This window comes from Paracoccus sp. N5 (assembly GCF_000371965.1).
Classification (GTDB): Bacteria; Pseudomonadota; Alphaproteobacteria; order Rhodobacterales; family Rhodobacteraceae; genus Paracoccus.
The window spans coordinates 597,354-653,373 of record NZ_AQUO01000002.1 but is presented as its reverse complement, the minus strand read 5'-3'; the positions used below and the strand labels follow the sequence as shown (position 1 = coordinate 653,373).

Annotated in this window: 53 protein-coding genes and 1 pseudogene (1 of these 54 running past the window's edge); 28 read left to right on the top strand and 26 right to left on the bottom strand. The window is 67.6% G+C overall.

What is annotated here, in order from left to right; all coding sequences use genetic code 11:
- Together PARN5_RS0117505 and PARN5_RS22550 are read right to left on the bottom strand one after the other, a co-directional pair.
- A protein-coding gene (locus PARN5_RS0117505; protein ID WP_018001070.1) for a TonB-dependent siderophore receptor crosses the window boundary here: on the bottom strand, positions 1-1,736 show its 5' portion. 361 nt of this gene lie to the left of the window's left edge; only the first 1,736 of its 2,097 coding nucleotides appear in the window; its start codon is at positions 1,734-1,736; its stop codon lies off the left edge, out of view.
- 126 nt (positions 1,737-1,862) lie between these two features.
- Complete coding sequence (locus PARN5_RS22550; RefSeq protein WP_018001069.1) at positions 1,863-2,456, bottom strand: AraC family transcriptional regulator; 594 nt, start codon at positions 2,454-2,456, stop codon at positions 1,863-1,865.
- A gap of 468 nt (positions 2,457-2,924) precedes the next feature.
- On the opposite strand from PARN5_RS22550, the gene PARN5_RS22545 reads away from it, so the two are divergent.
- Positions 2,925-3,815 carry a DMT family transporter gene (locus PARN5_RS22545; protein WP_018001068.1) on the top strand — a complete coding sequence of 297 codons (891 nt, stop codon included), beginning with the start codon at positions 2,925-2,927 and terminating at the stop codon, positions 3,813-3,815.
- 108 nt (positions 3,816-3,923) lie between these two features.
- Positions 3,924-5,813 (top strand): BTAD domain-containing putative transcriptional regulator, encoded by a 1,890-nt coding sequence (locus PARN5_RS0117490; protein WP_018001067.1) that lies wholly within the window; start codon positions 3,924-3,926, stop codon positions 5,811-5,813.
- Here the strand turns inward: PARN5_RS0117490 and PARN5_RS0117485 are convergent.
- From PARN5_RS0117485 to PARN5_RS0117475, 3 genes are read right to left on the bottom strand one after another with little or no spacing between them, the layout of a single operon-like run.
- Positions 5,810-6,532, bottom strand: a complete 723-nt coding sequence (locus PARN5_RS0117485) for a hypothetical protein (protein ID WP_018001066.1) — start codon at positions 6,530-6,532, stop codon at positions 5,810-5,812. The two genes, PARN5_RS0117490 and PARN5_RS0117485, sit on opposite strands and share 4 nt — an antisense overlap.
- A gap of 12 nt (positions 6,533-6,544) precedes the next feature.
- Positions 6,545-8,002 carry a hypothetical protein gene (locus tag PARN5_RS0117480; RefSeq protein ID WP_018001065.1) on the bottom strand — a complete coding sequence of 486 codons (1,458 nt, stop codon included), beginning with the start codon at positions 8,000-8,002 and terminating at the stop codon, positions 6,545-6,547.
- 44 nt (positions 8,003-8,046) lie between these two features.
- Positions 8,047-8,919 (bottom strand): YcaO-like family protein, encoded by an 873-nt coding sequence (locus tag PARN5_RS0117475; protein WP_018001064.1) that lies wholly within the window; start codon positions 8,917-8,919, stop codon positions 8,047-8,049.
- Positions 8,920-9,071: 152 nt separating this feature from the next.
- Between PARN5_RS0117475 and PARN5_RS0117470 the strand changes: the two genes are divergently transcribed.
- The 10 genes and pseudogenes from PARN5_RS0117470 to PARN5_RS0117425 all read left to right on the top strand — a co-directional run bounded on the left by PARN5_RS0117470 (position 9,072) and on the right by PARN5_RS0117425 (position 16,488).
- A complete protein-coding gene (locus PARN5_RS0117470; RefSeq protein ID WP_018001063.1) occupies positions 9,072-9,362 on the top strand; it encodes a zinc ribbon domain-containing protein YjdM in 291 nt (96 codons plus the stop codon).
- 35 nt (positions 9,363-9,397) lie between these two features.
- Positions 9,398-9,916, top strand: coding sequence for a LacI family DNA-binding transcriptional regulator (locus tag PARN5_RS22540; protein WP_232419446.1), 519 nt, complete (start codon positions 9,398-9,400; stop codon positions 9,914-9,916).
- On the top strand, positions 9,913-10,119 hold the full coding sequence (locus PARN5_RS0117460; RefSeq protein ID WP_018001062.1) for a hypothetical protein: 207 nt from the start codon (positions 9,913-9,915) through the stop codon (positions 10,117-10,119). The genes PARN5_RS22540 and PARN5_RS0117460 overlap by 4 nt, the downstream gene beginning before the upstream one ends.
- Positions 10,120-10,128: 9 nt before the next feature.
- A complete protein-coding gene (locus PARN5_RS0117455) occupies positions 10,129-10,314 on the top strand; it encodes a hypothetical protein (RefSeq protein ID WP_018001061.1) in 186 nt (61 codons plus the stop codon).
- Positions 10,311-11,016, top strand: a pseudogene (locus tag PARN5_RS22535) (5-deoxy-glucuronate isomerase); the annotation flags it as partial. The gene PARN5_RS0117455 and the pseudogene PARN5_RS22535, both read left to right, overlap by 4 nt.
- Before the next feature lie 220 nt (positions 11,017-11,236).
- Positions 11,237-12,841, top strand: a complete 1,605-nt coding sequence (locus tag PARN5_RS0117445) for an ABC transporter substrate-binding protein (RefSeq protein WP_018001059.1) — start codon at positions 11,237-11,239, stop codon at positions 12,839-12,841.
- 67 nt (positions 12,842-12,908) lie between these two features.
- Entirely contained in the window at positions 12,909-13,916 is a 1,008-nt protein-coding gene (locus PARN5_RS0117440; RefSeq protein ID WP_018001058.1) for an ABC transporter permease subunit, read from the top strand.
- Positions 13,913-14,815, top strand: a complete 903-nt coding sequence (locus PARN5_RS0117435) for an ABC transporter permease subunit (RefSeq protein ID WP_018001057.1) — start codon at positions 13,913-13,915, stop codon at positions 14,813-14,815. Before PARN5_RS0117440 ends, PARN5_RS0117435 begins: the two co-directional genes overlap by 4 nt.
- Before the next feature lie 3 nt (positions 14,816-14,818).
- Positions 14,819-15,655, top strand: a complete 837-nt coding sequence (locus tag PARN5_RS22530; RefSeq protein ID WP_018001056.1) for an ABC transporter ATP-binding protein — start codon at positions 14,819-14,821, stop codon at positions 15,653-15,655.
- A complete protein-coding gene (locus tag PARN5_RS0117425) occupies positions 15,652-16,488 on the top strand; it encodes an ATP-binding cassette domain-containing protein (RefSeq protein WP_018001055.1) in 837 nt (278 codons plus the stop codon). The genes PARN5_RS22530 and PARN5_RS0117425 overlap by 4 nt, the downstream gene beginning before the upstream one ends.
- A 92-nt stretch (positions 16,489-16,580) precedes the next feature.
- Here the strand turns inward: PARN5_RS0117425 and PARN5_RS0117420 are convergent, their stop codons facing one another.
- Together PARN5_RS0117420 and PARN5_RS0117415 are read right to left on the bottom strand one after the other, a co-directional pair.
- Entirely contained in the window at positions 16,581-17,582 is a 1,002-nt protein-coding gene (locus tag PARN5_RS0117420) for a lysine-2,3-aminomutase-like protein (RefSeq protein WP_051071059.1), read from the bottom strand.
- A 120-nt stretch (positions 17,583-17,702) separates the two neighbouring features.
- The gene (locus tag PARN5_RS0117415; protein WP_026155538.1) at positions 17,703-18,365 is read right to left on the bottom strand and encodes a calcium-binding protein; all 663 of its coding nucleotides are present in this window, start codon (positions 18,363-18,365) and stop codon (positions 17,703-17,705) included.
- Between the two features lie 223 nt (positions 18,366-18,588).
- On the opposite strand from PARN5_RS0117415, the gene PARN5_RS0117410 reads away from it, so the two are divergent.
- From PARN5_RS0117410 to PARN5_RS0117400, 3 genes are read left to right on the top strand one after another with little or no spacing between them, the layout of a single operon-like run.
- The gene (locus PARN5_RS0117410; RefSeq protein ID WP_018001052.1) at positions 18,589-18,900 is read left to right on the top strand and encodes a PepSY domain-containing protein; all 312 of its coding nucleotides are present in this window, start codon (positions 18,589-18,591) and stop codon (positions 18,898-18,900) included.
- Positions 18,900-19,577, top strand: a complete 678-nt coding sequence (locus tag PARN5_RS0117405) for a response regulator transcription factor (protein WP_018001051.1) — start codon at positions 18,900-18,902, stop codon at positions 19,575-19,577. The genes PARN5_RS0117410 and PARN5_RS0117405 overlap by 1 nt, the downstream gene beginning before the upstream one ends.
- Entirely contained in the window at positions 19,574-20,908 is a 1,335-nt protein-coding gene (locus PARN5_RS0117400) for a HAMP domain-containing sensor histidine kinase (protein ID WP_018001050.1), read from the top strand. The genes PARN5_RS0117405 and PARN5_RS0117400 overlap by 4 nt, the downstream gene beginning before the upstream one ends.
- Before the next feature lie 38 nt (positions 20,909-20,946).
- Here PARN5_RS0117400 and panC read toward each other — a convergent pair whose 3' ends face one another.
- Positions 20,947-21,795 carry a pantoate--beta-alanine ligase gene (gene panC / locus PARN5_RS0117395; protein WP_018001049.1) on the bottom strand — a complete coding sequence of 283 codons (849 nt, stop codon included), beginning with the start codon at positions 21,793-21,795 and terminating at the stop codon, positions 20,947-20,949.
- Positions 21,792-22,622: a 3-methyl-2-oxobutanoate hydroxymethyltransferase gene (gene panB / locus PARN5_RS0117390; protein ID WP_018001048.1), complete on the bottom strand. Its 831-nt coding sequence runs from the start codon at positions 22,620-22,622 to the stop codon at positions 21,792-21,794. The genes panC and panB overlap by 4 nt, the downstream gene beginning before the upstream one ends.
- Before the next feature lie 489 nt (positions 22,623-23,111).
- Between panB and argC the strand changes: the two genes are divergently transcribed.
- Both argC and PARN5_RS24620 read left to right on the top strand, forming a co-directional pair.
- Positions 23,112-24,140, top strand: a complete 1,029-nt coding sequence (gene argC, locus PARN5_RS0117385; protein WP_018001047.1) for an N-acetyl-gamma-glutamyl-phosphate reductase — start codon at positions 23,112-23,114, stop codon at positions 24,138-24,140.
- A gap of 114 nt (positions 24,141-24,254) precedes the next feature.
- On the top strand, positions 24,255-24,422 hold the full coding sequence (locus PARN5_RS24620) for a hypothetical protein (protein WP_198289619.1): 168 nt from the start codon (positions 24,255-24,257) through the stop codon (positions 24,420-24,422).
- Positions 24,423-24,475: 53 nt separating this feature from the next.
- Here the strand turns inward: PARN5_RS24620 and efp are convergent, their stop codons facing one another.
- On the bottom strand, positions 24,476-25,042 hold the full coding sequence (gene efp / locus PARN5_RS0117375) for an elongation factor P (RefSeq protein ID WP_018001045.1): 567 nt from the start codon (positions 25,040-25,042) through the stop codon (positions 24,476-24,478).
- Between the two features lie 120 nt (positions 25,043-25,162).
- Between efp and epmA the strand changes: the two genes are divergently transcribed.
- Both epmA and PARN5_RS0117365 read left to right on the top strand, forming a co-directional pair.
- The gene (gene epmA, locus PARN5_RS0117370) at positions 25,163-26,209 is read left to right on the top strand and encodes an EF-P lysine aminoacylase EpmA (protein ID WP_018001044.1); all 1,047 of its coding nucleotides are present in this window, start codon (positions 25,163-25,165) and stop codon (positions 26,207-26,209) included.
- Between the two features lie 141 nt (positions 26,210-26,350).
- On the top strand, positions 26,351-27,631 hold the full coding sequence (locus tag PARN5_RS0117365) for a lytic murein transglycosylase (protein ID WP_026155537.1): 1,281 nt from the start codon (positions 26,351-26,353) through the stop codon (positions 27,629-27,631).
- An 852-nt stretch (positions 27,632-28,483) separates the two neighbouring features.
- Here the strand turns inward: PARN5_RS0117365 and PARN5_RS0117360 are convergent.
- Positions 28,484-28,900, bottom strand: coding sequence for a MarR family transcriptional regulator (locus tag PARN5_RS0117360; RefSeq protein WP_018001042.1), 417 nt, complete (start codon positions 28,898-28,900; stop codon positions 28,484-28,486).
- A 122-nt stretch (positions 28,901-29,022) separates the two neighbouring features.
- Between PARN5_RS0117360 and hmgA the strand changes: the two genes are divergently transcribed.
- From hmgA to PARN5_RS0117345, 3 genes are all read left to right on the top strand, one after another.
- Entirely contained in the window at positions 29,023-30,384 is a 1,362-nt protein-coding gene (gene hmgA, locus PARN5_RS0117355; RefSeq protein ID WP_018001041.1) for a homogentisate 1,2-dioxygenase, read from the top strand.
- 105 nt (positions 30,385-30,489) lie between these two features.
- Positions 30,490-31,695, top strand: a complete 1,206-nt coding sequence (gene fahA / locus PARN5_RS0117350; protein ID WP_018001040.1) for a fumarylacetoacetase — start codon at positions 30,490-30,492, stop codon at positions 31,693-31,695.
- Positions 31,696-32,262: 567 nt separating this feature from the next.
- Positions 32,263-32,679 carry a DUF983 domain-containing protein gene (locus PARN5_RS0117345; protein ID WP_018001039.1) on the top strand — a complete coding sequence of 139 codons (417 nt, stop codon included), beginning with the start codon at positions 32,263-32,265 and terminating at the stop codon, positions 32,677-32,679.
- On the opposite strand, the gene PARN5_RS0117340 is transcribed toward PARN5_RS0117345, so the two are convergent.
- From PARN5_RS0117340 to PARN5_RS0117310, 7 genes are all read right to left on the bottom strand, one after another.
- Positions 32,676-34,049 (bottom strand): PLP-dependent aminotransferase family protein, encoded by a 1,374-nt coding sequence (locus PARN5_RS0117340; protein ID WP_026155536.1) that lies wholly within the window; start codon positions 34,047-34,049, stop codon positions 32,676-32,678. The genes PARN5_RS0117345 and PARN5_RS0117340 overlap by 4 nt on opposite strands.
- 422 nt (positions 34,050-34,471) lie before the next feature.
- The gene (locus PARN5_RS24365) at positions 34,472-34,609 is read right to left on the bottom strand and encodes a hypothetical protein (RefSeq protein ID WP_157404075.1); all 138 of its coding nucleotides are present in this window, start codon (positions 34,607-34,609) and stop codon (positions 34,472-34,474) included.
- A gap of 97 nt (positions 34,610-34,706) precedes the next feature.
- A complete protein-coding gene (locus PARN5_RS0117330; protein WP_018001037.1) occupies positions 34,707-35,708 on the bottom strand; it encodes a dipeptidase in 1,002 nt (333 codons plus the stop codon).
- Positions 35,709-35,726: 18 nt separating this feature from the next.
- Complete coding sequence (locus PARN5_RS0117325) at positions 35,727-36,797, bottom strand: ABC transporter ATP-binding protein (RefSeq protein ID WP_018001036.1); 1,071 nt, start codon at positions 36,795-36,797, stop codon at positions 35,727-35,729.
- An 11-nt stretch (positions 36,798-36,808) separates the two neighbouring features.
- Entirely contained in the window at positions 36,809-37,624 is an 816-nt protein-coding gene (locus PARN5_RS0117320; RefSeq protein WP_018001035.1) for an ABC transporter permease, read from the bottom strand.
- On the bottom strand, positions 37,621-38,529 hold the full coding sequence (locus tag PARN5_RS0117315; RefSeq protein WP_018001034.1) for an ABC transporter permease: 909 nt from the start codon (positions 38,527-38,529) through the stop codon (positions 37,621-37,623). Before PARN5_RS0117315 ends, PARN5_RS0117320 begins: the two co-directional genes overlap by 4 nt.
- Positions 38,530-38,572: 43 nt before the next feature.
- Positions 38,573-39,637, bottom strand: a complete 1,065-nt coding sequence (locus PARN5_RS0117310; protein WP_018001033.1) for an extracellular solute-binding protein — start codon at positions 39,635-39,637, stop codon at positions 38,573-38,575.
- A 146-nt stretch (positions 39,638-39,783) separates the two neighbouring features.
- On the opposite strand from PARN5_RS0117310, the gene PARN5_RS0117305 reads away from it, so the two are divergent.
- Positions 39,784-40,692, top strand: coding sequence for a LysR family transcriptional regulator (locus tag PARN5_RS0117305; protein WP_036745088.1), 909 nt, complete (start codon positions 39,784-39,786; stop codon positions 40,690-40,692).
- A 2-nt stretch (positions 40,693-40,694) separates the two neighbouring features.
- On the opposite strand, the gene PARN5_RS0117300 is transcribed toward PARN5_RS0117305, so the two are convergent.
- A complete protein-coding gene (locus PARN5_RS0117300) occupies positions 40,695-41,591 on the bottom strand; it encodes a LysR family transcriptional regulator (RefSeq protein ID WP_018001031.1) in 897 nt (298 codons plus the stop codon).
- 172 nt (positions 41,592-41,763) lie between these two features.
- Between PARN5_RS0117300 and PARN5_RS0117295 the strand changes: the two genes are divergently transcribed.
- The 5 genes from PARN5_RS0117295 (at position 41,764) to PARN5_RS24995 (ending at position 48,023) form a co-directional block, all read left to right on the top strand.
- Complete coding sequence (locus tag PARN5_RS0117295; RefSeq protein WP_018001030.1) at positions 41,764-42,486, top strand: isochorismatase family protein; 723 nt, start codon at positions 41,764-41,766, stop codon at positions 42,484-42,486.
- Positions 42,487-42,573: 87 nt separating this feature from the next.
- On the top strand, positions 42,574-44,649 hold the full coding sequence (locus PARN5_RS0117290) for a hydantoinase/oxoprolinase family protein (RefSeq protein WP_018001029.1): 2,076 nt from the start codon (positions 42,574-42,576) through the stop codon (positions 44,647-44,649).
- Position 44,650: 1 nt separating this feature from the next.
- A complete protein-coding gene (locus PARN5_RS0117285) occupies positions 44,651-46,432 on the top strand; it encodes a hydantoinase B/oxoprolinase family protein (RefSeq protein WP_018001028.1) in 1,782 nt (593 codons plus the stop codon).
- 91 nt (positions 46,433-46,523) lie between these two features.
- The gene (locus tag PARN5_RS22525) at positions 46,524-47,768 is read left to right on the top strand and encodes an NCS1 family transporter (protein WP_018001027.1); all 1,245 of its coding nucleotides are present in this window, start codon (positions 46,524-46,526) and stop codon (positions 47,766-47,768) included.
- Positions 47,769-48,023: a hypothetical protein gene (locus PARN5_RS24995; protein WP_018001026.1), complete on the top strand. Its 255-nt coding sequence runs from the start codon at positions 47,769-47,771 to the stop codon at positions 48,021-48,023. It abuts the gene before it with no gap.
- 275 nt (positions 48,024-48,298) lie between these two features.
- Here the strand turns inward: PARN5_RS24995 and PARN5_RS0117275 are convergent, their stop codons facing one another.
- From PARN5_RS0117275 to PARN5_RS0117245, 7 genes are all read right to left on the bottom strand, one after another.
- Complete coding sequence (locus PARN5_RS0117275; protein ID WP_018001025.1) at positions 48,299-49,024, bottom strand: SDR family oxidoreductase; 726 nt, start codon at positions 49,022-49,024, stop codon at positions 48,299-48,301.
- 41 nt (positions 49,025-49,065) lie between these two features.
- Positions 49,066-50,688 (bottom strand): FGGY-family carbohydrate kinase, encoded by a 1,623-nt coding sequence (locus PARN5_RS0117270; protein ID WP_018001024.1) that lies wholly within the window; start codon positions 50,686-50,688, stop codon positions 49,066-49,068.
- A 26-nt stretch (positions 50,689-50,714) separates the two neighbouring features.
- On the bottom strand, positions 50,715-51,446 hold the full coding sequence (locus PARN5_RS0117265) for an SDR family oxidoreductase (protein WP_018001023.1): 732 nt from the start codon (positions 51,444-51,446) through the stop codon (positions 50,715-50,717).
- 36 nt (positions 51,447-51,482) lie between these two features.
- On the bottom strand, positions 51,483-52,460 hold the full coding sequence (locus PARN5_RS0117260) for a ribose ABC transporter permease (protein ID WP_018001022.1): 978 nt from the start codon (positions 52,458-52,460) through the stop codon (positions 51,483-51,485).
- Positions 52,450-53,949: a sugar ABC transporter ATP-binding protein gene (locus PARN5_RS0117255; protein WP_018001021.1), complete on the bottom strand. Its 1,500-nt coding sequence runs from the start codon at positions 53,947-53,949 to the stop codon at positions 52,450-52,452. Before PARN5_RS0117255 ends, PARN5_RS0117260 begins: the two co-directional genes overlap by 11 nt.
- 70 nt (positions 53,950-54,019) lie before the next feature.
- Positions 54,020-54,925, bottom strand: a complete 906-nt coding sequence (locus PARN5_RS0117250; RefSeq protein WP_018001020.1) for an ABC transporter substrate-binding protein — start codon at positions 54,923-54,925, stop codon at positions 54,020-54,022.
- 101 nt (positions 54,926-55,026) lie between these two features.
- The gene (locus PARN5_RS0117245) at positions 55,027-55,911 is read right to left on the bottom strand and encodes an AraC family transcriptional regulator (protein WP_018001019.1); all 885 of its coding nucleotides are present in this window, start codon (positions 55,909-55,911) and stop codon (positions 55,027-55,029) included.
- Between the last annotated feature and the right edge of the window lie 109 nt (positions 55,912-56,020).

The window sequence follows — 56,020 nt, the reverse complement described above, 5'->3', positions numbered from 1 at the left end:
CCGCCGCGCAGCTTCCAGCCCTCGGCCAGTTCGGCCGTCGCCTCGAGTTCGATCCCGCGCGAGTGGACCTCGCCGATCTGGCGGATGCCGCTGCCCGGCCCGTCGGGCAGATCGACTGTGCGGTTCACGTTGGTCTGGCGCAGGTCATAGACCGCCAGACTGATCAGCCCGTCGAAGGATTGCGGCTGATACTTGACGCCGGCTTCCCATTGCTTGCCCTCGGTCGGGCGCAGCACGTTGTCGTCGATATCCAGCCCGGCCTGCGGGTCGAACGAGGTCGAATAGCTGACATAGGGCATCACCCCGTTCGCCATCAGATAGCCCAGGCCGGCGCGGCCGGTGACCTTGTTCTCCTTGTATTCCGAAACCGAGCCGTAGCGCTCGCCCGTCTGCTTGACCCAGTCGTAGCGCAGGCCCAGCGAGCCGCGCCAGTTGCCGTATTCGATCTCGTCCTGGGCATAGATGCCGGCCTGGCGCAGCAGCGACGGCCCGGCATTCGGCGGGGCATAGGGCGTGCGCGCATCGACATAATAGTCGGGATCCGCCCAGTCGATATCGGCGGCGGTGAAGAACTGGCTGCTTTCATGGGCGTCGTATTTGCGCATGTCGGCGCCGAAGAGCAGCCTGTGCGTCATCTGCCCGGTCGTCACCTCGCCAGAGAGGCGGGTATCGAGAGCGATGGTGTCGCTGTCCTCCAGCTGCTCGCTCGACCCCCGGCCGAAGGTCGTCGGGCCGGTCACTCCGGTCGCATAGGTGGTGCGATAGTTCCAGTCGAGGCTTTCGTAGCGGAAGCCCTGGCTCAGCGTCCAGCCGCTGTCGAATTCATGGCTGAACTCGACACCGAAGCTATAGGACTTGCGGTCGCTGTCGTCCCAGTCCTTCTGCCCGGTATAGATCTCGCGCAGGTCTTCGTCATGGCCGGTTCCGGTCAGCGCGAAGGGCACGCCCGTCGGCGGCATCGGCGCGTCGTTGGTATAGGTGGCCAGGAAGTCGATGGTGGTCGCGTCATCCGGGGTCCAGCGCAGGGCGCCGGCCAGATAGCCGCCCTTGTTGGTCAGATCCTCGATCTGCGTGCTGTCGTCGCGGCCGATGCCGGTGATGCGCCAGGCCAGCGTGTCGCTTGCCGCGCGGTTCACGTCGAAGAACAACTGCGTGCTGTGGTTGCTGTCATAGCCGATGCCCGCCTCGGCCATGTCATAGGCCTGGGCGCGTTTCTGCACCATGTTGATGACGCCCAAGGGCGAGCCCGCGCCATAGAGCGACGAGGACGGGCCGCGCAGCACCTCGATCTGCTGCATGCCATAGAGTTCCTGCTTGATGGCGCCGAAATAGCGCCCTTGGCGCAGGCCGTTCACATATTGCGCGTGTTCCGCCTTGAAGCCCCGGACATAGGGCGTGTCGAAGCGCGGATCCTTGCCGAAGGGTTCCGCGTGGACCCCGGCGGTATAGCCCAGCGCCTGGCCCAGGTTCTGCGCGCCCTGGTCCTTGATCTGCTGGGTGGTGACGACCGAGACGGATTGCTGCATCTCGGCCACCGGCGTATCGGATTTGGTCGCGGCCTGGCTGTAGGGGCTGACATAGCCCTCGGCCTGGACCGAGGTATCGGTGGTCGCGGTCAGCGTGATGGTGTCGAGCGTGATGGCCTCGGGGGCGGCCGCCTCCTGCGCCAAGGCGGGCAGCGACAGGCACAGGGCGCTGGTTCCGGCAAGCAGCGCCGCGCGGGTCGGACGGGTCATGAGCGATCCTCTCGGTTGATGGCGCGTCGGGCGCGAATGATTCCTGACAGATTTGCTATAGTTCAGCCCGCGCCGCAAACCGAAAGCTGGTTGCGGTAACATGATCCGGCCGGCCCTGTGGCAGATTTACGTCGCGCGCGGCGGCGGCGCGGCGCCCAGCGCCATGCGGTAGCGGCCGGGGGTCATGCCCATGGCGGCCTTGAAGACGCGGGTGAAATGGCTCTGGCTGTCAAAGCCGCAATCCAGCGCGATACGCGCCAGCGGCTCGCCCGAGCCAAGCAGCCGCCGCGCCCGTTCGATGCGCCGGGCCGCGATCCAGCGATGGGGCGACACGCCGCAACTGGCGCGGAAGCTGCGCTGGAAATGGAACGGGCTCAGCCCGGCCAGCGCCGCCAGGTCGTGCAGGTGCAGCGGCCCGGCCAGGTTCGCCTCGATATGGTCCAGCACCAGCCGGCGTCGCCGCGGCGCCAGGCCGCCGGTCAGCGGCAGGCGCAGCCCGGCGCCATAGCGGCGGTCGGCGAAGACCAGGCCCAGGATGTCGTGCATGGCGCCCTCGGCCGCCAGCCGGGCCCCGGCGCGGGTCGCGTCGTGCAGCGCGCGAAACGGCGCGGCCAGCGCCGGGGCCTCGACATAGGTCAGGTCGGCCGGTTGCAGCAGCCGGGCGTCGCGGTCGCAGGTGCTGGCGAAGCTGCGCCGCAGCGCCTCGTCGGGCAGGTGCATGCACGAATTCGAAACTGGCGCCGATCTGCCATTCCGAGGCCTGGCCCTGCGGCATCAGGCAGACCGCCCCCGGCCAGCCCGGTCCCGCCGCGGCACCGGCGCCATCCAGCCGGCGCGTCCCGCCGCCGCCCCGGGTATAGAAGCTCAGCGTATGGCCCTGCGGATCGTCATAGCGGATGCGGGCATCGCGGTTCTGCCAGACGGTGGCCGAGCAGCCGAAACCCAGCTCGACATGGCCCAGCCGGCGCGCATGCGGCGCGCGCGCGAGATAGGCCGAGATGGGCAGCGACTGGTCGGTCATGGCGCGAAACTAGGCCCGGGCGCGCGGCGCGGAAAGCGGGAAATGCGCAGGCCCGCGAAGCCGGCCGGCGGATCGCCGCAAGATCGTGCAATCCCGCCCGGCCGCGGCGCGCTAGTGTCGCGCCGAACTGCCGCCGAACTGCCGCCAAACTGCCCATGAGAACGCCCATGAACCTGCTGCTTTTCGCCACCACCGTCCTGATCTGGGGTGCAACCTGGATCGCCATCGCCTTTCAGGTCGGGCCGGTGCCGGTGCTGGTCTCGGTCTTCTATCGCTTCGCGCTGGCGGGGGCGGTCTATCTGCTGCTGCTGGCGGCGCTTGGCCGGCTGCGGCTGCCGAGCCGGCGCGACCAGCCCTGGGTCGTGGCGCAGGCGCTGTGCCTGTTCTGCCTGAACTTCCTGTGCTTCTATGCCTCGGCCCGATACATCCCGTCGGGGCTGTTGTCGGTGGTGTTCTCGCTGGCCTCGATCTTCAACGCGGTGAATGCGCGGATCTTCTTCGGCGACGCGATCTCGGCGCGGACGGTGCTGGCGGCGGCGCTTGGCGCGGGCGGGGTGGCGCTGCTCTTCGGCGGCGACCTGGCGCAGACCGAGGCGGCGGGCACGCTGCGCGGGCTGGCGCTGGCCGGGCTGGGCACGATGTTCTTTTCGCTGGGCAACATGGTCTCGCGCAGGAACAGCGCGGCCGGGCTGCCGCCCAGCATCGCCACCGCCTGGGGCATGGCCTATGGCGCGCTGGCGCTGGCCGGGCTGATCGCCCTGACCGGCACGCCCGTGGTGGCGCCGCCCGACGCCCGCTATCTGGGCGCGCTGCTTTACCTGGCGCTGCCCGGCTCGGTGCTGGCCTTCACCACCTATCTCTTGATGGTGGCACGCATCGGCTCGTCCCGCGCCGCCTATGCGACGGTGCTGTTCCCGATCGTGGCGCTGATCCTCTCGACGCTGTTCGAGGGCTATGTCTGGCATTGGACCGGCTTTGTCGGCCTGGGGCTTGCCATGCTGGGCAATGTGGTGATGTTTGCACGGGTGCCGCGCAGGCCGGTCCCGGCGCAGCCCTGATCCGCGGCAATCCGCCGCCCGCCCTGCGCGGGCCGCCCGCGCCGCAATGGACCCGCGCCGATGCCTGCGCTATGACGAAAGCGCGTGACTGTCTGGCATGGGTATCGGATGCGGCTCGACGATCTCTTGCGGCTTCTGGACTCCCTGCGCCTGCGCAAGGCCCGGGCGCTGCTGTATTTCCTGCTGGCCGACCGCGCGCCGGTGCATCGCACCGAAAAGGTCACCGACCTGTTCTGGCAGCAATCCGAGGAGCACAAGGCCTCGGCTTCCTATCGCCAGGCGGTCAAGCACATCCGCCGCGCCATGGAGGAAATCCCGGGCCTGGCGCTGGAGACCAGCGCCGGCGAGATCGCGCTGCGCCTGCCGCCGGGCTTCGTGCTGGCCGAGGCGCTGGCCGCGCCGCTGTCCGGGCCGGGCTGGGACGCCGAGGAGGTCGCCCGCGTCCGGCTGCTGATCGACCAGACCGTGCAGCTGGAAGGCACCAGCGCCTCGTTCGACAGCTGGCTTGCCATCACCCGCGCGGGCCTGCTGGCCGCCGTGCGCCAGGTGCTGGACCGCCGGCTGGCGGAGCTGGGCGACAGCCAGCCCGAGGCGCAGCGCGCGCTGGCGGAATTCGCCACCGCGCTGGAACCCTCGAACGAGGCGGCGACGCGGCTTCTGATGCGGCTCGACTGGCAGGCCGGCCACGCGACCCGGGCCATCGAGCGCTACAATACGCTTTACGCCCATCTCGACGAGGCCTTCGACCAGGAGCCCGAGGCCGAGACGGTCGAGCTTTTGGCCGCGATCAAGCTGGGCCCCGCCGGCGGCACCCGCCATGCCCAGGCACGCGCGCGGGCGCCGCAGGTTGGGCTGTCCGTCACGCTGGCGCCGGTCGAGGGCGAGGCGCAGGCGCAGGACAGCCTGATCAACGTGCTGTTTTCCGACCTGCGCATGCGGATGGCGCGGTTCCGCGAATGGTCGATCATCGAGGACGGGCCCGAGCCCGCGCAGATCCGCGTCACCCTGCAGGCCTTCTGCCTGGCGCGCAGCCTGCGGCTTTTCGTCGAGGTCAAGCGCGGCGCCGGCGGCCAGCTGGTCTGGTCGGAATGGGTCGATCAGCCGCAGACCGACTGGGAACGCAAGGTGCGTATCCTGCTGTCGAACATCGCCAACGCGCTGTCGGTGGTGGTCTCGGACCGGGCGCTGGCCGATTCAGGCTCGGGCATCTATGACAGCTGGCTCAAGGCCCAGGCGCTTCTCGACCGCTGGTCACCCGAGACCGAGGCCGAGGCGCTGGCGATCCTGCGCCAGATCACCGAGGAGGCGCCGCGTTTCGGCGCCGCCCATGCGGAACTCGCCGGCGCGCTGAACGTGCGCCACGTGCTGCTGCCCGGCACCTTCCAGACCGAGGAGCTGAAGCGCGACGCCATGCATCACGCCATCGTCGCGGTCTCGGCCGATCCCCTGGACACGCGGGCGCATCGCGTGCTGGCCTGGTGCTTCTGCCACCTGGGCTATTTCGACCTGGCCGAATTCCATTTCGACCAGGCGTTGAACCTGAACCGCAACAGCCCGCTGACGCTGGCCTCCTGCGCGCTTGGCTTCGCCTTCGCGGGCGATCTGGCCAAGGCGGGCACGCTGGCGGCCGAGGCGCGCAGCCATGCCGAGGTCATGGAGCCCTTCCACCAGATCTATCTGGCGGCGGTGGATTATCTGCGCGGCGACCATGCCTCGACGGCGACGCAATGCGAGGGGCGGGGCGCGCTGATGCCGACCGTCGGCGGCTGGCACAGCGCGGCGCTGTGGAAGCTGGGCCGGCCCGAGGCCGCCGCCCGCCGCTATCACGCCTATCTGGCCGAGCTGCGCCGGCAATGGCACGGCCCGCCGCAGGCCAGCGATGCCGAATTGCTGGACTGGTTCCTGTCGGTGTTTCCGCTGCGGCGCGAGGAATGGCGCCAGGATCTGCGCCAGACCCTGGAACAGGTCGCCGCCGCCCGCAGCCGCTTTCCGGCCTAGCGGCACATATTCGTGGCATAGATCCCGACCGAGCGGTGAAAGGCGCGCAGCGGGCTCGACATGATCTCGTTCTTGACGTCCTTGGCCGGCTGGCCGGCGCCGTCCTTGAACTGGCTGCGGCTGGCGATGGCCTTTTCCATGTGGTCCTCCAGCGCCGCTTGCAGGCCCGAGGTCCAGTCCGGGTGGTTCTCGGCCGCGAACTCGCGCACCATCTCCAGGATCTCGGACTTCATGCTGGCGAGCATCAGCGCCCGGTCCAGCTCATAGGACAGCGGCGGGCGGAACCCCTCGGCCTCGCCCTGCGCCTTCAGCATCGCGTCGGTAATCGCCAGCGTCTCGTCCGAGGGCACCACCAGGATGCGGGTGTTGCGGTCGGGCTTCTTGCTGCCGCGCCTGCGGCTTTCGAACTCGATGCGCACGGTGGTGCCGTCCAGGATCGCCTCGCGCTCGGCATCGCTCAGCGCCGCGCCGCCGCTCTGGGTCGAGAAATCCTGCACCACCAGCGCGCGTCGCACCCGGTCCTCCAGCGCCTCGAGCTCGGCCCTGGGCACGCCCGACTTGCCGCGCTGCGACAGCTCGACCATCAGCCGGCCGATGAATTCCACGTTCAAGGGCACGCCGTCGGCGCCCTTCCTGTCGGTGATGCTGCCGTCGTCGTGCAGGAAGGCCTCGGCCTGGTCGACCTCGGCCCCGATGATGATGTACTTGTTCCCTGTCATTCTTGTTCTCCGTCATTCCCGGACGAGGTTGATGAGTTCCAGCATGCTGGCCGGGCGGGGCAGGCCGGCTTCGCGCGGCCCCTCGGCGGCCATGACCACGCGCCGGATCGAGCCCGCGACCGAGGCGGCGAGCAGCGCGCTGCCCAGGGGCCCGAAACTGCCCTGCTGGCCGTGCACCTGCGCCTCGACCATCAGGAACTGGTAGAGCGGCCCCCATTCCAGCGCGTCCGCATCCAGCGCGACCGGCGCTTCGGGATGGGCGGCGGCGAAATCGGCGGCAAGGCGCACCGCGGTCAGCCGCGCCGGCCAGTCGCCGGGCAGCGCGGCCCGAGCCGCGCCGATGCGGGCATTGCCCAGGCGCAGCGGCCGGGCCTCGGCGGCGGATCGGGTGTCCAGCGCGATGATCGCCGCCGCCGTCACCGGGGCGCGCAATTCCGGCGCGACGCTTGCCGACATGCCGCTGCGCGGGCCGCCGGGCCTGGCGCCGAAGAATAGCGGCCAGTCGATGCGCCAGTCGGTCTCGGCCTCGCTGACCGCATAGCCGCGCTTCAGCAGCGTGCCGAGGTTGTGCAGCCCCGACCGCCCCAGCGCATAGGCGGCCAGCGGCAGGGCGTGGAAGGCCCGGCAGAGCCCGTGCAGCAGCGTGGTCTCGTCCAGTTCGCAGGCGCGGGGCGGGGCGGGCAGGGCGGCGATCTCGGGATGCAGGAAGCGGGGCAGCAGGTCCTCGGTCACGATGCGATGCCAGCAGCGCACCGCATGGGTGCGGGCCAGCACATAGGCGCGATAGGGCTCGACCCCCTGCGCCATCAGCGCCCGGGCATTGCGGTTGTGGAACTGCATCCAGGCCACGACCAGCTCGTGCAGCATCAGCGAGTCGCGGTTCCTTTCGTCATAGAGCGCCCGGATCGGCCGCGGATCGGGGTCCGAGACCGCGTTCAGCCCGCGCGCATAGATCCGCGCCAGCCGCGCCCCCGGCGTCAGGCGAAACAGCCAGGTCTCCGGGTCGTAGACATGCGCCAGCATCGCCGGACCGGGGCCATAGACCGTCTCCAGCGTCAGCGGATTGTCGATCAGGTTGTAGCGCACCGGCGGGGGGGCGGCGGTGTCGTCCTCGGCGCCGCGCGACCAGGGCACGCTGGCCGCCTCGACGCTGCTGCCCATGTCATGGCCCATCAGCTGCGCCAGATAGGTATAGCCCGAGGGGATATGCGCCACCCGCGCCAGGCAGGCAGCGCGCCATTGCGGGTCGCTGCGCAGCAGGATCCACGGCTTGCGCTGGTCGATGTCGCGCCGGTCGTCGCTGGCGCCCAGCGGCGAGGCCTCGGCCGCCATGTCCGGCGCCCTGTCCGGCGCCATGGCCAGCGCGGCCAGCGGCGCGCGGTTCCGCCCCGCGCGCAGGCGGCCGCGCCCGGGCACACAGCCGAAGGGACAGCCCGCCAGGTCTGGCCGGATCTCGTCCTCGCCGTCCATGGCCGCGCCTTCCCCCATCTCCCGGGCCCCCTGCGCTGGAATCATCACAAATATGGCAGGCCGGTGGCCTCGCTGAAAAGAGCCGATGCGGCCTTGCCCGGCGAAAGCCAGACGCTGATCTCGGCGCGCGGCTCGGAAATCTCGCGGCACTCGGGGGCCGGGCGAAAATCGCTGACCAGCGCGCAGGGCGCGGCGGGCAGGCTTTCGGCGGCGGCGGGGAACAGCCGCGGCGCGTGCAGCGCATAGCCGCGGATGCGGGCGCGCACCTCGCCCGGGCCGTGCTCGTCGCCGGTGGCGCGGGCGGCCAGCAGCTCCATCAGGTTCATCTCCATCAGCAGAAGCTCGCGCAGCGCCTTTTCGGCGGCGGCAACCGGCTCCTCGTCGCAGCCGAAGCCCAGCACCGGGTCCTGCCCTTCCAGGCTGACGCTACGGCAGATCATCACGCAGGGCTGGCCCTCGGTGCGGATCTGCCACCAGTCGCTGCGCCGGCGCAGGGCGGCGCCCTGGCGCATCGCCTCGACGCGCGCGGCGAGCCCGGCCTGCGCGATCCAGGACTCCGAGACCGGCGCGGCGGGGGCGCGGCCCAGCCACCAGTCGGCGACGGCGGCGCGTTCGCAGGCCTCGAGCCGGGCGGCGGCACAGGCCTGCACCGGGTCGGGATGCGCGGCCAGCCCGTCGCTCCAGGGGTCGAAGCGGCCGCCCTGGCGCAGGTGGCGGTTCAGGGCCAGGATCTCGGCGGTCTCGCCAAGGCAGCGGTCGAATGCCTCGTCACGGGTCAACCCGGCGCCGCTGGCAGTGCGGCCGTCATGGGTCAGGGCCTGCAGGATGACCAGCCCGGGGGCGAAGAAGCTTTCGCGCCAGTCGTGGCGCTGCCAGCTGTCGGTCAAGTCCTGGCTGCGGCGGCAGAGTTGTTCCATCGTCTTGCGGTTGTCCTTTCGGGCCTTTGGTTGCCCCAAGCCGTAACCGGCACCTGTGATCTTGGCGTGAATTGCGCGCAGGCCGCGCCGGCCTTGCCGCAAGCGGCGGAAAAGGCTAGGAAAGCCCGCGCATATCACGAAAGGGCACAGCCATGGCGGACGAGGACTATGTCTATGACGAGGCCAGCGGCGAGTGGCGCCCGGCCTCGGAACTGGCGGCCGAGGCGGCGGTCGTGGTGCGCGACTCGGCCGGCAACGCCCTGGCCGACGGCGATTCGGTGGTGCTGATCAAGGATCTGAAGCTGCGCGGCAGCAGCCAGGTGCTGAAGCAGGGCACGGTGATCCGCTCGATCCGGCTGACCGACAATCCCGAAGAGATCGACTGCCGCCACGATAGCATCAAGGGCCTGGTCCTGCGCTGCGAGTTCGTCCGCAAGCGCTGAACCCTCGGCCCGGACTTAAGGGCCATGGCATCGCTGTGGTTTCCATCACGCTTCCCCTCATTGCGAAGGGGAAGCATGGCCCGACGATCGAGGATGTCACCCGCGCCTCCGGCGTCAGCGTGGCGACGGTGGTCCGGGTGCCGAACGGCCGCAGCCAGGTGCGCGAGGAAACCGCGCAAGGTTTCGCAGGCGGCCGAGGCGGTGGGCTATCACACCGCCCCGGCGATCCGGGCCTTCCGCATGTGCCGAAGCTGCACCTGAGCGTGGTGCTGCAAAAGGAACGCCATGCCTTCCATCAGGATTTCGCCGCCCCTCTGGAAGAGGTGGCCCGGCTCGCTCCCTTGCGGCGCTGGCGCGTCGCGGGGCGCTTTTCGTCCGGCCAGTCGCCCGCCGATTTCGCCGAGACCATCGCCGGCTTTGCCGGCAAGGTGCGGGCGGTGGCCGCGACCGGCATCGACCATCACGAGGTCACCTCGGCCGTGGCGCTGTTGCGCTGGCGCGGCATCCCGGTGTTCTCGCTGCTGTCGGATTTCGTCCCGGGCGTGTCGCCATGAGCGCCGCCGCGCAGAATGTGCCGGGCGGTCCCGAGGGCGCCATCGACTTCACGCCGCTGCTGAAGATCCTGGCCGGCGCGGGCCATGACGGCTGGCTGGTCATCGACGCCGAGCAGGACCCCGAGGTCCGCGACCCGCTCGCGTACCAGTCCATGGGCCTGAAGGCGCTGAAGGACATGGCGCGGGCCGCCGGTCTGCACTAACCTGCCGCCATGCTGGTCGATCCCCAACACCCGTTCTTCCGCCGCCTCTGGGTCCGTGTCCTCTGCGGGCTGCTGCCGCTCATCTGGGCGGGGGTGGAACTGGCCTCGGGCAGCCTGTTCTGGGCCGTCCTGTTCGGGGCGGCGGGGGTCTATCTGGTCGTGGCGCTGTTCATCATCCGCAAGGAGGAGCCATGAATCTGCTGCGCAAGCCGGATGGCCAGACCGGCCTGGTCCATCACGTTGCTCCGGAAAACGCCGGCTGGTCCTGTGTCGGCTTCGACCTGTGGCGGCTCGGGCCGGGCGAGCCTCGGGCAACCTTGGCGGCGATAAGGCGATCCGGGTCATCTTCGAGGGCCGCGACTGGGGCGATTTGGGCCAGCGGCTCGACGTCTTCGAAAGACGCCGCCGCATAGCCTCTGTCTGCCCGACGGCAGCGGGCCGAGGCCGTGACGCCGCTGACGCTGGCGGTCTGGCGCGCGCCGCATAGGGCCCGAGGGTATCGTGCTGACTCAGCGCGGCCCGGGCGTGAACACCCGCCTCATCAACAATATCGCCATGGAGAACGAGGATTTCTGCGACAGCCTGCTGGTCACCGAGGTCTTTGCCCGCTCTAGAAAATGGGCGAGATATCCAATGCATCGCTATGATAGCAAATACTTTCTACGGATGATCTGTCTGGAAGATACCTATTGCCACCGGCTGAACCCGAACCAGGGCCATGGCATCCGGCGCGTCTTCACCGACGACGGCAGCCTGGAGACCATGGCGGTCGCCGCCCATCACCCCTGCGGCGTGCCCTATGGCTACGAGATGTATTATCTCAATGTCATGGCCGGGCCGATCCGCAAATGGCGCTATGAGAATCATCCCGACCACGACTGGATCTGGCAGCGCGACAACGCCTCAAGGGCGTCGGTCCGCCTGGGTTCCGACACCGCGGCCGACCTTTCGGTCGGGGCGGCAAGCAGGCAAAACGCCGGAGTTCTGGCGCGATTTTCGGCGTTTCGTCGCGTCATTCCAGCAGAACGACGATAAATCCCGGCAAAGCACTTGACCTGTCAGGCAGATTCGTTTGCATCAGGGACAGTGCAAAATAAGTCCAGACATGGGAGGCAATATGTCGTTCTTCTCCACCCGTTTCCTCGCGGCATCCGCGCTGGCGCTGGTCGCGGCGACGCCCTTGAGCGCCAAGACCTTCGTCTATTGCTCCGAGGGTTCGCCCGAAGGCTTCGACCCCGCCCCCTATACCGCGGGCACGACCTTCGATGCCTCGGGTCACGCGGTCTACAACCGCCTGGTGCAGTTCAAGCCCGGCACCACGGAAATCGAGCCGGCTCTGGCCGAAAGCTGGGATGTCAGCGAGGACGGGCTGACCTATACCTTCCACCTGCGCAAGGGCGTCAAGTTCCACTCGAACGACAAGTTCACCCCCTCGCGCGACTTCAACGCCGATGACGTGATCTTCACCTTCGAGCGCCAGGCCAGCGCCGACAATCCCTGGCACGAATACATCTCGGGCATCACCTACGAATATTATTCCTCGATGGAGATGGACAAGCTGATCAAGTCCATCGAGAAGGTCGACGACAACACCGTCAAGTTCACCCTGAACCACCCCGAGGCGCCGTTCCTGGCCAATGTCGCCATGCCCTTCGTCTCGATCGTCAGCAAGGAATATGCCGACACGCTGGAGAAAGCCGGCACCCGCGAGGACCTGAACAACGCCCCGATCGGCACCGGCCCGTTCAAGTTCGTGGCCTATCAGAAGGACGCGGTGATCCGTTACCAGAAGAATGCCGATTACTGGGGCGAGGCGCCCAAGATCGACGACCTGGTCTTTGCCATCACCCCCGACGCCTCGGTGCGGCTGCAGAAGCTGAAGGCCGGCGAATGCCACCTGATGCCCTATCCGGCGCCCGCCGACATCGCCGACATCAAGGCCGATCCGAACCTGAAGCTGGACGAGCAGGCCGGGCTGAACGTCGGCTACCTGGCCTATAACACCACCGTCGCGCCCTTCGACAAGCCCGAGGTGCGCAAGGCGCTGAACATGGCCATCGACAAGAAGGCGCTGGTCGATGCGGTCTATCAGGGCGATGCCGAGATCGCCAAGAACCCGATCCCTCCGACCATGTGGGGCTATAACGACGCCATCGAGGCCGACAAATACGACCCCGAGGCCGCCAAGGCCGCGCTGGAGGCCGCCGGCGTCAAGGATCTGTCGATGGAAGTCTGGGCCATGCCGGTGCAGCGCCCCTACATGCCCAACGCCCGCCGCGCCGCCGAACTGATCCAGAGCGATTTCGCCAAGGTCGGCGTCAAGGTCGACATCGTCAGCTACGAATGGGGCGAATACCTGAAGAAGTCGATGGAGCCCGGCCGCAAGGGCGCGGTGATCCTAGGCTGGACCGGCGACAACGGCGACCCGGACAACTTCCTGTCGGTGCTGCTGAGCTGCGCCGCGGCCCAGGACGGCGGCGCCAACCGCGCCTTCTGGTGCAACCAGGAATTCTCGGACGTGATCGCCAAGGCCAAGGCCACCAGCGACCACGACGAGCGGGTCAAGCTCTATGAAGAGGCGCAGGTCATCTTCAAGAAGGACGAGCCCTGGGCCACGCTGGCGCATTCGACGCAATATGTGCCGATGCGCAAGGAAGTCACCGGCTTCGTGCAATCGCCGCTGGGCGACTACACGTTCGAAAACGTCGATCTGACCGAGTAATTTTCGGCTATCATGACAGCGGCCGTGCGGGGCCATGCCCCGCACGGCCCTTTTGGATCAGGGTTCGATGCTGAGATTCATCCTCACCAAACTGCTTTACCTGATCCCGACCATGCTCGGGATCACGCTGGTGGCTTTCGGGTTCATCCGCCTGCTGCCCGGCGATCCCGTGCTGCTGATGGCCGGCGAACGCGGCGTCTCGGCCGAGCGCTACGCCCAGATCGCGGCGCAGCTCGGCTATGACAAGCCGATCTGGCAGCAATATCTGCATTACCTCGGCAATCTGCTGCAGGGCGACCTCGGCAATTCGCTGGTGACGAAAAAGCCGGTGCTGGCCGAATTCCTGACCCTGTTCCCGGCCACGGTCGAGCTGGGCCTGGTCGCCATCATCATCGCCACCGTGATCGGCGTGCCGGTCGGCGTCATCGCCGCGATCAAGCGCGGCAGCTGGTTCGACCAGATCTCGATGACCGGGGCGCTGGTCGGGTTTTCCATGCCGATCTTCTGGTGGGGGCTGCTGCTCATCATCTTCTTCTCGGGCATCCTGCAATGGACCCCGGTCTCGGGTCGCATCAGCCTGATGTATTTCTTCCCGCCGGTGACCGGCTTCATGCTGATCGACAGCCTGATCTCGGGGCAGGCGGGCGCGTTCACATCCGCGCTGAGCCACCTGATCCTGCCCTCGATCGTGCTGGCGACGATCCCGCTGGCGGTGATCGCGCGCCAGACCCGTTCGGCCATGCTGGAGGTGATGGGCGAGGATTACGTCCGTACCGCCCGCGCCAAGGGCCTGTCGCCCCGCCGCGTCATCGGCGTGCATGCCCTGCGCAATGCGATGATCCCGGTCATCACCACCATCGGCTTGCAGATCGGCGTGCTGCTGGCCGGCGCCATCCTGACCGAGACGATCTTTTCCTGGCCCGGCATCGGCAAGTGGATGATCGATTCGATCTCGCGCCGCGACTATCCGGTCGTGCAATCCGGCCTCTTGCTGATCGCCGCCATCGTGATGATCGTGAACCTGATCGTCGACCTGACCTATGGTCTCATCAACCCGAGGATCCGGCACAAATGACCGATACCACCGTGAAACTCTCGGATGCGGCCATCCGGCGCCGGCAGATCAAGGAGTTCTGGTTCTATTTCAGCCAGAACCGGGGCGCCGTGATCGGGCTCGTGGTCTTCGTGGCTCTGGTGCTGACCGCCTTCCTTGCGCCGCTGCTGGCGCCGCATGATCCGACGCAGCAATACCGCGATGCGCTGCTGGTGCCGCCGATCTGGCAGGAGGGCGGCCGGGCCGGCTTCCTGCTGGGCACCGACGCGGTGGGCCGGGACATGCTGTCGCGGCTGATCTACGGCGCGCAATATTCGCTGTTCATCGGCATCGTCGTCGTCGCCATCGCCCTGACCGGCGGCATCATCATCGGGCTGATCGCCGGCTTCTACGGCGGCTGGGTCGACAGCGTCATCATGCGGGTGATGGACGTGGTGCTGGCCTTCCCCTCGCTCTTGCTGGCGCTGGTGCTGGTCGCCATCCTGGGGCCGGGGCTGACCAATGCGATGATCGCCATCGCCATCGTCTACCAGCCGCATTTCGCCCGCCTGACCCGCGCCGCGGTGATGGGCGAGAAGGCGCGCGAATATGTCGCCGCCGCCAAGGTGGCCGGGGCCTCGAACCTGCGGCTGATGTTCAGGACCATCCTGCCGAACTGCCTGGCGCCCTTGATCGTGCAGGCAACGCTGAGCTTTTCCAGCGCCGTGCTGGACTCCGCGGCGCTCGGCTTCCTCGGCATGGGTGCGCAGCCGCCGGCCTCGGAATGGGGCACCATGCTGGCCGAGGCGCGCGAATTCATCCTGCGCGCCTGGTGGGTCGTGACCTTCCCCGGTCTCGCCATCCTCATTTCGGTGCTGGCGATCAACCTGATGGGCGACGGTCTGCGCGACGCGCTCGACCCGAAACTGAAGCGGAGCTGAGCCATGGCCTTGCTGACAATCCGCAACCTGACCGTGCGCTTCGCCACCTCGACCGGCAGCTTCACCGCCGTGGACGGCATCGACGTGACCGTGGACAAGGGCGAGGTGCTGGCCATCGTGGGCGAATCCGGCTCGGGCAAGTCGGTCTCGATGCTGGCGGCGATGGGGCTCTTGCCCGACACCGCCCAGGTGACCGCCGACGAGATGAGCTTCGACGGCCAGGATCTGCTGCGCATGACCCCGCGCCAGCGCCGCCGCGTCATCGGGCGCGAGATCACCATGATCTTCCAGGAACCCATCGCCTCGCTGAACCCCAGCTTCACCACCGGCTACCAGATCGAGGAGGTGCTGCGCTTCAACGCCGGCATGTCGAAACGCGCCGCCCGCGCCCGCGCGCTGGAGCTGTTCCGCCAGGTCGGCATTCCCGACCCCGAGGAAAAGCTGAAATCCTACCCGCACCAGATGTCCGGAGGCCAATGCCAGCGGGTGATGATCGCCATGGCCATTGCCACCAACCCGCGCCTGCTGATCGCGGACGAGCCGACGACGGCGCTGGACGTGACCATCCAGAAGCAGATCCTGGACCTGTTGATGAAGCTTCAGGAACAGACCGGCATGGCGCTGATCCTGATCACCCATGACATGGGCGTGGTCGCGGAAACCGCCGACCGGGTGCAGGTGCAATACAAGGGCAGGAAGATGGAAGAGGCCGACGTGCTGTCGCTGTTCGAGGCGCCGAAACACCCCTATACCCGGGCGCTGCTCTCGGCCCTGCCGGAAAACGCCACCGGCGACCGCCTGCCCACCGTGGGCTCGTTCCTCGAGGAGGCCGCGAAATGAGCGTGGTGCAGGGCAAGAACATCATCCGCGACTATCACGTCCCCGGCTCGCTGACCCGCCGGGCGCGCGAGGTGCGCGCGGTCAAGGGCATCAGCTTCTCGGTCGATCGCGGCAAGACCCTGGCCATCGTCGGCGAATCCGGCTCGGGCAAGTCCACGCTGGCGCGCATCATCGCGCTGATCGACCCCGCGACCGAGGGCGAGCTGCTGATCGAGGGCAAGCCGCTCGACATCACCAAGGGCCTGACGCGCGAGATGCGCTCCAAGGTGCAGATGGTGTTCCAGAACCCCTACGGCTCGCTGAACCCGCGCCAGAAGATCGGCGACGTGCTGATGGAGCCCTTGCTTCTCAACACCGACACCCCCGCCGCCGAACGCCGCCGCCGGGCCGAGGAGATGCTGGTCAAGGTCGGGCTGCCGGCCGAGCATTTCAACCGCTATCCGCATATGTTCTCGGGCGGCCAGCGCCAGCGCATCGCCATCGCCCGTGCGCTGATGCTGAACCCGACGCTCCTGGTGCTGGACGAGCCGGTCTCGGCGCTGGACCTTTCGGTGCAGGCGCAGGTGCTGAACCTGCTGGCCGATCTTCAGGACGAATTCGACCTGGCCTATGTCTTCATCAGCCATGACCTGTCGGTGGTGCGCTACATCGCCGACGACGTCCTGGTCATGCACAAGGGCGAGGCGGTCGAACAGGGCACGCGCGAGGCGGTCTTTGCCGCACCCTCACACCCCTATACCCGCGAGCTTTTCGCCGCGACCCCGGTCACCGACATCGAGGCCATCCGCCAGCGCGTCGCCCGCCGCCAGGCGCTGCGCGCCGCCACGGCCTGACCCGCCCAAGTCGGGGCCGAACGCTCCGCGCCAGGCTTTCTCTGTTTTCCAAATACCCTCGGGGGGTCCGGGGGGCGAAGCGCCCCCGGTCCTCAACCTTCGGGATCGCGATAATCGTGCCAGTGTCCGCGCCAGTCGCGGATGCGCCAGCGGCCGCCGCCTTCGGCCACCGCATCGCCCGATTCCAGCCCGACCTTGCCATGCCCGCCCGGCAGGTCCAGCACATAGCGCGGCAGCGCCGTGCCCGAGATCCGGCCGCGCAAGCCCGCCATGATCGCCAGCCCCTCGGCAATGGTGGTGCGGAAATGCCCGGTGCCGCGTGCCAGGTCGCAGTGATGCAGGTAATAGGGCTTGACCCGGTTGCGCAGCAGCGCCCGGAACAGAGCCTCCAGCACCGCGGGATCGGCATTCACCCCGCGCAACAGCACCGTCTGCGACAGCAGCGGCAGCCCGGCATCGGCCAGCCGCGCCAGGGCGGCCTGCGCCGCGTCGGTCAGTTCCGCCGCATGGTTGGTATGGACCACCACCCAGACCGCCAGCCGCCCGGGCCGCAGCGCCGCCAGCATGGCATCGTCGATGCGATGCGGCGCCACCACGGGCACCCGGGTATGAAAACGCACCAGGTCGAGATGCGGGATCGCTTCCAGCCGCGCCAGCAGCGCCGCAATTCGCCGCGCCGACAGCACCATCGGATCGCCGCCGGTCAGGATCACCTCGCGGATCGCCGGCACCGCCGCGATGTAGTCCAGCGCCGCGGCCAGGTCGGCCTCGGGCAGGCTGCCGTCCTCGCCCACCACCTCGCGGCGGAAGCAGAAGCGGCAATAGACCTCGCAGGTCCTGGTGACATGCAGGATCACGCGGTCGGGATAGCGATGCGTCAGGCCGGGGGCGGGGCTATGCGCCGCGTCGCCGATCGGATCGACCAGTTCCTCGGGGCGCACCAGCAGTTCGCGGGCATCGGGCACGAATTGCGCGGCCACCCCGGGGGCGGCCGCAGCCTGGCGCATGGCCGGCGTCACGCGGATGCGAAAGCCGGCCGCGACCTGCTCCAGCACCCCGGTCTCGGCCGCATCGACCAGCCCGGCATCGACCATGCCGGAGACCGAGGTGATGGGGCGGGTGGACAAGCGGCGACTCCGGCAGCTGGAAAACCCGGCTTATCGACCCGGCAAGGCCGCTTGACAAGCCCCGCCCGCCCCATGGGGGGCAGGGGATCAGAAGGTGAAATCGCCCATGTCGAGCTGCGCCCGGTCCATATCGCGGATCGTCACGGTGGTATCGGCCGACAGCCGCAGCACCAGATCGTCGCCGACCTGCCGGGCACCGTTGATGACCTGCTGCACCTGGGCACGGCTGAAATCGTCGAAGTCGAGCCGGTCGACACCGTTCTGGAAGTCGCCGATCACGTCGCCGCCCTGGCCGCGTTCGAATTCAAAGACATCGTTGCCGGCGCCGCCCCACAGCACGTCATTGCCGCGCCCGCCGTCCAGCGTGTCCCGACCGGCGCCGCCAAACAGCAAATCGTTGCCGGCATCGCCGTCCAGCTCGTCATTGCCGTCCTGGCCGTGCAGCGTGTCATTGCCGCTGCCGCCTTCCAGCTCGTCATTGCCAAGGCCACCGAACAGCCGGTCGAAACCGTCGCCGCCCTCGAGATCGTCGTTGCCCATTCCGCCCCAAAGCGAATCGTTGCCCGCGCCGCCCTCGAGGTCGTCATTGCCGACCCCGCCCCACAGCGAATCATTGCCATTGCCGCCATAGAGGTCGTCATTGCCGCCATAACCATAAACCCGGTCATTGCCGTTCAGCCCCGACAGCCAGTCGGCCAGGTTGGTCCCCTGCAGCACATCGGCGAAATTCGTTCCGGTCTTGCGTACCATGATCATGGTCCTTTCAGGTTGCGGGCGGGCGCGCTGCGCGCGTCGATGGCCCCGGGTTGGCTCGCGACGGTCAAGGCGCCGCGATCGGAATGTCCCGCTGATGCCACAGGCTGGCTGACAGCCCTCTGACCCGGCCTGTCAGCGTTCTGTCAGCCCCGCGCCCAAAAGGATCCAGGTCGCAAATGTCAGGCCGCTGTCAGTCGCGGCGCGCTATCGGACAGGCATGAAACCGCTCATCGCCCTTCTCCTGGTCCTCTCGCTGCCGCCGCTCGCCGCTTGGGCGCAATCCGCCCCGACGCCCGATTACGAATTCGCCCGCGACGCGGTCGAGCGCGGCGAGATCCTGTCTCTTGCCGAGGTGCTCGCCAGGTTGCAGGATTCGCATCCCGGCCGGGTGGTCGAGGTGGAACTGGAACAGGACGACGACATGCTGATCTACGAGGTCGAACTGGTGACGCGCGACGGCCGGCTGATCGAGGTCGAGATCGACGCGGCCACCGGCCGCATCGTCAGCCTCGACGAGGACGCCGGCTGATGCGCGCCCTGGTGGTCGAGGACGACACCCGCATCGCTGCCGATCTGGAGCGCGCGCTGACCGCGGCGGGCTTCCGGGTCGAAGGCGCGGCCGATGGCGACACCGCCTGGTTCCGCGGCGGGACCGAGAATTACGACCTGATCGTGCTGGACCTGAATCTGCCGCGTCTCGACGGGCTGACCGTGCTGAAGCGCTGGCGGGCCGAGGGCTGCGAAAGCCCGGTGCTGATCCTGACCGCGCGCGGCGGCTGGACCGAACGGGTCGAAGGCATCGACGCCGGCGCCGACGACTACCTGCCCAAGCCCTTCCGCATGGAAGAGCTGATCGCCCGCGCCCGCGCCCTGGTGCGCCGCGCCGGCGGACGCGGCACCGCCACCCAGCAAGTCGGCCGGCTGACCGTGGACCTGAACCGGATGACGGCGGCCATCGACGGCATTCCGGTGGCGCTGACGCCGCTGGAGTTCCGGCTGATCGCCTATCTGGCGCTGAACCGCGACCGCACCGTGCCGCCGACCGAGCTCCTGGAACATCTCTACGGCGACGACGACGCGCGCGAGGCCAATGCCGTCGAGGCGGTGATCACCCGGCTGCGCCGCAAGCTCGGCGCCGGCGTCATCGCGACGCGGCGCGGCTTCGGCTATCACCTGGAGGGCGGCGCGGCCCCGGGGGCGGCATGATGCGTTCGATCCGCTGGCGGCTGGTGCTGGCGGGCGGGCTTGCCATCGCGCTGGCGCTGGCGCTGTCGGGCATGGGCCTCGCGGTGCTCTTCGAGCGCCATGTCGCCCGCGTCGCCGCCGCCGACCTGCGCAACCGCGCCTTGGCGCTGGCCGCCATGGTCGAGCCGCGCGGCGCCAGCCTGCGCGCCCCACCGGAAGACCCGCTCTACGACCAGCCCTTCTCGGGACATTACTGGCAGGTCAGCCTGGGCGAGGAAACGCGCCGCTCGCGCTCGCTCTGGGACTATGCGCTGCCGCTCGAAGGCCGGGCGCTGCCGCCGGGCCAGAGCCGGGTGTTGAACCTGCCCGGCCCGCGCGGCGAGCCGCTCCTGGCGGTCGAGCAAAGCCTCGCGGTCGGGCAGGGCGCCGCGGCGCTGCCCTTGCGCATCGTGGTGGCCGAGGACCGCAGCCGGCTCGCCCTGGCGAAACAGGGCTTCCTGGGCGACCTGCTGCCCTATCTCTCGCTGCTGGGCCTGGCGCTTCTGCTGGCCAGCTGGGTGCAGATCACCATCGGCCTGCGCCCGCTGGCCCAGGTCGGCGCCCGGGTGGCGGGTCTGGTGTCCGGCACCCGGCCGCGCATGGGCCGGGGCCTGCCGACCGAGGTGACGCCGCTCGCCAACCAGATCGACAGCCTGCTCGACGCCCGCGACCAGGAACTGGAACGCGCCCGCCACCGCGCGGCCAACTTGGCGCATGGCTTCAAGACCCCGCTCCAGGCCCTTCTGGGCGATGCCGCGCAATTGCGCGGCCGGGGCGAAACGGAACTCGCGCGCAGCATCGAGACCATCGCCACCGAGATGCGCCGCCACGTCGACCGCGAGCTGGCGCGGGCCCGGATCCAGACCGCGGGTCCGACCAGCGGCGCCGTCCCGGCCGAAATCGCCGGCAAGCTGATCGGCGTGCTGCGCCGCACGCCGGCGGGCGCCGGGCTCGACTGGCAGCTCGACGCCGCGCCCGGGCTGCGCGCCCGCATCGACCCGGGCGATCTGACCGAAGCCATGGGCGCGCTGATGGAGAACGCCATGCGCCATGCCCGCAGCCGGGTGCAGATCACCGTCCGCGCCGAAGCCCCGCGCATCGTCATCGCCATCCGCGACGACGGCCCCGGCGTCGCCGAGGCCGAGCTTGCCGGCCTGACCCGGCGCGGCCTCAGCCTCGACCCCAGCGGCCAGGGCCAGGGCATCGGCCTCGCCATGGTCGCCGACATCACCGACGCCGCCCAGGGCGAGCTCAGCCTGCAAAACGCCGATCCCGGCTTCCTGGCCGAGTTGCGCCTCGACGCCATGCCCTGAGCGGGCTTTCACCGTTTTCCAAATACCCCGGCGACGCTTCAGCCGGTCGCCACCGCGACATTGTCGATCAGCCGCACGCCGTCCAGCCAGGCCGCGACCAGCAGCCGCGCCGGCCGCCCGGGCTGGGCCGGACCCAGGCTTTCGCTGTCGCGCAGCTCCAGGTAATCGACCGGGCCGATGCCCGCCGCGTCCAGCCCGGCGCGCGCCTCGGCCAGAGCCGCCTCTGCCTCGGCGCCCGCCTCGATCGCCCGCGCGGCCGCGAACAGCGCCTGCGGCAGGGCGGCGGCACGGGCGCGCGCCCCGGGGTCCAGCCGCTGGTTGCGCGAGGACAAGGCCAGCCCGTCCTCGGCCCGCACGCAGGGGCAGGGCACGATCTCGCAGGACAGCTTCAGGTCGGCGACCAGCCGGCGCACCAGCTGCAATTGCTGCCAGTCCTTTTCGCCGAAATAGGCCCGGTCGGCGCCGGTCATGTTCAAAAGCAGCGTCACCACCGTCGCCACGCCGTCGAAATGCCCGGGCCGATAGGCGCCTTCCAGCGGCGCGGTCACGCCCGAGACCGAGATCACCGTGGCGTGGTCCGGCGGATAGACCTCGGCCGCGTCCGGCACGAACAGCGCATCGACCGACAGCGGCGCCAGCAGCGCGGCATCGGCATGTTCGGTGCGCGGATATTTGGCGAAATCCTCGGCATTGTTGAACTGGCGCGGGTTGACGAACAGCGTCACGATCACCCGGTCGCAGCCGGATTTCGCGGCCCGGACCAGGCTCAGATGCCCCTCGTGCAGGGCCCCCATGGTCGGCACCACGCCGATGGTCTCGCCCGCGGCCTTCCAGCCCCGGACCAGGGTGCGCAATTCGGCCAGCGGCCGGATGATGGGCGTGGTCATTCCGGCTTGCCCTCGCCGAAGCCGTGCTCGGGGCCGGGGAAGGCGCGGGCGCGCACCTCCTCGGCATAGGCGGCGATGGCGGCCTCGGCCGCTTCGCCCAGCTCGGCATAGCGCTTGACGAATTTCGGCCGGAAGTCCGAGAACAGCCCCAGCATGTCGTCGACCACCAGCACCTGGCCGTCGCAATCCACCCCGGCGCCGATGCCGATGGTCGGCACCGCGATCTCGGCGCTGATGCGGGCGCCCAATGCGCTCGGCAGCTTTTCCAGCACCACGGCGAAGGCGCCGGCATCGGCCAGCGCCGCGGCATCGACGGCGATGCGGTCGGCTTCGTGATGGCTGCGGCCCTGCACCTTGTAGCCGCCAAGCGTGTTGACCGATTGCGGCGTCAGCCCGACATGACCCATGACCGGGATGCCGCGCGCGACCAGGAAGGCCACCGTCTCGGCCATGTGCCGCCCGCCCTCGAGCTTCACCGCCTGGCAGCCGGTCTCGGCCAGCAGCCGCGCGGCATTGCGGAACGCCTGCTCGGGGCTTTCCTCGTAGCTGCCGAAGGGCATGTCCACGACCACGCAAGAGCGCGCGGCGCCGCGCATCACCGCCCTGCCGTGCAGGATCATCATCTCCATGGTCACGCCCAGGGTCGAGGGCAGCCCGTGCAGCACCATGCCCAGGCTGTCGCCGACTAGGGTCACGTCGCAATGCGCGTCCACCAGTTGCGCCATGGGCGTGGTATAGGCGGTCAGGCAGACCACGGGCTGGATGCCCTTGCGGGCGCGGATGTCGCCGGGGCTCAGCCGGGCCTTGCGCTCGGGTGTCGCGCTCATCAGTTCCTCCGTTATCCAAGGCCTCGGCGGCCGCTGCCCGAATATTTGATTCCTTCCGCCATGTCTCGCAATAAAATGATGCAGATGCAGCATTCCTGCGCACGAAAAGAAGCCTTGTCCTTCGCGTGCCCTGCGGTGTTTCCAACTTTCATGAAAGAATTCAAAAAGATACTGTCGTCGGACGGACCGGAGCAAGCATGAAAGTCCGATAGGATTGCCATTAGCGCCGCTGTCAGTACCATCGGCTAAAGGTCCAGAACGAATAAAGCAAAAATATCATAGTAATTTACGATATTTGAGATGAATTATTGATGTGGTTTCTGAAGAAAATAGCGGTGAGCGGCACGGTGCGGGCGTGCGAACGGGCGTGCCTTGCAACCTGACCGGCGGCTTGACATGCCGGAAGCCCGGGCCTAGTGCCGGTTTCCGGCCCCCGCGGGCCTGACAACCAGCGCCGCGCCTGCGCGGCCAGTTCCTCGGGATCACGACATGACGCTGAAAGCTGCCATCCTGGGCGCCTCGGGCTACACGGGCGCCGAACTCGTCCGGATCCTTGCCACGCATCCTTCGATCGAGGTCGCGGCGCTGTCGGCTGACCGCAAGGCGGGGCAGGGCTATGACGAGGTCTTTCCGCATCTGCGCCACCTGAAACTGCCGGCGCTGGTCAAGATGGAGGAGATCGACTTCTCGGCCATCGACCTGGTGTTCTGCGCCCTGCCGCATGGGCTCAGCCAGCCGCTGGTCGGGCAGATCCCCGGCCATGTGAAGATCGTCGACCTGGGCGCCGATTTCCGGCTGCGCGACCCGGCGGAATACAGGAAATGGTACGGGCTCGACCATGCCGCGCCCGAGGTCCAGCCGCAGGCGGTCTATGGCCTGACCGAATTCTATCGCGACCAGATCAAGGGCGCGCGGCTGGTCGCCGGCACCGGCTGCAACGCCGCGACGGTGCAATTCGCGCTGCGGCCGCTGATCGGATCGGGGCTGATCGATCTCGACGACATCATCTGCGACCTGAAGAACGGCGTCTCGGGGGCAGGGCGCGCGCTCAAGGAAAACATGCTCTTCGCCGAACGCTCCGAGGATGTGGCCGGCTATTCCCAAGGCGGCAAGCACCGCCACCTGGGCGAGTTCGACCAGGAGTTTTCCCTGCTGGCCGGCCGGCCGGTGCAGATCCAGTTCACCCCGCACCTGGTGCCGGTGAACCGCGGCATCCTGGCCTCGTGCTATCTGAAGGGCGAGCCGCAGGCCGTCCATGCCGCGCTGGCCCAGGCCTATGCCGACGAGCCCTTCATCGCGGTGCTGCCCTTTGGCCAGCTGCCGGCGATGGCGCATGTGCAGGGCTCGAACTTCTGCCATATCGGCGTGACCGGGGACCGGATTTCGGGGCGCACGCTGGTGGTCTCGACGCTGGACAACCTCTGCAAGGGCTCCTCGGGGCAGGCGGTGCAGAACGCGAACCTGATGCTGGGCCTGCCCGAGACCGAAGGGCTGATGCTGGCGCCGATCTTCCCCTGAACCCAGCGGCCTGCGGCGCTTTCTTCCGCGTTTTCCCGGGAACCGCGGGCCCGCTCCGCGCGTCTTGTTGCCAGAGCGGCGGCGGCATGTCGCCGCAGCAGAGGAGGATTGGGAATGCGTAGCCTGTTTGCGACTGCCGCTTCCGTCATGGTGCTGGCGCTGGCCGCCTGCGGCGACAATGCCACCGAACGCGCCGCCACCGGCGGCATCGGCGGCGCGGTGGTGGCCGGACCCGTCGGCGCCGTGGCCGGGGCCACCGTCGGCGCTGCCACGGCCGATTGACACGACAAGGGGCAGGGCCGTCGGCCCCGCCCCGTCATGCGACCCTCAAGCCCTCAGCCCTTGGCGCGTTCCACATAGGTCAGGTCGGCGGTGTTGATGATGACTTTGGTGCCCACGCCGATATGCGGCGGCACCATGATGCGCACGCCGTTATGCGCCATGGCCGGCTTGTAGCTGGACGAGGCGGTCTGGCCCTTGACCACCGGCTCGGTTTCGACCACCTCGACGGTGACCTTCTGCGGCAGTTCGATGGCGATGGCGACGCCGTTGTGGACCTGCAAGAAGACGCTGATGCCGTCTTCCAGGAACACCTTGTCGTCGCCGACTACGTCGGGCGAGACCACGACCTGCTCATAGCTTTCCGGCTCCATGAAGTGGAAGCCCTCGCCGTCCTCGTAGAGGAAATTATAGGCGCGCTCGTCGACATGGGCGCGCTCGACCTGTTCGGTGGTCTTCCAGCGTTCCGAGACCTTGTTGCCGTCCGAGATGCGGCGCAGGTCGACCTGGGTGGTCGGCGTACCCTTGCCGGGGTGGAAGTTGGTCGCCGTCAGGACGACATGAAGCTTGCCGTCGATCTCGACGACATTGCCTTTGCGAAGGCTGGAGGCGATGACTTTCAAGGCGGTTTCCCTTGCCTGCTTTTCAAATTCCGACGCGCCGGCTATGCCGGCGATGATGGTTTCCCTTAGCGCCTCGCGCGGCTTTGCGCCAGTCGCAAGCGGCGAAAAACGAGGTCTGCGATGAAAACCGCCCCTGACACGCCCTGGTGGGACCGCGACCGCCATGCCGGCCGCCGGCCGCTGCTTCTGGCCCGCAACCGCATCCAGCGCGCCATCCGCGACTGGCTCGAGGTCCGGGAGTTCATCGAGGTCGATCCGCTGGCCCTGGCCGTGAGCCCCGGAAACGAGGCGCATCTGCACGCTTTCGAGACCCGGCAGATCGGCAACGACGGCCAGCCCCGGCCGATGTATCTGCACACCAGCCCGGAATTCGCCATGAAGAAGCTGCTGGCGGCGGGCGAGGCGCGCATCTTTGCCTTCAGCCATGTCTGGCGCAACCGCGAGCGCGGCCGGCTGCACAGCCCCGAGTTCTGCATGCTGGAATGGTATCGCGCCGGAGAGGATTATCGCGTGCTTTTCGAGGATTGCGCGCATTATCTGCGGCTGGCCGCCGAGGCCGCCGGGGCCGAGATGCTGCGGTTCCACGATATGGAATGCGACCCTTTCGCCACGCCGCAGGTGATGAGCGTGGCCGAAGCCTTTCGCGAATATGCCGGCATCGACCTGCTTGCGACCTGCGACGGTGCTAAGACGGATGCGGCGGCGCTGCGCGCGCAGGCCGAGGGGCAGGGCATCCGCCTTGGCGCCGACGATACCTGGTCCGACATGCTGTCGCGCATCCTGGTCGAGAAGGTCGAGCCGCGCTTGGGCCAGGGCCGGCCGCTGATCCTGGACCGCTATCCGGCTGCCGAGGCCGCGCTGGCCCGGCCCGCCGGCGACGAGCCGCGCGAGGCCGAGCGCTTTGAGCTTTACGCCTGCGGCGTCGAACTGGCGAACGGTTTCGGCGAATTGACCGATCCCGCCGAACAGCGCCGCCGGTTTGAGCTGGAGATGCAGGAAAAGGCCCGAATCTATGGCGAGCGTTATCCGCTGGACGAGGATTTCCTGGCGGCCTTGGCGCAGATGCCGCCGGCCTCGGGCTGCGCGCTGGGGTTCGACCGGCTGGTGATGCTGGCGACCGGCGCGCCGCGCATCGACGAGGTGATCTGGACACCTATCACGCAATAACAGTCTGTTGCATCCGACAATTCATGCATTTTCGAACTATGCCGCTCGCGGATGCGCGGCGCCTTGCCGCCACCATGATTTCGCCTTTCGGCCCGATCACGGGAACGCTAGGTTGAGAAAAACACATGCGAGGGGCAGGGAATGCGGTTTTCATTGCGACTGACGGCCACGTTGACGGCTTTGGCCTTGGTTCTGGGCGGATGCAGCGGCGGGATGTATGCCCCGCGCGGCGGCGTGCCGCAGCAGAGCCAGGAGATCAAATGGGGCCGCAACCAGAACCCGCCGCCGGCCAAGGTCGCCGGGCTGAACCAGTGGATCGCCGGCTTCAAGGCCAATGCGCGCGCCCAGGGTATCAGCGACAGCACGCTGGATTTCGCCTTCCGCGACGTGGTCTACAACCCCGAGGTGGTCAAGCGCAGCCAGAACCAGGCTGAGTTCAAGAAATCGCTTTGGGAATACCTGGAAAACGCGGTTTCGGAAAAACGCCAGACCAACGGCCGCGCCGCGCTGGGGCAATATGGCGGCGTGCTGAGCCGCGTCGAGGCGACCTATGGCGTCGACAAGGAGATCGTCACCGCCGTCTGGGGCATGGAATCGACCTATGGCGAGCGGCGCGGCGACCTGCCGCTGATCGAGGCGCTGTCGACGCTGTCCTATGAGGGCTATCGCGGCGATTTCTTCCGCAGCCAGCTGTTGGCCTCGCTGAAGATCCTGCAGGCGGGCGACATCGGCCCCGCCCATATGACCGGCAGCTGGGCCGGCGCCATGGGCCACACCCAGTTCATCCCGACGACATACCTGGCCTATGCCGTTGATTTCACGGGAGACGGCCGCCGCGACATCTGGTCGAACGATCCCTCGGATTCGCTGGCCTCGACGGCGAATTACCTGGCGAAATCCGGCTGGCAGCCCGGCCTGCCGGCGGCGGTCGAGGTGACACTGCCCGCCGGCTTCAACACCGGCCTGGCCGGCAAGGGCAAGCGGCGCTCGGTCTCGGAATGGCAGTCGCTGGGCATTCGCCAGGCCACCTCGCGGCCCTTGCCGCCGGCCGGCGCCTCGACCGAGCTGCTGATCCCCGGCGGCGCCGATGGCGCGGCCTTCCTGATCACCCGCAACTTCCACGCCATCCTGCGCTACAACAACGCCGACAGCTATGCGCTGGCGGTGGCGCATCTGGCCGATCGGCTGAAAGGCTATCCGGGGCTGGCGAATCCATGGCCGGCCAGCCATCCCGGCCTGCGCATCGAGCAGCGCAAGGAGATGCAGCGGCTGCTGACCGCGCGCGGCTTCGACACGCAGGGCGTCGACGGCAATGTCGGTTCGAACACCATCACCGCGATCCGGGCTTATCAGACCTCGCGCGGGCTGCCGCCGACCGGCGAGCCTTCGGCCACGCTGCTGGAGCAGCTGCGCCGCGGTTGACGGCAGGAATGACGAACGGGCGAAGGCCACCACAACCTTCGCCCGTTTCGCGTCGGAACGACTCGTGACCGCTTACCACCACAACAAGCGCACCGCTGACCGACATGACCCTTTGTGGCGCGCCGGGCTCCGGATGTGAAGCTGGCATTTTGGGCAGGTCCTGACCAGCAGGATGCGCGGCGCGGCATATTTTACATAACTCTGGTTATCGGCAAATCCTTGCGGAAGGGCGAGTTTTTGTCGAGCAACCGAACAATGACGGCCACTGAATCAGTGGGCAAAAAGAAGCCATTTTAGCCGTTTCGGCGACCATTGGTCGGCCAAATGTTTGCCATTAGCGCTCCGATTCAAATAATTTTATTATATTACAATGACCTATGGTCGTGATTGGCCGCTCCGCTCTCTTCGTCGAACGAGTGGCCGATAGCTCTGCGTTATGCAATCCGCCCAATTGACGCAGCCGGAACATTTCAGCAACGATCCAGCCGCTGATCAGCGAATGCCTCAGAGCACCTGCTGGCCATCTGCCAAATTATCGCTGCTGCTCCGGAGGATCTTTGTCTTCCGAACAACGTGTTCTGCTGAAAGGTCCGTTGAAGATGCTGTCCTGTTTTGTGAACCCATTCGCAGCCCAGCGCGCCGGACAGGACGTCTCCCGGCCCGCGCCCCGCCGTGTCTGGTGCAGTCGGGGATTGCAGCCCATGCAACCGTTATGAGCAGCCCTGCCGCCCCCGACAGCGATTCCCCCGTGGCTTTCTGCCGCTTTCCCTGGTCCTCGACGTCCAAGGACGATGGGGCCGCGCTGGAACACGGCATCGCGGCATTGGGCCGGGCGATCCGGCAAGCACGCGGCTAGCGGCCCAGCCGATCCAGCGCCCGCAGCAGCGGCGCCGCATCCTCGCCCAGCTCGGCCAGCAGCTCGGCCTGGAACGTATCGGCGATGCGGCCAAGCCGGGCCATCAGCGCCCGCCCGTCCTCGGTCAGCTCCAGCGCCACCAGCCGCTGGTCGCTGTCATGGCCGGATTTGCGCAGATGGCCCGCCTGTTCCAGCCGCGTCGCCGCTCGGCTGACCACCGACTTGTCGAGGTTCACCCGCTGCGTGATGTCCCGCACGCTGACCGGGCCGGACTTGCCCAGATGCGCCAGCACCCGCCATTCGGGGATGCTGAGCCCGGCCTCGGCCTCGTACAGCGCGGCAAAGCGGCGGCTGACCTGCGCCGCCGCCACGGCCAGCCGATAGGGCAGGAATCCGTCCAGATCAAAGCTCATCGTTCCTCCTGTCGGCGGCAGCTCAGCAGAAAATCGTTGCTGCCGCAACAAGGCCGTTGACATCGTTGCCAAAGCAACGGTATTTTCGTTGCATCGGCAATGAATCCCGGGGAGGAGGCCGCATGTCCCATCACGCCCTGCCCACCGGCATGATCCGCGCCGCCGCCACCACCGGCACGGTCGCGGGCTACATGCCCGGTTTCGGCAACGATTTCGAGACCGAGGCCTTGCCCGGCGCCCTGCCGCAAGGCCAGAACAGCCCGCAGAAATGCAACTACGGGCTTTATGCCGAGCAGCTGTCCGGCACCGCCTTCACCGCGCCGCGCGGCCAGAACGAGCGCACCTGGTGCTATCGCATCCGGCCCTCGGTGCATCACACCGGCCGCTTCGCGCCGATCGCCCTGCCCTATTGGAAAACCGCGCCGAACGTCCGCGACGACATCGTCAGCCTGGGGCAATATCGCTGGGATCCGATCCCGCTGCCGGAACAGGCGCTGACCTGGATCACCGGGATGCGCACCATGACCACCGCCGGCGATGTGAACATCCAGGTCGGCATTGCCAGCCATGTCTACCTGGTCACGCAATCCATGCAGGACGAATATTTCTTCTCGGCCGACAGCGAACTGCTGGTCGTGCCGCAGGAGGGCCGGCTGCGCTTCTGCACCGAACTCGGCGTGATCGACCTCGAGCCGCGGGAAATCGCCATCCTGCCCCGCGGCCTCGTCTATCGCGTCGAGGTGCTGGACGGCCCCTGCCGCGGCTTCGTCTGCGAGAATTACGGCCAGACGTTCGACCTGCCCGGCCGCGGCCCGATCGGCGCCAATTGCCTGGCCAATCCGCGCGACTTCAAATGCCCGGTGGCGGCCTATGAGGATCGCGAGACCCGCTCGCGCGTGGTCATCAAGTGGTGCGGGCAGTTCCACGAGACCTGGATCGGGCACTCGCCGCTGGACGTGGTGGCCTGGCACGGCAATTACTGCGCCTATAAATACGACCTGCGCAGCTATTCCCCGGTCGGCGCGATCCTGTTCGACCATCCCGACCCGTCGATCTTTACCGTGCTGACCGCGCCCTCGGGACAGGAGGGCACGGCGAATATCGACTTCGTGCTGTTCCGCGAGCGCTGGCTGGTGGCCGAACATTCCTTCCGCCCGCCCTGGTATCACAAGAACATCATGTCCGAGCTGATGGGCAATATCTACGGCGTCTATGATGCCAAGCCGCAGGGCTTCGCGCCGGGCGGCATCAGCCTGCACAATTGCATGCTGCCGCACGGCCCGGACCGCGACGCTTTCGAACATGCCTCGGACAGCGAATTGAAGCCCGAGAAGCTGGACCACACCATGTCCTTCATGTTCGAGACCCGCTTCCCCCAGCACCTGACCGAATTCGCCGCCCGCGAGGCACCGATGCAGCAGGACTATATCGAGGTCTGGGACCGGCTCGAGAAGAAGTTCGACGGCACGCCGGGCGTGAAGTGACGCGGCGCGGGGGGCTGTCTGCCCCCCGGCGCCTGTCCGCCCCCTCGACGGGGGCGGACAGGCGCTCCCCCCGAGGGTATTTCTGAAACGGAGAAGAACACCGGCATGCCCCTGCTGCGGTCCCGGGTCGAAAGCGCCAATCGCGCCGATGGTCCCTTTCCCCTCAACAATCTGCCCTATGGGGTGTTTTCCGTGGCAGACGAGGCGCCGCGCTGCGGGGTGGCCATCGGCGACATGATTCTGGATCTGGCGGCTTGCGAGGCGCAGGGGCTGATCGATGCCGGCGGCACCTTCGCGCAACCGCAACTGAACGGGTTCATGGCCCTGGGACGGACGCGCTGGGACGCGGTGCGGGCGCGGCTGTCCGCATTGCTGGCCGAAGGCGCCGCGGGCGAGCTGCCGCTGGTCGCCATGGCGGATGCAACCCTGCACCTGCCGATCTGGGTTGCGGAATACACCGATTTCTATGCCTCGCGGCACCATGCCTTCAACGTCGGCATGCTGTTTCGCGGCCCCGCGCATGCGCTGCCGCCGCAATGGACGCATATGCCGATCGGCTATAACGGACGGGCCTCCTCCGTGGTGGTCTCGGGCACGCCGATCCGTCGGCCCATGGGACAGGTAAAGGGCGAGGCCGGCCCGGAATGGGGGCCCTGCCGGCGGCTGGACCTGGAACTGGAGTTGGGCGCCGTGGTCGGCGCCGACAGCCGCATGGGCGAGCGGATCGGAGTGGAGCAGGCCGAGGCGATGATCTTCGGCTATGTGCTGCTGAACGACTGGTCGGCGCGCGACGTGCAGGCTTGGGAATATCAGCCGCTGGGCCCGTTCCAGTCCAAGGCGCTGGGAACCACCATCGGCGCCTGGGTGGTGACCCAGGCCGCGCTGGAGCCCTTCCGTTCGCCCGGCGCCGAGCGGCTGAATCCGCTGCTGCCCTATCTGCAGGAAAGCCGGCCCGGATTCTACGATCTGGCGGTCGGCTGGACCATGAACGGGCAGGTCATGGCGCGCACCAATTACAACGTCATGTATTACTCCAGCGCCCAGCAGCTGGCGCATCATACCAGTTCCGGCTGCCCGATGCGGGTCGGCGACCTTTTGGGCTCGGGCACCATCTCGGGGCCCTCGCGCGACCAGGCCGGGGCGCTTCTGGAAATGACCGAAGGCGGCAAGCTGCCGGTCACGGTCAAGGGCGAGCCGCGCCTTTTCATCGAGGACGGCGACGAGATCGGGCTTTTCGCCGAGGCGCAGGGCGACGGCTATCGCATCGGCTTCGGTCCCTGCCTGGGCCGGGTGCTGCCGGCGCAGCCGTGAGCGTGGTGCTGCATGGCTGTTGGCGCGCGGCCATGTCCTGCCGGGGTGCGGATGGCGCTGGGGCCGAAGGGCACCGGCTGATGAGCGGGTGCCGGTCGACCTGCTGGCCGGCGCGCAGCGTGGCGCATCTGGTTCCAGCGCTGGAGATCGACGGGCTGATGCTGAGCAATCGCTGGCGATCATCGGATACAGGGGCGAGACCGGGCCGTTCCGGCGCTGCGGCCGTCCGACCCGGCGGGGCGCGCGGGGGCCGGTGAGCATCGGCCTTCACCGGCGGGATACGCTCGGACTGCCACGGTCCGCAGCTTCTCGGGCCACAGCCTTGCAGAAACCGGGATTGAAAGCCCGATACCAGGTCAGCATGGCAAATTCCGGTCCGTTTCGACCTGGCGCCGGCGGCGGTTGCCCGCGGAACCACCATGCAGGACTGCAAGCCGGAGAGGCGCAAGAGCCTTGATTGACTGCATTATTGAATGCAATCAATCATCTTTAAATTTGCCGATCAATTGCCTATGTATGGCTTGGGCGCGGCGAACGCGCCCGCGATTGTTGCAAGGGAAAACGCGCATGACCTCATCGACCCTGCTCGCCCAGGATCCCGGCAATCTCAAGCCGGCGCTGCGGCGGGGTGCCTGCCTGAAGTGCCCGCGCTGCGGCGAGGGCAAGCTGTTTCGCAGCTATCTGAAAGTGGCCGCGCAATGCGACGCCTGCGGGCTGGATCTGACGCCGCAGCGGGCCGACGACGGGCCGGCCTATGTCGTCATCCTGCTGGTCGCGCATCTGATCGGCTTTGCGCTGGTGCCGATGTTCAGCCTGCTGGGGGACCATCCGGCGCGGATCGCGCTGCTGCTGGGCCTTGCCGCGGTGGGGCTGTCGCTGGCGCTGCTGCCGCCGGTCAAGGGCATGTTCGTCGCGCTGCAATGGGTCAAGGGCATGCACGGGTTCGAGCCGGCGCGCGCCGTCGTCCCGGTCCGCGCCGCCTAGCCCATCCAGCCGCCGCCGGACAGGCTGTCGGCCAGGAACAGAAGCCCGCTCTGCAGCTCGTCGCGGCTGACCGAGCCGCCCAGGCAGATGCGCAGATGCTCGTCGGGTGCGGCGCCCACGGTGAAGGCATCGGCCGGCATCAGCCCGATGTGGCGGCCGGCCATGCGGCCCATCAGCTCGGCGCGGCCGGCGCCTTCGGGCAGCTTCAGCCAGATGTTGAAGGCATGCGGATCGGCGCGGAACCGGAAGCCCGACAGCACCGCGGCGGCGATGCGCTGGCGCGCCGCGCTTTCCGCGCTGACGAAATCGCGGATGCGGTCGGCGGTGCCGTCCTCGATCCAGCGTGTCGCCAGCGCCATGCCCAGGGGCGAGGCCATGCCGGCAAAGGCGCGCAGCGCCTGGGCCAGCGCGAAGGCCGCGCGGCCGTCCGGCGCCACCACATAGGCCAGCCGCAGCCCGGCGCCGATGCATTTCGACAACCCGCCGACATGCCAGGTCTGCGCCGGCGCCAGCACGGCGAAGGGCGGCGGCGGCGCCTGCGGCACGAAACCATAGGCGTCGTCCTCGATCAGCGGCAGGGCGTGGCGGGCGATGATGTGGGCCAGCTCGCGGCGGCGCCATTCCGGCATGGTCAGCGTGGTCGGATTGTGCAGCACCGGGTTCAGGTAAAGCGCCTTGGGCGCGTGGTCGCGGATCGCCACCTCGAGCAGCTCCGGAATCATCCCGGCATCGTCGAGTTCGATCCCGGCCAGCCGCAATCCCAGCCGGGCGGCCAGGGCGCGCAGGCCGGGATAGGTGATGCGCTCGCACAGCACCGTGTCGCCGGCGCGCGCCAGGGTCGACAGGATCGCGGCCATGGCGGCATGGGCGCCCGGGGCGATGGCGATGCGCTCGGGCGCGGGGGCGATGCCGCGCCGCGCCAGCCAGGTCGCCGCCGCCAGCTTGTCGGGCTCGCCGCCGGTGGTGGCCTGGTAGCGCAGGAGCGGCATCAGGTTGGCCGAGATCTCGGCCACCCCCTCGGCCATGCGGGCGATCAGCGCGGGGTCGGTGACCTCGGGCGGACGGTTCATCGACAGGTCCTCGCCGCCCAGCCGCCGGGGGTCGGGGGCCGTGGCGGCGGGTGCCGGCGTGCCGCGGATGAAGGTGCCGCGCCCGACATGGCTTTGCACCAGCTGGCGGGCCTGCGCCTCGGCATAGGCGCGGCTGACGGTGGTGAAGTCGATGCCCAAAGCCTCGGCCAGCCGGCGCTGCGGCGGCAGCCGGTCGCCGGGGCGCAATCCGCCGCTGCGGACATCGGCCTCGATGGCATCGGCGATCTGCAGGTAACGCGGCTTGCCATCCGCAGCCAGCACGGGAATCCAGGAGGTCATGACGGTCCAATCGGGAAATTGTAGCGGATTGTATGCAGGCAAAGCGGCGCAGGCAAGGCCGGGCCGACCGACGGGGTTCGGCAGCGCCTCCGCGGGACGGACCGCGGAATATTTCGCGTCCATACAAGTCATGGAATTTCTTCTTCTTTGTATGCATGGCGTCGGCTGGCTGGCCCGAGCGTCGGCGATGCTGGAACGCTGCGCGATCCCTATCCGCTGTCGAATATCGGCGACGGCAGCGGCGAGGAGGTGCATCCTGCCCTGCCGTCATATCCGCCACAGGCGCATCACCGACCCGGTGATCGGGATCCGACTGGCCGGGCCGCGCCTATAACGGCACTACGAGTTCTGGCGTGCTGGTCGCCCGTCGGCCGGGCTGGAGCGATTGATCCAAGCGCGTCCGGTCCAGATCCTGCCCCCGATCAGGCGGCCGGCAGTTGATGGCATGGAATCTGCCGTTTCGCTGCTTCGTCGGGCTTGGCATCGACGATCCGGAGCCGACCGTTTTCGCGCCGCGACGGGTTGCTGACGACCGGCATGTCGCGCGAAGCGATGGCCAATCCTGGCGCATCGCGAGGCGCACCGGAAGTCGTCGGACGGCCACTTCCTGGTCGTGGCAGCGGGCGGGTGACCCGCCTGCCCACCAGGCGCGGGCCATCAGGCGCCCCAGACCTCGGCCAGCAGGGCGACCCAGTTCCCGCCCATGATGCGCTCGATCCGCGCCTCGGGCCAGTTCCGGCGCTGCATGGCGGCGGTCAGCGCGCCGGTATGGCCGATCGATTCCAGACCGGCCGGATTCCTGATCGTGCCCAGATCGGTCAGGCGGCGGGCATAACCCTTGTCATGGCTGATCCAGTCGAAGAACGCCTGCCCATGGCCTTGGGTGAAGTCGGTGCCGTAGCCGACCCGCTCTTCGCCGCAGAGATTGATGACATATTCCATCGCATCGACATAGTCGTCGACCGTCGCATCGGTCCCACGCGCCAGGAAGGGCGTGAACATGGTCACGCCCACGAAGCCGCCATGGTCGACGATGAAGCGCAACTCCTCGTCCGTCTTGTTGCGCGGATGCGCCTTCAGCCCGGCGGGCAGGCAATGGGAATAGGCGACCGGCTGGCGCGAGGCCAGGATCACATCGCGGCTGCTTTGCGCGCCGACATGGGACAGGTCGCACAGGATGCCTAGGCGGTTCATCTCGGCCACCACCTCATGCCCGAAATCCGACAGCCCACCGTCCCTGGATTCATAGCAGCCCGTCGCGACCAGGTTCTGGGTGTTGTAGGCCATCTGGATGATGCCGACGCCCAGATCCTTGAACAGCGACAGATAGCCGATCTGATCCTCGATGCCGGTGATGTTCTGCCAGCCCAGGATGATGCCAGTCTTGTCCTCGGCCTTGGCGCGGCGGATGTCGGCGGTGCTGCGCACTTGCAGGATCAGGTCGTCATTGTCGCGAAACCACTGCTTCCACTGCATGATGTTGCGCATCGTGGCGGTGAAACCCTCCCAGATGCAGCAGGTGCAGTTGGCGGCCGTGATGCCGCCCTGCCGCATGTCCTGAAAGATCGCACGGTCGAAATCCGACACGATCAGCCCGTCCACGACGGTCAGCCGGGCGTGCAGGGCATCGGCCCCGGAAACGGGGGTCAGGTCGTTCATCGTCTTCTCCTGTTCGCTTCAGTGTTCGCTGACGATCACGCCGGCCGCAGGGGGCCAGCACAGCCAGACGCGGCTGCCCTGCGGCACCGGCGCGGCGCCGCCCAGCCCGGGCGCGGTGGCACGCGCGGTCATGCGCGGGCCGGCCTCGGTCGCGATCTGGTATTCCACCGCTGCGCCGTGAAAGCTCATCACCTCGACCCGGCCCGCCAGCGCGTTGACGCCTTCGGCGGGCGGGGTGGCCTGGATCGCCACCACCTCGGGGCGCAGCGCCAGGCAGGCGGGACCGGCGACGGGCACCTGCCCTGCCAGGCGCAGGACCGGCCCCGCATCGGTCACGAAGCTGGCGTGATCGGCCGCCATGCGCCCGCGCAGCAGGTTCGGAATGCCGAGGAAGCCGGCGGCAAAGGCAGAGCGGGGCTGGGTATACATCTGGTCGGGCGCGCCGACCTGTTCGACCCGGCCATCATACATCAGCACCATGCGGTCGGAGGTGCTCATCGCCTCGTCCTGGTCATGGGTGACGAAGACCGTGGTCAGGCCCAGGGATTGCTGCAACTGGCGGATCTCCAGCTTCATCTCCTGGCGCAGCGAGGCATCCAGGTTCGACAGCGGTTCGTCCAGCAGCAGCACGTCGGGTTCGATCACCAGCGCCCGGGCCAGGGCCACGCGCTGCTGCTGGCCGCCCGACATCTGCTTGGGCAGGCGGTCGGCATATTGCGACAGGCGCACCCGCGCCAGCGCCTCGCGCACGCGGCGGGCGGCGTCGGATCTGTTCACCTTGCGCATCTCCAGCCCGAAGGCCACGTTCTGCGCCACCGTCATATGCGGGAACAGGGCATAGTTCTGGAACACGAAGCCCATATTGCGCCGGTTGGGCGGCAGGCCGGTCACGTCGCGCCCGCCCACCGTGATCCGCCCCTTGGTCGCATCGACGAAGCCGCCGATCATGCGCAGGGTGGTGGTCTTGCCGCAGCCCGAAGGCCCCAGCAGCGCCACCAGCTCGCCATCGGCGATGCGCAGGGTCATGTTCTCCACCGCGACGGCGGTGCCGTAATGCTTGGCGACATCCTGAAGAACGACGTCAGACATGGTTTATCCTTTCAGAAGGCGCGGCTGAGCTTAACGTAGCGGTCGGTGACGATCAGCAGGGCCGTCACGAGGGCGATCTGCACGGTGGCAACGGCGCCGATGGTCGGATCGAAATTCCATTCCAGATAGTTGATCAGCGCGATCTGCAAGGTCGTGCTGTCCGGCCCGACCAGGAACAGCGACTTTTCCAGGTCGATGAAGGAGTTGATGAAGGCAAACAGCGACCCGGCGATCACGCCCGGCTTGATGGCCGGCAGGGTGATGCGCCAGAACACCGTCAGCGGTCCCGCCCCCAGGCTGCGCGCCGCCTCCTCGACCGAGGGGTTGACCGAAATCAGCGCGGTGGTGACCAGCCGGATCATCCAGGGCAGCGCGATCAACCCGTGGGCGACCAGCAGGCCCGCGCTGGTCCCGGCGATGCGCCAGCCGGTCAGGAACTCGACCTCCAGGAAGAACACGAACAGCGCGCTGCCGCCGACGATGCCGGGCACGATCATCGGCGACATCAGCACCGTGTTGATCGCCTCGCGCCCCTTGAAGCGGGTCCGCGCCAGGGCAAAGCTGGCCGGCAGGCCCAGGACCAGGGCGATGCCGGTGGCGATCAGGCTGGTCCGGATGCTGAGGAAGAAGCCATTGCGGAAATCCGACAGCTCCCATGCGCGCAGATACCAGTCCAGCGTATAGCCCTGCGGCGGAAAGGACAGGATCTTGTTGGAAAAGAAGCTCATCCAGACGATGAAGACCAAAGGTAGGGTGATGAAGCCGATGGCCAGCACGGCAAAGGCGGCGTAACCCCGGCGGATGGCGCGTGACTGTGCGGGCATCATTCGCTCCATTTCCGATAGCGGCGCTGGACCAGGACCGACACGCCCACCGTCAGGATCAGCGTCACGGCCATCAGGATGAAGGCCAGGGCGGCGCCGAAGGGCCAGTTCATCACCTTGGCGATCTGCTGATAGACGGTCGGCGCCATCATGTGGAATGTCGGCCCGCCGATCAGCACCGGCGTGGCATAGGCGTTCATCGACAGGATGAAGCACAAGACGCTGCCCGCGAGGATGCCGGGCATCGCCAGCGGCAGCACGATCCGGCGCATCACCGTCAGGTGGCCCGCGCCCAGGCTCTGGCCCGCGTCCTCGAGGTTCTGGTCGATGGATTCGAAGACGCTGTTCAGGGTGATGACCATGAAGGGCAGCAGGACCGAGACCAGGCCGATGGTGACCCCGGCCGAGGAATACATCAGCCCCAGCTGCCCGTCCCAGCCGAACAGGCCGAGGAAGGCGGCCAGCACGCCGCTATCGTTCAGGATCAGCATCCAGGCCGATGTCCTGACCGCGTTCCCGATCAGCAGCGGCACCAGGATCGCCAGCAGCAGCACGCGCTTGGTGCCGGGCGCGACATGGCGGGCCAGGAAATAGGCCAGTGGAATCCCGGCGGCCAGGCAGATCGCCGTGGACAGGGCCGAGATGCCGACCGTGCGCCACAGGACTTCTTGATAGAAGGCATCGCCGAAGAACTTGGTGTAATTCTCGGCCGTGACCGCGCTGATCATCAGTTCGGCCGGGTCATAGCGGTTCAGGCTGTTGCGCAGCATCAGGGCCAGCGGCGCCAGCAGGCCAAGCGCGACGAAGATCATCGCCGGCGCGCTGAGCCAGGCGGCCCCCAGCCGCCGGGGCGTGCCGGCGGGGGTGGGCGGCGGGGCCGGATCGACCGCCATCTCGGTCATGCTCATGCAGGTTCTCCGATGCAAGGGCGGGTGGGAACGGGCGTGCGAGTCAGACGGCGAAGGACTTGTTCCACCATTCCAGCCAGGCGGCGGTGTTCTGCGCCACATAGTCGAAATCGAGGAAGCGCATCTTCGCCCGCTCCTCGGCCGAGAAATCGACGAGGCGGCGCAGGTCGTCCGACAGCGCGGCCTTGGTGTTGGCCGGGGCATAGAAGCTGGCCTCGGCCAGGCCCGCCATGGCTTGGCGGTCCAGCATGGCGTCCAGATAGGCATAGCCCGCATCGGGGTTGGCGGCGAACTGCGTCAGGCAGGCGCCGAAGGTCACGGCGATGGCGCCCTCCTCGGGATACTGGATCGCCAGCGGCAGCCCGTCATGCGCCCATTGCAGCCCGCGCGCCTTGTAGTTCACGGCGATCTCGACCTCGCCATTGGCCAGCCCGGCCTGCAATTGCTGGTGGGCGGCGTAAAGGCGCGGCTTGCTGTCCGCGACCAGGCGTTGCAGGCGGGCCTTGCCGTCCTCGACGCTGGTCATGTCGCCCTTTTCGACCAGCCCGGCCATCATCATGTAGTTGAAGTAAAGCTGGTTGGTCAGCCCGACCTTGCCCGCCCATTTCGGATCCCAAAGCTCGGCATAGGATTTCGGCGGCTCGGAGACCTTGGTGGTGTCATAGATGATGACCACGCCGCTATAGAGCCAGGGGACGAAAGAGGGGCTTTGCAGCTCCGGGGCGGTATCGGCGTAATTCGGGATGCGCGCGGTATCCAGTTCGGCGACCACCCCCTGCTTCTGCAATTCGAAGGCGTCCGAGCTGTTGACATGGATCACGTCGGCCGAGGCGCGGCGGATGCGCTTTTCGCTGATCAGCTTGGCCTTGCGCTCGGGTTCGGTTCCCAGGTCGCGGACGATGCTGAAGCCCTTGTCCTCGAGCAGCGGCTTTTCGACGTAACGGACCGTGCGGTCGTTCCAGTCGCCGCCCCAGTTCGACACCACGACCGTGCCGCCGGCGGCCCAGCCCCTGCGCGGCGCGATGGCGGCTGCGGCCACGCCGCCGAGCAAAAGGCCCAGCGTGCCACGGCGCGAAAATGTTGCGGAATCGATGATACGGCTTGCCATGACGGGCAATCTCCCTGTTGTGGGGCGGGCTTCGTTGGCCCTGCGTCTTTTGGAGGTTTCACAAACGATGCAGGACGATTCGCCATTTGTAAAATATCAATTTGCATTTTATTATTTCCTGTCAGTTATCAATGATGAGCCATGCCATGGGCTTGGACCTTCGCCATCTGCGCGCTTTTTCGGCAGTCGGAAACGAGCTGCATTTCGGCCGCGCGGCCGATGCGCTGCATATCGCGCAACCCGCCCTGACCAAGACCATCCAGCAGCTTGAGGCGGAGGTGGGCGTGCCCCTGCTGCTGCGCACCACCCGCCGGGTGGAGCTGACGGCGGCGGGCAAGGCCTTCCTGTCCGAGATCGCGACCGTGGAGGGCCAGATCGACCGCGCCATCAACAGCGCCCGCCATGCGGCGCGCGGCATCCGGGGCGAATTGCGAATCGCCTATACCGATTTCGCCATCAACGGCCACCTGCCCCATGTGCTGCGCGATTTCGCCAGCGCGCATCCCGACATCCGGCTGGACCTGATCTTCATGCCGACGACCCTCCAGCATGTCGCGCTGCTGCAGCAAAGCATCGACATCGGCTTCATGATCGGGCCTTTCGAGCACAAGACGACCCGGCAGATGATCTTCGACCAGGATGATTATGTGGCGCTGCTGCCCAGTTCGCACCCGCTTTGCGCCCAACCGTCCCTGACCCTGGCGCAATTGGCGGACGAGCCATTCGTGCTGGGCACCGGCGACAACTGGGCCGCGTTCCGCAGCAGGCTGTTCGCGGAATGCCGCAGCCGGGGGTTCTTTCCGAATATCGTGCTGGAGGCGTCGAACAGCGAGGGCATCTTCGGGCTGGTGGTCGCGGGGGTGGGCGTCACGATCTATTCCAGCTGCGTCGGCAACCTGCCGCGCCTGGGCGTCGCCGTGCGCCCGCTGCGGGACGTGACCAACAAGCTGCCGGTCACCGCGGTCTGGGACCGCACGAACAGGTCCGAGGTGCTGGAAACCTTCTTGAAATTCCTGCGGAGCCAGGGCCGGAACAGCGTCCCGGCCCTGCCCTAGCGCTAGCGCATCCCGGCCAGCTTGGCGACCTCCACGAATTCGCGGACCTGGCGCGACCGGTTCGACCGTTTCCAAGCGAGGACGGTGCTGATGCGGAACTGCGGGTGGATGATCGGGCGCACCTCGACGCTGCGGCCCAGGAAACCGATCAGGCTTTCGGGATAGACGGTCACGCCCAGCCCGGCCGCGACCAGGCCCAGCAGGGCCAGGGTGTTCGATGCCTCGATGGCGATGTTCAGCGATATGCCCTCGGCGCTGAACAGGTTGGCCAGGCGCCAGCGGTATTCCTCCCATTCATGGGTATCGCCCAGGATGATGTCCTGGCCCGCCAGGTCGGCGGGCGTGACGACGGCCAGGCGCAGCAGCGCATGGTTGCGCGGCGTCACCACATAGAGCGGTTCGAGCGACAGCGTCAGGCTGTGGTAATCCGCGTGATCGAACGGCCCGATCATGTAGCCCAGGTCGATCTCGTCATTGGCTAGGGCGATCTTCTGACCCTGGGTGCGGATATAGCGGATCTTCAGGTCCACCTCGGGATGGGCCTGCCGGAACCGCGCCACCGCGGCGGGCATCAATTCGGTGGCCGCGAAGGCCATGTAGCCCACGTTCAGCGCGCCCAGCTTGCCCTCGGCGATGCGGCGCGCCAGCTGGATCGAGGACGCATAGCCGCGCAGCAGGTCGGCATTGTCGTCGTAGAAGCTGCGCCCGGCCTGGGTCAGCCGGACCTCGCGCGTGGTCCGCTCCAGCAGGCGGAAACCCAGCGTGGCTTCAAGCTTCTGGATGCGCCGGCTCAGCGCCGACTGGTCCAGGTGCAGGCGTTCGGCGGCGCGGCGAAAGCTCAATTCCTGGGCCAGGGTGACGAAGGAATGAACATTCTCGATGCCGGAATGATCGCTCATGAAAAGACGCCCCGCGATTGATGCATCTGGTGCATGAATAATTGCTGACACGCCATTTCCCCCGGGTCAAGGAAACACGGAATATGGTCCCAGAGCGGCGGACGATGGATGCCGGCGGCTCGGATACCCGGCGCATCGCTGCGCCTTTCTTACCCAGACAAGGATCTCGATCATGAGCGAAGTGGACACCAAGGAACTGGACCGCCTGCTGCAGGAAGCCTTCGACACCGCCACCAAACTTTACAAGGAGCGCGGCTTTCAGCGCCGCGTCGGCTTCGGCAAGCGTCCGGCCCTGGTCAGCGTCGATCTGGCGAATGCCTGGACCCGCCCCGGCAACCCCTTCACCTGCGACCAGGAGAAGATGGACAACGAGATCATCCCCGGCATGCAGAAGCTGCTGAAGGCGTTCCGCGCCGCGCGCCTGCCGGTCGTGCATGTCACCACGGCCTACGAGATCACCGACCGCAATGCCGATTTCACCGACATGGGCCTGTGGCACAACAAGATCCCGGTCGATGTGGTGGACATCAAGGACAAGGACCTGTGGGCCATCGACAGCCGCATCGCGCCCATCGAAGGCGAATACACGCTGTTGAAAAAGCGCGCCTCGTCCTTCCACGGCACCGAGCTGGCGGGCATCCTGCGCGCGAATGGCGTGGACACCATCCTGGTCACCGGCGTGACCGCCTGCGCCTGCGTGCGCCAGACCATCTGCGACGGCATTGCCGACGGCTTCCGCACCATCGCGGTCAAGGAAGCCATCGGCGACCGCGTGCCGGGCGCGGTGGCCTGGAACCTGTTCGACATCGACGCCAAGTTCGGCGACGTCCACACCGTCGATGAATGCGTGGCCTATATCGATGGCCTCGGCGCGCAGAGGATCGCGGCGGAATAACCCCCACCTGGCGCCGGTCCCTTGCGGCCGGCGCCTTTTTTCAGCGCCGCGAAGACAGGCGCGAGCCAAGCAACAGAGAGGTGTCACATGGCCAGGATTGGCGTCGATGTCGGCGGGACGAATACCGATCTCGTCCTCGAATGCGCAAAGGGGGTCTTTTACCACAAGGTTCCGACCACGCTGAAGAACCAGTCGATCGGCGTGGTCCAGGGCGTCAGGGGCATCTGCGACCGGGCGGGGATCGACCCGTCCGAGGTCGAGACCATCGTCCATGGCACCACCACCGCGACGAACATCACCATCGAGCACAATGGCGCGGAATGCGGGATGATCACCACGCACGGCTTTCGCGACATCCTGCATATCGGGCGCCACAAGCGGCCCTATAACTTCAGCCTGCATTTCGACGTGCCTTGGCAAAGCCAGCCGCTGGTCAAGCGCCGCAACCGCATCGCCGTGCGCGAGCGCATCCTGCCGCCCAGCGGCGAAATCGCCGAGCCGCTGGACGAACAGGCCGTGCGCGACGCCTGCGCGCTGTTTCGCAAGCGCGGCATCGGCTCGGTCGTGATCGGCTTCATGTTCAGCTTCCTGAACGACGCCCACGAGGCCCGCGCCAAGGAGATCGTGCTGGAGGAAATCCCCGGCGCCTATGTCACCATGTCCTCGGAGCTGGCGCGGGTGATGCGGGAATACGAACGCTTCTCGACCGCCGCGATGAATTGCTATGTCGGACCCAAGACCGCCTATTACCTGCGCGACCTCGATGCCCGGCTGCGCGAGGCGGGCGTGACCTCGAAGCTGCGCATCATGCAGTCGAACGGCGGCGTCTCGACGGTCGAATCCTGCGCGCGCCGCCCGATCCGCATCCTGATGTCGGGCCCCGCCGGCGGCGTCATCGGCGGCGCGTCCGAAGGCGAGATGGCCGGCACGCCCAACATCATCACCGTCGACATCGGCGGCACCTCGGCCGACATCTCGACCATTCCCGGCGGCCAGTTGAAGATCATGAACCAGCGCGACACCTATGTCGCGGGCTATCCGGTGCTGACACCGATGATCGACCTGGTGACCATCGGCGCGGGCGGCGGCTCGGTCGCCTTCATCGACGAAGCCGGCGGCTTCAACGTCGGCCCGCGTTCCGCCGGGTCCGAGCCGGGACCGGCCTGCTATGGCCGCGGCGGCGATGAGCCGACGGTGACCGATGCCCAGATCGTGCTGGGGCGCCTCGACCCCGACATGGCGCTGGGCGGCGACCTGCGGCTGGACGCCGACCTGGCCCGCAAGGCGGTCGAGGAAAAGATCGCCCGGCCCCTGGGCCTGTCGGTCAAGGACGCGGCGCTGGGGATCATCAGGATCATCAACAACAACATGGCGCTGGCGATCCGCTCGAACTCGGTGGCGCGCGGCATCGACCCGCGCGAATTTTCCATCATGCCCTTCGGCGGCGCCGGTCCGCTGCATGGCGTGGCCCTGGCCGAGGCGGTCAGCGCCCGCGACGTGATCGTGCCGGTGGCGCCCGGCATCACCGCCGCCGTGGGCCTGCTGAAGACCGACCTGCAATACGAACATACCGAGGCCGGGATCCTGATCCTGAACTCTGCCACCGATGCCGAGCTGGCCCGCATCAACGGCCATGTCGAAAAGCTGCGCCAGTCCGTGCACGAGGAACTGGATGCCGACGGCATCGCGCGCGAGGCGCAGGAGCTGAAGATCATCGCCGAATGCCGCTATCAGGGCCAGGGCTTCGAGCTGCGCGCCGATTTCCCCGAGGGGCCGCTGACGCAGGAGAACAAGCAGGTCATCATCGACAGCTTCCACGACGCGCATGAACAGGACTACGGCTATGCCTATCGCAAGGCCGAGGTGGAACTGATCACGCTGCGGGTCATCGGCTCGGCCAGCGTGCGCCGGATCGAGATCCCCAAGGTGCAGCCCACCGACGGATCGACCATCGACCGGGCGCTGATGTTCGTGCGCCCGACCACCTTCGACTGCGGCCGGACGCTGGAAACGCCGCGCTACGACCGCACCAGGCTGTTTGCGGGCGACCGCGTGCCGGGGCCGGCGATCCTGGTCCAGCACAATTCCACCACCCTGGTCCCGCCCGGCTATGTGGCCGAGACGCTGGATTACGGCAACACGCGCATCAGCAAGGGGGCGTGAGATGAACCAGATGAGCAAGATCACCGAGGTCGATCCGATCACGCTGCAAGTCGTCCGCGGCGCCTTCGAGACCATCGCCGAGGAAATGGGCCATGTGCTTTACCGGATGTCGTTCTCCTCGATCATCCGGGAAAGCCAGGATCTGGGCGCGGGCCTGTTCGACACCGATTTCAACACGCTCTGCGAGTCGGAATCGACGCCGATGCATATCGGCTCGATCCCCGGCTATCTGCGCGGCATCGCCGAAACGCTGGAGGACGGCGAATGGTATGAAGGCGACGCGGTCGTCCACAACCACCCCTATCACGGCTCGTCCCACACCCCCGACCTGGCCATCGTCGTGCCGGTCTTCTTCCAGGGCCGGCTGGTGGGCTTTGCCGGGAACACCGCGCACCATGTCGATATCGGCGCGGCGACGCCCGGCCTGATCATCGACGTGCCCGATGTCTATGCCGAAGGCATGCTCTTCGCCGGCACCAAGCTTTACCGCAAGGGCGAGCCGAACAACGCCATGTGGAACTATATCCGCCGCAATTCCCGCGCGGCCGGGCAGTTGGTGGCGGATATCGAGGCGCAGATCGCCTCGGCCCGGCTGGGCGCGCGCCGCTTCGTCGAACTGCTCGAGAAATACGGCGAGAAGACGGTCTTCGGCGCCGCCAACCAGCTGATGGATTACGCCGAACGCATGACCCGCCAGCGCATCAGCGAAATCCCCGATGGCGATTATACCGCCGAGGGCTGGCTGGACGACGACGGCCGCAACCGCGACCAGCGCCTGAAGGTCAAGGTGACGGTCCGCGTGCGCGGGGACGAGGTCGAGGTGGACCTGACCGGCTCGGCCGACCAGACCCCCACCGCCTACAACGTGCCCTTCGAAGGCTCGACCAAGGTGGCGGCCTATGCCGGCTTCCGCAAGCTGCTGCTGGACGCCGCGACCTCGGACGCGCGGGTGCCGTCGAACGAGGGCTCCTTTCGCCCGATCAAGGTCACGGCGCCGCTGGGGTCGATCTTCAACCCCCGCGCCCCCGCATCGGCCGAGGCCCGCTTTACCCAGTGCAACCGCATGATCGACCTGATCATCCGCGCGCTGGCCCCGGTGATGCCGGAACAGGTGATCGCCGGCTCTTCGGCCTCGATCAGCTTCGCGGCCTATTCCGGCGTGCGGCCCTCGGGCGATTACTGGGTGTTTCTCGAGGTGAACGAGGGCGCCTATGGCGGGCGGCCGCGCAGCGACGGGCCGGACAGCATCGACAACCTGATGGCCAACACCCGCAACAACCCGCTGGAAGATCTGGCGATGCATATCCCGATGATCTGCGACCGCTACGAGCTGCGCGACGACGCGCCTCCGGGTGCGGGCGAGTTCAGGGGCGGCATCGGGGTCGTCAAGGCGCAGCGGGTGCTGACGCCGGCCTTCATCACCCATGAATCCGAGCGCCACACGGATGCGCCCTGGGGCATCTTCGGCGGCCAGGACGGCGCCGTGGGACGCTGCACGATCAGCAACCCCGCCCGGCCCGGACAGGAGCAGGAGATGCATTCCAAATTCTCGGGCCTGTCGGTCGGCGCCGATGACGTGATGACCTATTACAGCCCGAACGGCGGCGGCTACGGCAACCCGCTGAACCGCGCCCCCCGCAAGGTGCTCGAGGACGTGCTGGATGGGTTCTGCACCCTGAAGGATGCCCGCGAGGTCTATGGCGTCGCCATCGACCTCGAGGCCGAGACGGTGGATCTGGCCGCCACCGAAAAGCTGCGCCGCGCGATGCAGCGCCAGGACTGACCAAGGGGGCCGCATCACGCGGCCCTTTCCATATCCGGAAAAGAACGGCCGCGCGACGGCTGCATATGTCCAACACACAGGGATAAGCATCATGTCACTGACACAAGACGGGCTCGCCCCGGGGCGCGACCGCACCGCCCTGATCGAGGAAAGCATCCTGCCCACACGGGCCAACCAGCGGCCCATCGGCATGCTGGGCTATGCCTGGATCTGGGTCGGCATCGCGGTCATCATCGCCACCTATTCGCTGGGCGCCACCGGCATCCAGGGCGGTTTCAGCCTGGGCGCGGTCGCGCTGACGATCCTGCTGGCGAACCTGGCCATCGGCGCGCTGATGCTGCTGACCGCCGACATCGGCACCGAGCACGGGCTGTCCTTCGCCGTCTACCTGCGCGCCCCCTTCGGGCTGCATGGCACGCACCTGCCCGCCGTCTCGCGCGGGGTCGTGGCGGCGATGTGGTTCGGCATCCAGACCTATCTGGGCGCGCTGGCGCTGAACGGGATCGGCGAATACTTCCTGGGCTTTTCCAACTGGTTCCTGTGGTATGCGCTCTTCGCCGCCGTGCAGGTCGCCAATACCATGCTGGGCATCAAGTCGGTCGAGCGGCTGGCCGCGCTGGCCGCCCCGGCGATCATCGCGATTTCCGCCTGGATGTATTTCACCCTGGACGGCATCGCCCAGACCAAGGGCCTGAACATCTGGACCTTCCGGGCCGAGGGCCAGGCCTCGCTGATCGTGCTCTTCATCGCCAACATGAGCTTCTGGTCCACCATGGCGATCGACATTCCGAACCTGACGCGCTTCGTCGAAACCCGGACCGGCACCCGCAGCTTTCTTCGCCGCAACCGCGCGATCTTCCTGGCGCAGCTGGTCGCGCTGCCGGTGACGCAGGCGATGATCGCCGGGATCGGCGCGGTGTCCTTCATCGCCACCGGCAACTGGAACCCGGTCGAGGTGATCCAGGCCGACGCGCAGGGCATCGCGCTGCTGGTCCTGCTGGTGCTGGTCGTGCTGGCGCAATGGTCGACCAACAACTCGGCCAACCTGATCCCCGCGGCGCTGACCTTCGTCAACCTGGCGCCGCGCGTCATCAACTATCGGCTGGCCGTGGTCATCGCGGGCGTGGTCGGCACGCTGTGCTTTCCCTGGCAGATCCTCGACAACCTTTTCGTGTTCCTGGGCTATTACGGCGCCTTCCTGTCGGCGATCGGCGGCATCATGGTCGCGGATTACTATGTCATCCGCCGGCGCCGCCTGAACGTCCCGGCGCTTTACGACCCCGAGGGGCAGTACCGCTATCACCGCGGCTTCAACCCGGCCGGGCTGATCGCCTAGGTGCTGGCCGGAGCCATCGCGGCCTGGTGGTCGGTCTATGCCTTCGTGATCGGCTTTCCGCTGGGCTTCCTGCTGTATCTGGCACTGATGCGCGGGCTGGTGCTGCCGCGCTACCGCCAGGCGGAACTGGCGTCACGGGGATCGGACGACTACCTGGCCGCCTCGGTCGGGATGGACTGGGTGCATCTGGGCGGCGGGCGCTTTGCCCGGACGCCTTGCGGATCGGGCGGCACCGGCAGTCGAGAAGATCTGTAGGCGACGGTGAAAGCCGGAGAATGCAGATTCACCGGCTTCGCCACCCTTGAGGGCGGGCATTCTGTCCTTGCCTCTGTCGCGCGGACTGCCGGCGGGAAAGCAGCGGCTTGCCGGGTTGGCGCCTCGGATAACCAAGCCACCCCGCCAGCCTTGCGAGGCCTGACCGTTGGGCCGCGGTCGAACCCGTTTTTCGCGTCTGGATGCGATAATCTGGTTAAATTTATCGATTTAATCAAAAAGATAAATCAATAATATCAGCCAGTTTCGACCCTGCCTCAGACCGCCAGGAACCCACCATCCACCGGCAGCACCGCGCCCGAGATCATCCGGCTATCGTCCGACAAGAGCAGCGCGATGCTTTGCGCGACCTCGACCGCCTCGGCAAAGCGATTGAGCGGGTGGCGCACCATCATCGGCTGGCTTTTCGCCGGGTCCGACCAGGCCTCGGCGGCCAGTTCGGTCAGGGTGATGGTCGGGGCCACGGCATTGACGCGGATGCCATGCGGGCCCAGCTCCTTGGCCAGCACCCGGGTCGCGCCCTCCAGCCCGGCCTTCGAGGCGGCATAGCACAGGTGGTCCTGGAAGCCGCGGTGCCCGGCGATCGAGGTGATGTTGACGATGGCGCCGCCGCCGCCCGCCGCGACGCGGGCGCGGGCGAATTCCTGGCAGCAGATCAGCGCGGCGCGCAGGTTGATGCCCAGCACGGCATCATAGCCGGCCTCGGTCATGTCGAGCACGCTTTCCAGCACGTTGATGCCGGCGCTGTTGACCAGGTAGTCGGCAGCCCCCGCCTCGGCCATGGCGGCGCGGGTGGCGGCGGGGTCGGCCAGATCGACGCGGATGCCGCGCGCGCCGATCTCCTCGCCCAGGCTGTCGAGATCGGCCTGGGTGCGGCTCAGCGCCACGACCTTCGCGCCGCGCTCGGCCATGAGCCGGGCGCAGGCGCGGCCGATGCCCTTGCCGGCGCCGGTGATGATGACGGTCTTGCCCGTGAATTGCATGGGTCCTCGCATGTTCAGGTCGGCGGCAGGGCCGCCCGGGTTCAGTTTTGCGGCAAGGCCGCCATAGCGGCGCGGATCTGCCGCGCCGTGGATTGCAGCGCCAGGAAGGCGGCATGGCGCGCGTCCTGCCGCGCGCGGTAGGCGGGATCGGGGGCGCAGCGCGTGGCGACGCGCGACATGGCGGGCATGGCGCTGTGCAGGTCGGGGAACACCCCCGCCGCCACCGCGCCCAGCATGGCCGAGCCCAGCAGCACCGGCTCGGGACATGCCGTCACCTCGACCGGCAGCCCGGTCGCATCCGCCAGCAATTGCCGGGTCAGCGGATGCGCGCCGGCGCCGCCGCTGGTGCTGATCGTCCGAACCGGGGCGCCGTTCTGCGCCTGGGTCTCGATGATCTGCCGCAACCCGTAGCCCAGGCCGCAGATCCCGGCGACATAAAGCGCGACCAGCGAATCCGGCCCGGTCTCCATCCCCTGCCCCATGATGACGGCGCGGGCATGGGGGTCGGCGAAGGGCGCGCGGTTACCCAGGAACTCGGGCACGACATGCAGCTCGTCGGCCAGCCGCAGGGCGGCGCTGGCCTCGCCCGCCAGTTCGAGCGCCCGGTCGGCCAGCCATTGCGGCAGCGATTTGCCCGCCGCCTCGGCCAGCGCCGTCGCCTCGGCCGTGGCGGGATGCAGCTGCACCAACTGGTCGATGGCGGCGCCGGCGGCGGACTGGCCGCCCTCGTTCAGCCAATGCCCCGGCACCATGGCGGAATAATACGGCCCCCAGACGCCCGGCACGAAGGCCGGCTCGCGCGTCGTGGTCATGGTGCAGGAGGAGGTGCCGAAGACATAGCCCAGGCAGGCCGTGGCATCGCCGCCGGCCGCAACCGTGCCGACGCCGCCGGCATGGGCGTCGATCAGCCCGGCCGCGACCGCGATGCCGGGGCGTAGCCCCATGGCCGCCGCTGCATCAGCCGTCAGCCCCTGCCCCAGCGCGGTGCCGGGATCGACGACGCGGGCGCCGATGCGGGCGAAACCGTCATCGGCCAGGTCAGAGAGCCCGATCTGGCGGAAATAGCTTTCGTCCCAGCGCCGCTCATGCGCCAGATAGGTCCACTTGCAGGTCACCGTGCAGGCGGACCGCTCCAGCGCGCCGGTCGCCTTCCAGGTCAGGAAATCGGTCAGGTCGAAGAAATGCGCCGCCGCCGCATAGACCTCGGGCCGGTTCTCGGCCAGCCACAGCAGCTTCGGCGTCTCCATCTCGGGCGAGATGCGGGTGCCGACATATTTCAGCACCTCATGGCCCTGCGCGTTGATGCGCTCGGCCTGTTCGACGGCGCGATGGTCCATCCAGACGATGATGTCGCGTTCCGGATGCGCGGGGTCGCCAACCGGCAGCGTCGCCTCGCCCGGCCCGCGCACGACCAGCGAGCAGGTGGCATCGAAGCCGATGCCCGTGACGCCGGCCGGGTCGATCCCGGCCTGCGTCACGCATTCCCGGACCGAGGCGCAGACCGCGGCCCAGACCTGGGTGCTGGATTGCTCGGCGATGGTGCCGCCCTCGCGGTGCATGTCGATGCCGCGCCTGGCCGAGGCGAGCAGATTGCCCGCCCGGTCGAACACCCCGGCCCGGGCCGAGCCCGTGCCCACATCGACGCCGATCAGATATTGCTCCATGGCACCCCTCGCGCTTGGCGGACCGCTTACACGCGGTCGAAATTGGTCGGCAGGACCAGCATGTCGCGGATGGTCACGGTGCGCTTGCGCGTCAGCATGTAGACCACCGCGTCCGACACTTCCGAGGCGTCGATCAGGCTGCCCGATTCCTTGGCCTTGCGCAGGTTCTCCTCGGGCCAGTCGGCCAGCAGGGCCGAGACCACCGGGCCGGGCGAGACCTGCATCACCCGCACGCCATGCGGGATCATCTGCCGGCGCATGCCCTGCACGAAGCTGGTGATCGCCCATTTCGAGCCGGAATAGACCGGCTCCCAATAGGTCGGGAAATGGCCGGCGATCGAGCAGGTGACGACGATGTCGCCGGTCCCCCGCGCCGACATATGCGGCACCACGGCCCAGACGTTCTTCATCACCGCATTGACGTTCAGGTTCAACATGCGGTCGATGGCCTCGGGCGTGGTCTCGGTCAGGTCGCCGCCGATATAGATGCCGGCATTGCAGTAGAGGATGTCGATGTGATCGACCTTTTCCAGGATCTCGGGGATCATGGCATTGCAGCTGTCCACGTCCAGCAGGTCGGTCACCTGGGCGATGGCCTTGTCGCCGAGCTTGGCGGTCAGCGCGGCCAGCGCCTCGGCATTGCGGTCCACCATGACCACGGTGGCACCTTGCGCCAGCAGCGCCTCGGTCGTGGCAAGCCCGATCCCCGAGGCCGCGCCGGTGATGACCGCGACCTTGCCTTGCAGCGATTCAGACATGTTATTCTCCTGTGTTCGGAATGGGTTGGGCGGGGGTTAGCGCCACTCGCGCCCGATGTAGATGGCCAGCAGGATGATGCCGCCCTTGATGACGTCCTGCAGGTAGGGGTTGATGCCTATCAGGTTCAGGCCGTTGTTCAGGATGCCCAGCAGCACCGCGCCGATCAGCGTGCCAAGGATCAGCCCGCGCCCGCCGGCGATGGCGGTGCCGCCCAGGACCACGGCGGCGATGGCGTCAAGCTCGAAGCCCACGCCGGCGTTGGGCTGGCCGCTCATCAGCCGGCCGGTCAGGATCACCGCCGCCAGGGCCGCGGTCAGGCCCGAGATGGCATAGACCGCCAGCTTCACCCGCCGGGTCTTGACGCCCGAAAGCCGCGCCGCCAGTTCGTTGCCGCCGATGGCATAGACGTGGCGGCCGAAGGCGGTGCGCTGCAAGAGCACCCAGGCGAAGGCATAGATCACCACCATGGCGATCACCGGCACCGGCACGAAGCCGATGCGGCCGACGCCGAACCAGGAAATCCAGCTGGGGATGCCGCTGATCGGGTAGCCGCCGGAATAGATCAGGCCCAGGCCCCGCGCCATGCCCATGGTGGCGAGCGTGACGATGATCGCCGGCATCCGACCCCAGGCGACCAGGAAGCCGTTGGCCAGCCCGATGCCGAGGCCGATCAGCAACCCGACCAGCAGCGCCGGCACCGCCGGCAGGCCGGTGTTGACCATCAGCCCGGCGCTGAGCGTGCCGACCAGCGCCATGACCGCGCCGACCGACAGGTCGATGCCGCCGGTCAGGATGACGAAACTCATGCCCACGGCCAGGATGCCGACGACCGAGACCTGGCGCAGCACGTTCATGATATTGCCGAGGCTGAAGAAATTGTCGCTTGCCAGCCCCATCAGCACCGAGACGGTGATGAGCCCGATCAGCGGCAGCGCCAGCGGCGAATGCAGCAGCCTTGCCGGCGAGAAGCCCGTGGTTTTCCCGGCCGCGCCGGTATTGGTGTCATGCGACATTGTCGATCCTCCCGGTCGTGGCATGGGTCATGATGGTTTCCGAATTGATGTCCTCGCCCGAGAGCGTGGCGACTATCCCGCCCGAGCGGAACACGCAGACCCGGTCGGACATGCCGATCACCTCGGGCAGTTCCGAGGAGATCATGATGATCGCCCCGCCCCGCGCGGTGAATTCGCGCATGAGCGCATAGATCTCGGCCTTGGCGCCGACGTCGATGCCGCGCGTCGGCTCGTCGAAGATCAGCACCTGCATGTCGTGGTTCAGCCAGCGGGCGATGACGACCTTTTGCTGGTTGCCGCCCGACAGCGTATCGACGCGCGCGAGCGGACCCTGCGCCTTGACGCGGACCTGCGCCATGGCGGTTTCCGAACAGGCCAGTTCCTTCTTCAGGTCGATGAAGCCCGGACCCTTGCGATACTTGCCGTAATTGTTCAGCGAAATGTTCTGCAGAATCGAGAAACTGGTGATAAGTCCCTGTTCCTTGCGGCTTTCCGGCAGAAGCCCGATGCCATGGGCCAGCCCCTCGTCGGGACCGGACAGGCGCTTTTCGATGCCGTCGATCCTGATCTTGCAGCGCGTGGCCGGCCCGGCGCCCAGCATGGCCAGCACGGTTTCGGTGCGGCCCGAGCCGACCAGCCCGGCAAAGCCCAGGATCTCGCCCTTGCGCAACGCGAAGCGCGACAGGGGCCCGGATTTGCGCAGCTGCACCTCCTCGGCCTCGATCACCAGGGGCGCGGTCGAGGCGGCGGGCTTGGGCGGGAAGCTCTGCTCGATGCGGCGGCCGACCATCATCTCGACCAGCCGGTCATTGTCGACCTCGGAAACCGCGCAGGAGCCGATGAATTCGCCGTCACGCAGCACGGTGATGCGGTCGCAGATCTCGAAGATTTCCTCGAGGTGATGCGAGATGAAGATGATCGCCACGCCCTGCCGGCGCAGCTCGCGCATGACCTTGAACAGGTGCTCGACCTCGGAGGGCGTCAGCGTGGCGGTCGGCTCGTCCAGCACCAGGATGCGCGCGTTCAGCGACAGCGCCTTGGCGATCTCGACGAATTGTTGCTCGGCGACCGACAGGCGGCTGATCGGCACGTCCAAGGCCACCGCGACGCCCAGCTGGCGCATGATCTCGGTGGCGCGGGCGCGCATGGCCTTGCGGTCCAGCAGGCCCAGCCGGCCGCGGATCTCGCGCGCCAGGAACATATTCTCGACCGCGTTCAGATGCGGGATCAGGCTGAATTCCTGGAAGACGATGCCGATGCCGGCGGCGATGGCCTCGTCGTAATTGGCGAAACGCTGCTCGCGGCCCTCGATGCGGATCGTGCCCTCGCTGGGCGGGATGATGCCGCACAGGATCTTCATCAGCGTCGATTTCCCGGCGCCGTTCTCGCCCAGGAGCGCATGCACCTCGCCGGCGCGGACGTTGAGGTCGACGCCGTGCAGCACCTCGATCTTGCCGAAGCTCTTTCGGATTGCGTTCAGTTCCAGCATCGTCCCCTCCTCGGGCCTCTCGCCATTCCCGCCCCAGCGCGAAGGCCGGGGCGAGAGCGGGGAGGAGGCGTTACCAGCTGAAGTCAGCCGCGTTTTCCTTGTCCACGACCATGACGTCGATCGGGACTTCCTTCGGCACCACGCGGGCGCCCCATTTCTGCGCCAGCGCCATGGCCAGGCCGACGCGGACCTGGTCGCGCGGGAATTGCGCGGTGGTCTCGATGAAGGGACCGCCCTCGGTGATCGCCTTGACCGCTTCCGGCGCGCCGTCGACCGAGGTCAGCTTGATGTCCTTGCCCGAGCCCTGGATCGCCGCCAGCGCGCCCATGGCGCCGCCGTCATTGACCGAGAAGATGCCGGCGAGGTTCGGCTTGGACTGGATCATGTTCTCGACCACGCCCAGGGCGACCGAGCGGTCCTGGCGGCCGTTCTGGGTGTCGACCAGGGTGATTTCCGGGAATTCCTCCAGCGCGGCCTTGCAACCCTCGACGCGCTGCAGGATCGGCACGACCGGGATGCCGTCGAGGATCGCGACCTCGCCCTTGCCGCCGATGGCCTCGCCCAGGTATTTGCAGGACATATAGCCGGCATCGCGGTTCTTCGAGCCGACGAAGGTGTCGACCGGGCCGTTCGCATTCGCATCGACCGCGACCACGGTGACGCCGGCGGCCTTGGCGGCATGCACGGCGGCCTCGATCCCGGCGCTGTCGGTCGGGTTCAGCAGCAGGATGTCGATGTTCTGTTGCAGCATATCCTCGACGTCCGAGATCTGCTTGGCGACGTCATGGCCGGCATCGGTCACCACCACCTCGGCGCCCAAGGAGGCGGCGGCCTCGTTCAGCGCCTCCTGCATGGAGACGAAATAGGGGTTGTTCAGCTCTTGGAAGGTCATGCCGATCTTGAGCTTGTCCTGCGCGAGCGCCGGGGCGGCCAGCAGCGCCAGCGCGGCCGAGGCGGTGAGAAGTTTCGATGTCATCAGGTTCCTCCCAAACAGGGTTGATGCAGGCAAGGCCCGCGCGTCTCCGGCCGGCGGTGCGCCGCCGTCCGAATTGGTGGATTTCGGTCGTGGTCGTTTCGTCAGTCGGCGATGACCGCCGCTTTCTGGGCCGCGAAGGTGGCCCGGAACTGCGAAGGAGAGATCCCCTTCAGTTTCAGGAAATGCCGGTTGAAGTTCGACAGGTTCGAAAATCCGACCTCATAGCAGATCTCGGCCACCTTGCTGCCCGGATCGGCCAGCAGCATCTGGCAGGCCAGATCGACGCGCAGTTGGTTGCGATAGCGCACCAGGGTCGTGCCGGTATGGCGCTTGAAGGCGCGGGAAAAGGCGCTTTGGCTTTGCCCGACCATGGCGGCAAGCTCGGCCTCCTCGATCTGCTCAGTCAGGTGCTCGCGCAGATAGGTCAGGGCGCGGTTGATGCCGCTGTCGTTGATCTTGCTGAGGTCCAGTTCGAAGCTGAGGCTGGCCAGCACCTCATAGTCGCGGGCCTCGGCCAGGATGTCGAGGATTTCCCAGAACAGCGCCAGCCGGCGGATGCCCTGCGCCTCGATCAGCCGCTCGACCAGCGGCCGGATGCGGGCGCTGGTGGCGTCGTCGAACAGGATGCCGCGGCGCGAGCGGTCCAAGAGCGGGCGCAGCGCCTCCATCTCGGGCATGGCGGCGCAGGCGTCCTCGATGAAGGCCTCGGGGAACTGGATCACCAGCGAGCGCAGCGGCACGATCTCGCCTGGCTGGATGTCGCTGATCCAGTTCTGCGGCAGGTTCGGGCCGGTCATGATCAGCTGGCCCGGCGCGAAGGCGCCGACATGGTCGCCGATGTAGAAGGTGCCCGAGGTGGCGTTGACCAGGTGGATTTCATATTCGGGGTGGTAGTGCCAGCGCACCGTGCGGAACGGATAGCCATGCATCCACGCGGCGAAGGATTCGCCCTTGCGGATGTGGACCAGTTCCAGATCGGGTTGCATCGGTTTCCTCTCCCCATTGGTCGCACGCCTCCTTGCCCGGCGCGTTCCCAGCCTGCACAGAACTTAGGCCTTTGCCCGGGCAAGGCTCCACATCATCGCGCAGAAATTG

Bases quoted from the DNA above. Each gene is read 5' to 3' on its own strand.
- PARN5_RS0117410 (WP_018001052.1), top strand. From the start codon at position 18,589: ATGAAACCGCTCATCGCCCTTCTCCTGGTCCTCTCGCTGCCGCCGCTC.
- PARN5_RS0117265 (WP_018001023.1), bottom strand. From the start codon at position 51,446: ATGTCTGAATCGCTGCAAGGCAAGGTCGCGGTCATCACCGGCGCGGCC.
- PARN5_RS0117345 (WP_018001039.1), top strand. From the start codon at position 32,263: ATGACCTCATCGACCCTGCTCGCCCAGGATCCCGGCAATCTCAAGCCG.
- PARN5_RS22550 (WP_018001069.1), bottom strand. From the start codon at position 2,456: ATGCACCTGCCCGACGAGGCGCTGCGGCGCAGCTTCGCCAGCACCTGC.
- PARN5_RS0117275 (WP_018001025.1), bottom strand. From the start codon at position 49,024: ATGCAATTCACGGGCAAGACCGTCATCATCACCGGCGCCGGCAAGGGC.
- PARN5_RS0117490 (WP_018001067.1), top strand. From the start codon at position 3,924: ATGCGGCTCGACGATCTCTTGCGGCTTCTGGACTCCCTGCGCCTGCGC.
- PARN5_RS0117360 (WP_018001042.1), bottom strand. From the start codon at position 28,900: ATGAGCTTTGATCTGGACGGATTCCTGCCCTATCGGCTGGCCGTGGCG.
- PARN5_RS0117470 (WP_018001063.1), top strand. From the start codon at position 9,072: ATGGCGGACGAGGACTATGTCTATGACGAGGCCAGCGGCGAGTGGCGC.
- PARN5_RS0117320 (WP_018001035.1), bottom strand. From the start codon at position 37,624: ATGATGCCCGCACAGTCACGCGCCATCCGCCGGGGTTACGCCGCCTTT.
- PARN5_RS0117405 (WP_018001051.1), top strand. From the start codon at position 18,900: ATGCGCGCCCTGGTGGTCGAGGACGACACCCGCATCGCTGCCGATCTG.
- PARN5_RS0117440 (WP_018001058.1), top strand. From the start codon at position 12,909: ATGCTGAGATTCATCCTCACCAAACTGCTTTACCTGATCCCGACCATG.
- PARN5_RS0117415 (WP_026155538.1), bottom strand. From the start codon at position 18,365: ATGGTACGCAAGACCGGAACGAATTTCGCCGATGTGCTGCAGGGGACC.
- PARN5_RS0117420 (WP_051071059.1), bottom strand. From the start codon at position 17,582: ATGGTCGATGCCGGGCTGGTCGATGCGGCCGAGACCGGGGTGCTGGAG.
- hmgA (WP_018001041.1), top strand. From the start codon at position 29,023: ATGTCCCATCACGCCCTGCCCACCGGCATGATCCGCGCCGCCGCCACC.
- PARN5_RS0117310 (WP_018001033.1), bottom strand. From the start codon at position 39,637: ATGGCAAGCCGTATCATCGATTCCGCAACATTTTCGCGCCGTGGCACG.
- PARN5_RS0117400 (WP_018001050.1), top strand. From the start codon at position 19,574: ATGATGCGTTCGATCCGCTGGCGGCTGGTGCTGGCGGGCGGGCTTGCC.
- PARN5_RS22525 (WP_018001027.1), top strand. From the start codon at position 46,524: ATGTCACTGACACAAGACGGGCTCGCCCCGGGGCGCGACCGCACCGCC.
- PARN5_RS0117285 (WP_018001028.1), top strand. From the start codon at position 44,651: ATGAACCAGATGAGCAAGATCACCGAGGTCGATCCGATCACGCTGCAA.
- PARN5_RS0117300 (WP_018001031.1), bottom strand. From the start codon at position 41,591: ATGAGCGATCATTCCGGCATCGAGAATGTTCATTCCTTCGTCACCCTG.
- PARN5_RS0117295 (WP_018001030.1), top strand. From the start codon at position 41,764: ATGAGCGAAGTGGACACCAAGGAACTGGACCGCCTGCTGCAGGAAGCC.
- PARN5_RS0117255 (WP_018001021.1), bottom strand. From the start codon at position 53,949: ATGCTGGAACTGAACGCAATCCGAAAGAGCTTCGGCAAGATCGAGGTG.
- PARN5_RS0117305 (WP_036745088.1), top strand. From the start codon at position 39,784: ATGGGCTTGGACCTTCGCCATCTGCGCGCTTTTTCGGCAGTCGGAAAC.
- PARN5_RS24620 (WP_198289619.1), top strand. From the start codon at position 24,255: ATGCGTAGCCTGTTTGCGACTGCCGCTTCCGTCATGGTGCTGGCGCTG.
- fahA (WP_018001040.1), top strand. From the start codon at position 30,490: ATGCCCCTGCTGCGGTCCCGGGTCGAAAGCGCCAATCGCGCCGATGGT.
- PARN5_RS0117250 (WP_018001020.1), bottom strand. From the start codon at position 54,925: ATGACATCGAAACTTCTCACCGCCTCGGCCGCGCTGGCGCTGCTGGCC.
- PARN5_RS0117325 (WP_018001036.1), bottom strand. From the start codon at position 36,797: ATGTCTGACGTCGTTCTTCAGGATGTCGCCAAGCATTACGGCACCGCC.
- PARN5_RS0117480 (WP_018001065.1), bottom strand. From the start codon at position 8,002: ATGGACGGCGAGGACGAGATCCGGCCAGACCTGGCGGGCTGTCCCTTC.
- panB (WP_018001048.1), bottom strand. From the start codon at position 22,622: ATGAGCGCGACACCCGAGCGCAAGGCCCGGCTGAGCCCCGGCGACATC.
- PARN5_RS0117475 (WP_018001064.1), bottom strand. From the start codon at position 8,919: ATGGAACAACTCTGCCGCCGCAGCCAGGACTTGACCGACAGCTGGCAG.
- epmA (WP_018001044.1), top strand. From the start codon at position 25,163: ATGAAAACCGCCCCTGACACGCCCTGGTGGGACCGCGACCGCCATGCC.
- PARN5_RS0117425 (WP_018001055.1), top strand. From the start codon at position 15,652: ATGAGCGTGGTGCAGGGCAAGAACATCATCCGCGACTATCACGTCCCC.
- PARN5_RS0117315 (WP_018001034.1), bottom strand. From the start codon at position 38,529: ATGAGCATGACCGAGATGGCGGTCGATCCGGCCCCGCCGCCCACCCCC.
- panC (WP_018001049.1), bottom strand. From the start codon at position 21,795: ATGACCACGCCCATCATCCGGCCGCTGGCCGAATTGCGCACCCTGGTC.
- PARN5_RS0117270 (WP_018001024.1), bottom strand. From the start codon at position 50,688: ATGGAGCAATATCTGATCGGCGTCGATGTGGGCACGGGCTCGGCCCGG.
- PARN5_RS0117260 (WP_018001022.1), bottom strand. From the start codon at position 52,460: ATGTCGCATGACACCAATACCGGCGCGGCCGGGAAAACCACGGGCTTC.
- argC (WP_018001047.1), top strand. From the start codon at position 23,112: ATGACGCTGAAAGCTGCCATCCTGGGCGCCTCGGGCTACACGGGCGCC.
- PARN5_RS0117290 (WP_018001029.1), top strand. From the start codon at position 42,574: ATGGCCAGGATTGGCGTCGATGTCGGCGGGACGAATACCGATCTCGTC.
- PARN5_RS0117435 (WP_018001057.1), top strand. From the start codon at position 13,913: ATGACCGATACCACCGTGAAACTCTCGGATGCGGCCATCCGGCGCCGG.
- PARN5_RS0117245 (WP_018001019.1), bottom strand. From the start codon at position 55,911: ATGCAACCCGATCTGGAACTGGTCCACATCCGCAAGGGCGAATCCTTC.
- PARN5_RS0117330 (WP_018001037.1), bottom strand. From the start codon at position 35,708: ATGAACGACCTGACCCCCGTTTCCGGGGCCGATGCCCTGCACGCCCGG.
- PARN5_RS22545 (WP_018001068.1), top strand. From the start codon at position 2,925: ATGAACCTGCTGCTTTTCGCCACCACCGTCCTGATCTGGGGTGCAACC.
- PARN5_RS22530 (WP_018001056.1), top strand. From the start codon at position 14,819: ATGGCCTTGCTGACAATCCGCAACCTGACCGTGCGCTTCGCCACCTCG.
- PARN5_RS0117460 (WP_018001062.1), top strand. From the start codon at position 9,913: ATGAGCGCCGCCGCGCAGAATGTGCCGGGCGGTCCCGAGGGCGCCATC.
- PARN5_RS0117455 (WP_018001061.1), top strand. From the start codon at position 10,129: ATGCTGGTCGATCCCCAACACCCGTTCTTCCGCCGCCTCTGGGTCCGT.
- PARN5_RS0117485 (WP_018001066.1), bottom strand. From the start codon at position 6,532: ATGACAGGGAACAAGTACATCATCATCGGGGCCGAGGTCGACCAGGCC.
- PARN5_RS0117340 (WP_026155536.1), bottom strand. From the start codon at position 34,049: ATGACCTCCTGGATTCCCGTGCTGGCTGCGGATGGCAAGCCGCGTTAC.
- PARN5_RS0117365 (WP_026155537.1), top strand. From the start codon at position 26,351: ATGCGGTTTTCATTGCGACTGACGGCCACGTTGACGGCTTTGGCCTTG.
- PARN5_RS0117445 (WP_018001059.1), top strand. From the start codon at position 11,237: ATGTCGTTCTTCTCCACCCGTTTCCTCGCGGCATCCGCGCTGGCGCTG.